At 58.7% G+C, this 56461-nt stretch carries 57 protein-coding genes; 26 read left to right on the forward strand and 31 right to left on the reverse strand.

Annotated elements, in window-relative coordinates:
• Window positions 1–147: 147 nt before the first annotated feature.
• Window positions 148–1113, reverse strand: coding sequence for a thioredoxin-disulfide reductase (gene trxB, locus QMX84_RS10465; RefSeq protein WP_048368315.1), 966 nt, complete (start codon window positions 1111–1113; stop codon window positions 148–150).
• A 311-nt stretch (window positions 1114–1424) separates the two neighbouring features.
• Between trxB and cysZ the strand changes: the two genes are divergently transcribed.
• Together cysZ and QMX84_RS10475 are read left to right on the forward strand one after the other, a co-directional pair.
• Window positions 1425–2180, forward strand: a complete 756-nt coding sequence (gene cysZ, locus QMX84_RS10470) for a sulfate transporter CysZ (RefSeq protein ID WP_282363777.1) — start codon at window positions 1425–1427, stop codon at window positions 2178–2180.
• A gap of 151 nt (window positions 2181–2331) precedes the next feature.
• Window positions 2332–3501: a glycosyltransferase family 1 protein gene (locus QMX84_RS10475; protein WP_262124775.1), complete on the forward strand. Its 1170-nt coding sequence runs from the start codon at window positions 2332–2334 to the stop codon at window positions 3499–3501.
• Window positions 3502–3635: 134 nt separating this feature from the next.
• Here QMX84_RS10475 and QMX84_RS10480 read toward each other — a convergent pair whose 3' ends face one another.
• Window positions 3636–4121: a peptidylprolyl isomerase gene (locus QMX84_RS10480; protein ID WP_048368319.1), complete on the reverse strand. Its 486-nt coding sequence runs from the start codon at window positions 4119–4121 to the stop codon at window positions 3636–3638.
• Between QMX84_RS10480 and QMX84_RS10485 the strand changes: the two genes are divergently transcribed.
• The 3 genes from QMX84_RS10485 to QMX84_RS10495 are packed head-to-tail and all read left to right on the forward strand — an operon-like array spanning window position 4090 to window position 7494.
• The gene (locus tag QMX84_RS10485; protein ID WP_262124774.1) at window positions 4090–4428 is read left to right on the forward strand and encodes a DUF3565 domain-containing protein; all 339 of its coding nucleotides are present in this window, start codon (window positions 4090–4092) and stop codon (window positions 4426–4428) included. The two genes, QMX84_RS10480 and QMX84_RS10485, sit on opposite strands and share 32 nt — an antisense overlap.
• Before the next feature lie 60 nt (window positions 4429–4488).
• Window positions 4489–6588, forward strand: coding sequence for a phosphate acetyltransferase (pta, locus tag QMX84_RS10490; RefSeq protein WP_048368321.1), 2100 nt, complete (start codon window positions 4489–4491; stop codon window positions 6586–6588).
• Window positions 6589–7494, forward strand: a complete 906-nt coding sequence (locus QMX84_RS10495; RefSeq protein WP_282363778.1) for an acyltransferase — start codon at window positions 6589–6591, stop codon at window positions 7492–7494. It begins immediately after the preceding gene.
• Window positions 7495–7814: 320 nt separating this feature from the next.
• Here QMX84_RS10495 and cysN read toward each other — a convergent pair whose 3' ends face one another.
• The 3 genes from cysN to QMX84_RS10510 form a co-directional block, all read right to left on the reverse strand.
• Window positions 7815–9713: a sulfate adenylyltransferase subunit CysN gene (gene cysN / locus QMX84_RS10500; RefSeq protein ID WP_278942231.1), complete on the reverse strand. Its 1899-nt coding sequence runs from the start codon at window positions 9711–9713 to the stop codon at window positions 7815–7817.
• Window positions 9714–9722: 9 nt separating this feature from the next.
• Complete coding sequence (gene cysD / locus QMX84_RS10505) at window positions 9723–10640, reverse strand: sulfate adenylyltransferase subunit CysD (protein WP_048368327.1); 918 nt, start codon at window positions 10638–10640, stop codon at window positions 9723–9725.
• A gap of 264 nt (window positions 10641–10904) precedes the next feature.
• Entirely contained in the window at window positions 10905–11663 is a 759-nt protein-coding gene (locus QMX84_RS10510) for a Nif3-like dinuclear metal center hexameric protein (protein ID WP_262124772.1), read from the reverse strand.
• 102 nt (window positions 11664–11765) lie between these two features.
• Here QMX84_RS10510 and algW point away from each other — a divergent pair, with 102 nt between their 5' ends.
• Window positions 11766–12923: a Do family serine endopeptidase AlgW gene (algW, locus tag QMX84_RS10515; protein ID WP_048368331.1), complete on the forward strand. Its 1158-nt coding sequence runs from the start codon at window positions 11766–11768 to the stop codon at window positions 12921–12923.
• A gap of 84 nt (window positions 12924–13007) precedes the next feature.
• On the opposite strand, the gene hisC is transcribed toward algW, so the two are convergent.
• From hisC to QMX84_RS10565, 10 genes are all read right to left on the reverse strand, one after another.
• Window positions 13008–14060, reverse strand: a complete 1053-nt coding sequence (gene hisC / locus QMX84_RS10520; protein WP_262124770.1) for a histidinol-phosphate transaminase — start codon at window positions 14058–14060, stop codon at window positions 13008–13010.
• 2 nt (window positions 14061–14062) lie between these two features.
• Window positions 14063–15391 carry a histidinol dehydrogenase gene (gene hisD / locus QMX84_RS10525; protein ID WP_123749617.1) on the reverse strand — a complete coding sequence of 443 codons (1329 nt, stop codon included), beginning with the start codon at window positions 15389–15391 and terminating at the stop codon, window positions 14063–14065.
• A gap of 162 nt (window positions 15392–15553) precedes the next feature.
• Window positions 15554–16189 carry an ATP phosphoribosyltransferase gene (gene hisG / locus QMX84_RS10530; protein ID WP_048390272.1) on the reverse strand — a complete coding sequence of 212 codons (636 nt, stop codon included), beginning with the start codon at window positions 16187–16189 and terminating at the stop codon, window positions 15554–15556.
• 179 nt (window positions 16190–16368) lie between these two features.
• Entirely contained in the window at window positions 16369–17634 is a 1266-nt protein-coding gene (gene murA / locus QMX84_RS10535) for a UDP-N-acetylglucosamine 1-carboxyvinyltransferase (protein WP_048368338.1), read from the reverse strand.
• 23 nt (window positions 17635–17657) lie between these two features.
• Window positions 17658–17897, reverse strand: a complete 240-nt coding sequence (locus QMX84_RS10540; protein WP_048368340.1) for a BolA family protein — start codon at window positions 17895–17897, stop codon at window positions 17658–17660.
• A 114-nt stretch (window positions 17898–18011) separates the two neighbouring features.
• On the reverse strand, window positions 18012–18317 hold the full coding sequence (locus QMX84_RS10545; protein ID WP_048390273.1) for an STAS domain-containing protein: 306 nt from the start codon (window positions 18315–18317) through the stop codon (window positions 18012–18014).
• Window positions 18314–18964 carry an ABC transporter substrate-binding protein gene (locus QMX84_RS10550; protein WP_123749615.1) on the reverse strand — a complete coding sequence of 217 codons (651 nt, stop codon included), beginning with the start codon at window positions 18962–18964 and terminating at the stop codon, window positions 18314–18316. The genes QMX84_RS10545 and QMX84_RS10550 overlap by 4 nt, the downstream gene beginning before the upstream one ends.
• Before the next feature lie 11 nt (window positions 18965–18975).
• Window positions 18976–19443, reverse strand: a complete 468-nt coding sequence (gene mlaD, locus QMX84_RS10555; RefSeq protein WP_048368345.1) for an outer membrane lipid asymmetry maintenance protein MlaD — start codon at window positions 19441–19443, stop codon at window positions 18976–18978.
• Window positions 19443–20240 (reverse strand): lipid asymmetry maintenance ABC transporter permease subunit MlaE, encoded by a 798-nt coding sequence (mlaE, locus tag QMX84_RS10560; protein WP_048368347.1) that lies wholly within the window; start codon window positions 20238–20240, stop codon window positions 19443–19445. Before mlaE ends, mlaD begins: the two co-directional genes overlap by 1 nt.
• Window positions 20240–21049 (reverse strand): ATP-binding cassette domain-containing protein, encoded by an 810-nt coding sequence (locus QMX84_RS10565; protein WP_048368349.1) that lies wholly within the window; start codon window positions 21047–21049, stop codon window positions 20240–20242. The genes mlaE and QMX84_RS10565 overlap by 1 nt, the downstream gene beginning before the upstream one ends.
• A gap of 292 nt (window positions 21050–21341) precedes the next feature.
• On the opposite strand from QMX84_RS10565, the gene QMX84_RS10570 reads away from it, so the two are divergent.
• The 10 genes from QMX84_RS10570 to QMX84_RS10615 all read left to right on the forward strand — a co-directional run bounded on the left by QMX84_RS10570 (window position 21342) and on the right by QMX84_RS10615 (window position 28409).
• Window positions 21342–22316 (forward strand): KpsF/GutQ family sugar-phosphate isomerase, encoded by a 975-nt coding sequence (locus QMX84_RS10570; protein WP_153333327.1) that lies wholly within the window; start codon window positions 21342–21344, stop codon window positions 22314–22316.
• Window positions 22316–22840 carry an HAD family hydrolase gene (locus QMX84_RS10575; RefSeq protein WP_048390280.1) on the forward strand — a complete coding sequence of 175 codons (525 nt, stop codon included), beginning with the start codon at window positions 22316–22318 and terminating at the stop codon, window positions 22838–22840. Before QMX84_RS10570 ends, QMX84_RS10575 begins: the two co-directional genes overlap by 1 nt.
• 8 nt (window positions 22841–22848) lie before the next feature.
• Complete coding sequence (gene lptC / locus QMX84_RS10580; RefSeq protein WP_153333329.1) at window positions 22849–23421, forward strand: LPS export ABC transporter periplasmic protein LptC; 573 nt, start codon at window positions 22849–22851, stop codon at window positions 23419–23421.
• Window positions 23408–23953, forward strand: a complete 546-nt coding sequence (gene lptA / locus QMX84_RS10585) for a lipopolysaccharide transport periplasmic protein LptA (RefSeq protein WP_048368358.1) — start codon at window positions 23408–23410, stop codon at window positions 23951–23953. Before lptC ends, lptA begins: the two co-directional genes overlap by 14 nt.
• Complete coding sequence (gene lptB / locus QMX84_RS10590; protein ID WP_048368360.1) at window positions 23953–24678, forward strand: LPS export ABC transporter ATP-binding protein; 726 nt, start codon at window positions 23953–23955, stop codon at window positions 24676–24678. Before lptA ends, lptB begins: the two co-directional genes overlap by 1 nt.
• Before the next feature lie 224 nt (window positions 24679–24902).
• Window positions 24903–26399 carry an RNA polymerase factor sigma-54 gene (locus tag QMX84_RS10595; protein ID WP_048390283.1) on the forward strand — a complete coding sequence of 499 codons (1497 nt, stop codon included), beginning with the start codon at window positions 24903–24905 and terminating at the stop codon, window positions 26397–26399.
• 75 nt (window positions 26400–26474) lie between these two features.
• The gene (gene raiA / locus QMX84_RS10600; RefSeq protein WP_048390286.1) at window positions 26475–26783 is read left to right on the forward strand and encodes a ribosome-associated translation inhibitor RaiA; all 309 of its coding nucleotides are present in this window, start codon (window positions 26475–26477) and stop codon (window positions 26781–26783) included.
• Window positions 26784–26795: 12 nt separating this feature from the next.
• Window positions 26796–27260, forward strand: coding sequence for a PTS IIA-like nitrogen regulatory protein PtsN (ptsN, locus tag QMX84_RS10605; protein WP_048390287.1), 465 nt, complete (start codon window positions 26796–26798; stop codon window positions 27258–27260).
• 2 nt (window positions 27261–27262) lie between these two features.
• Window positions 27263–28120, forward strand: a complete 858-nt coding sequence (gene rapZ / locus QMX84_RS10610) for an RNase adapter RapZ (protein WP_048368367.1) — start codon at window positions 27263–27265, stop codon at window positions 28118–28120.
• Window positions 28121–28136: 16 nt separating this feature from the next.
• A complete protein-coding gene (locus QMX84_RS10615) occupies window positions 28137–28409 on the forward strand; it encodes an HPr family phosphocarrier protein (RefSeq protein ID WP_048368368.1) in 273 nt (90 codons plus the stop codon).
• 108 nt (window positions 28410–28517) lie between these two features.
• Here the strand turns inward: QMX84_RS10615 and QMX84_RS10620 are convergent, their stop codons facing one another.
• The 6 genes from QMX84_RS10620 to pmbA form a co-directional block, all read right to left on the reverse strand.
• The gene (locus tag QMX84_RS10620) at window positions 28518–29411 is read right to left on the reverse strand and encodes a ZIP family metal transporter (RefSeq protein ID WP_282363780.1); all 894 of its coding nucleotides are present in this window, start codon (window positions 29409–29411) and stop codon (window positions 28518–28520) included.
• A 27-nt stretch (window positions 29412–29438) separates the two neighbouring features.
• A complete protein-coding gene (locus QMX84_RS10625) occupies window positions 29439–30050 on the reverse strand; it encodes a superoxide dismutase (RefSeq protein WP_282363781.1) in 612 nt (203 codons plus the stop codon).
• A 1-nt stretch (window position 30051) separates the two neighbouring features.
• Window positions 30052–30501 carry a hypothetical protein gene (locus QMX84_RS10630; RefSeq protein ID WP_048368374.1) on the reverse strand — a complete coding sequence of 150 codons (450 nt, stop codon included), beginning with the start codon at window positions 30499–30501 and terminating at the stop codon, window positions 30052–30054.
• 33 nt (window positions 30502–30534) lie between these two features.
• Complete coding sequence (locus QMX84_RS10635; protein WP_282363782.1) at window positions 30535–31911, reverse strand: class II fumarate hydratase; 1377 nt, start codon at window positions 31909–31911, stop codon at window positions 30535–30537.
• The gene (locus QMX84_RS10640) at window positions 31904–32299 is read right to left on the reverse strand and encodes a FagA protein (protein WP_282363783.1); all 396 of its coding nucleotides are present in this window, start codon (window positions 32297–32299) and stop codon (window positions 31904–31906) included. Before QMX84_RS10640 ends, QMX84_RS10635 begins: the two co-directional genes overlap by 8 nt.
• A gap of 200 nt (window positions 32300–32499) precedes the next feature.
• Entirely contained in the window at window positions 32500–33846 is a 1347-nt protein-coding gene (pmbA, locus tag QMX84_RS10645) for a metalloprotease PmbA (protein WP_048368377.1), read from the reverse strand.
• A gap of 107 nt (window positions 33847–33953) precedes the next feature.
• Here pmbA and yjgA point away from each other — a divergent pair, with 107 nt between their 5' ends.
• Window positions 33954–34475 carry a ribosome biogenesis factor YjgA gene (gene yjgA, locus QMX84_RS10650; RefSeq protein ID WP_048368378.1) on the forward strand — a complete coding sequence of 174 codons (522 nt, stop codon included), beginning with the start codon at window positions 33954–33956 and terminating at the stop codon, window positions 34473–34475.
• 44 nt (window positions 34476–34519) lie between these two features.
• Here yjgA and tldD read toward each other — a convergent pair whose 3' ends face one another.
• From tldD to mreB, 8 genes are all read right to left on the reverse strand, one after another.
• Window positions 34520–35962 (reverse strand): metalloprotease TldD, encoded by a 1443-nt coding sequence (gene tldD, locus QMX84_RS10655; protein ID WP_048368379.1) that lies wholly within the window; start codon window positions 35960–35962, stop codon window positions 34520–34522.
• A 62-nt stretch (window positions 35963–36024) separates the two neighbouring features.
• On the reverse strand, window positions 36025–36873 hold the full coding sequence (locus QMX84_RS10660; RefSeq protein ID WP_153391932.1) for a carbon-nitrogen hydrolase family protein: 849 nt from the start codon (window positions 36871–36873) through the stop codon (window positions 36025–36027).
• 63 nt (window positions 36874–36936) lie between these two features.
• On the reverse strand, window positions 36937–40749 hold the full coding sequence (locus QMX84_RS10665; RefSeq protein WP_282363784.1) for a YhdP family protein: 3813 nt from the start codon (window positions 40747–40749) through the stop codon (window positions 36937–36939).
• 75 nt (window positions 40750–40824) lie between these two features.
• The gene (gene rng, locus QMX84_RS10670; RefSeq protein WP_048368382.1) at window positions 40825–42282 is read right to left on the reverse strand and encodes a ribonuclease G; all 1458 of its coding nucleotides are present in this window, start codon (window positions 42280–42282) and stop codon (window positions 40825–40827) included.
• Window positions 42283–42335: 53 nt separating this feature from the next.
• A complete protein-coding gene (locus tag QMX84_RS10675; protein ID WP_282363785.1) occupies window positions 42336–42944 on the reverse strand; it encodes a Maf family protein in 609 nt (202 codons plus the stop codon).
• Between the two features lie 52 nt (window positions 42945–42996).
• Window positions 42997–43485, reverse strand: coding sequence for a rod shape-determining protein MreD (gene mreD / locus QMX84_RS10680; RefSeq protein ID WP_048368384.1), 489 nt, complete (start codon window positions 43483–43485; stop codon window positions 42997–42999).
• A complete protein-coding gene (gene mreC, locus QMX84_RS10685) occupies window positions 43485–44555 on the reverse strand; it encodes a rod shape-determining protein MreC (protein ID WP_282363788.1) in 1071 nt (356 codons plus the stop codon). The genes mreD and mreC overlap by 1 nt, the downstream gene beginning before the upstream one ends.
• 143 nt (window positions 44556–44698) lie before the next feature.
• Complete coding sequence (mreB, locus tag QMX84_RS10690; RefSeq protein WP_002555108.1) at window positions 44699–45736, reverse strand: rod shape-determining protein MreB; 1038 nt, start codon at window positions 45734–45736, stop codon at window positions 44699–44701.
• Between the two features lie 210 nt (window positions 45737–45946).
• Between mreB and gatC the strand changes: the two genes are divergently transcribed.
• The 7 genes from gatC (at window position 45947) to QMX84_RS10725 (ending at window position 52714) form a co-directional block, all read left to right on the forward strand.
• Window positions 45947–46234: an Asp-tRNA(Asn)/Glu-tRNA(Gln) amidotransferase subunit GatC gene (gene gatC, locus QMX84_RS10695; protein ID WP_048368386.1), complete on the forward strand. Its 288-nt coding sequence runs from the start codon at window positions 45947–45949 to the stop codon at window positions 46232–46234.
• Window positions 46235–46249: 15 nt separating this feature from the next.
• On the forward strand, window positions 46250–47701 hold the full coding sequence (gene gatA / locus QMX84_RS10700) for an Asp-tRNA(Asn)/Glu-tRNA(Gln) amidotransferase subunit GatA (RefSeq protein WP_262124750.1): 1452 nt from the start codon (window positions 46250–46252) through the stop codon (window positions 47699–47701).
• A gap of 10 nt (window positions 47702–47711) precedes the next feature.
• A complete protein-coding gene (gene gatB, locus QMX84_RS10705; protein WP_048368388.1) occupies window positions 47712–49157 on the forward strand; it encodes an Asp-tRNA(Asn)/Glu-tRNA(Gln) amidotransferase subunit GatB in 1446 nt (481 codons plus the stop codon).
• Between the two features lie 111 nt (window positions 49158–49268).
• Entirely contained in the window at window positions 49269–49640 is a 372-nt protein-coding gene (locus tag QMX84_RS10710; RefSeq protein WP_153333349.1) for a septal ring lytic transglycosylase RlpA family protein, read from the forward strand.
• A gap of 51 nt (window positions 49641–49691) precedes the next feature.
• Entirely contained in the window at window positions 49692–50732 is a 1041-nt protein-coding gene (locus QMX84_RS10715) for a calcium/sodium antiporter (protein WP_282363789.1), read from the forward strand.
• A gap of 11 nt (window positions 50733–50743) precedes the next feature.
• Complete coding sequence (locus tag QMX84_RS10720; protein ID WP_282363786.1) at window positions 50744–51124, forward strand: carboxymuconolactone decarboxylase family protein; 381 nt, start codon at window positions 50744–50746, stop codon at window positions 51122–51124.
• Window positions 51125–51229: 105 nt separating this feature from the next.
• Window positions 51230–52714, forward strand: a complete 1485-nt coding sequence (locus QMX84_RS10725) for a PhoPQ-activated protein PqaA family protein (protein ID WP_282363787.1) — start codon at window positions 51230–51232, stop codon at window positions 52712–52714.
• Between the two features lie 2 nt (window positions 52715–52716).
• On the opposite strand, the gene QMX84_RS10730 is transcribed toward QMX84_RS10725, so the two are convergent.
• Together QMX84_RS10730 and QMX84_RS10735 are read right to left on the reverse strand one after the other, a co-directional pair.
• Window positions 52717–53658 (reverse strand): AEC family transporter, encoded by a 942-nt coding sequence (locus QMX84_RS10730; protein WP_048368391.1) that lies wholly within the window; start codon window positions 53656–53658, stop codon window positions 52717–52719.
• Window positions 53659–53749: 91 nt separating this feature from the next.
• The gene (locus tag QMX84_RS10735; RefSeq protein WP_123749601.1) at window positions 53750–54307 is read right to left on the reverse strand and encodes a hypoxanthine-guanine phosphoribosyltransferase; all 558 of its coding nucleotides are present in this window, start codon (window positions 54305–54307) and stop codon (window positions 53750–53752) included.
• A 167-nt stretch (window positions 54308–54474) separates the two neighbouring features.
• On the opposite strand from QMX84_RS10735, the gene upp reads away from it, so the two are divergent.
• Together upp and QMX84_RS10745 are read left to right on the forward strand one after the other, a co-directional pair.
• The gene (gene upp / locus QMX84_RS10740; protein ID WP_048368393.1) at window positions 54475–55110 is read left to right on the forward strand and encodes a uracil phosphoribosyltransferase; all 636 of its coding nucleotides are present in this window, start codon (window positions 54475–54477) and stop codon (window positions 55108–55110) included.
• Between the two features lie 4 nt (window positions 55111–55114).
• The gene (locus QMX84_RS10745) at window positions 55115–56389 is read left to right on the forward strand and encodes a uracil-xanthine permease family protein (RefSeq protein ID WP_153333353.1); all 1275 of its coding nucleotides are present in this window, start codon (window positions 55115–55117) and stop codon (window positions 56387–56389) included.
• Window positions 56390–56461 lie beyond the last annotated feature (72 nt).

Consider the following 56461-nt stretch of genomic DNA (forward strand, 5'->3'; position numbering starts at 1 on the left):
TGACGCGCAAGGCTTAAAAAGCCTTGTAGGAGCGAGCTTGCCTCGCGATCTTTTAAAAAAATCAAAAGATCGCGAGGCAAGCTCGCTCCTACAAGTTCTTTGCCCACAAAAAAACCGGCCGAAGCCGGTTTTTTTAGACGCTACGGATTACTTGAACTCAGCGTTCTGCAGGCCGTCCAGGTAACGCTCGGTATCCAGTGCCGCCATGCAGCCGGCACCGGCCGAGGTGATGGCTTGACGGTAAACGTGGTCAGCCACGTCGCCCGCCGCAAACACGCCTTCGATGCTGGTCGCAGTGGCGTTGCCTTCACGGCCGCCTTTGACCACCATGTAGCCGTCTTTGAGTTCCAGCTGACCTTCGAACAGCGAGGTGTTCGGGGTGTGGCCGATGGCGATGAACACACCGTCTACTTTGATTTCGTCAAAGCTGCCGTCGTTGTTTTTCAGGCGGGCACCGGTCACGCCCATGTTGTCACCCAGCACTTCGTCCAGGGTGGCGTTCAATTTGAACTCGATCTTGCCTTCAGCTACGCGGGCGTTCAGCTTGTCGATCAGAATTTTCTCGGCGCGGAAGGTTTCGCGGCGGTGAACCAGGGTCACTTTGCTCGCAATGTTGGCCAGGTACAGGGCTTCTTCAACCGCTGTGTTACCGCCGCCCACGACTGCCACCGGCTTGTTGCGATAGAAGAAACCGTCGCAGGTTGCACAGGCCGAAACGCCCTTGCCCATAAAGGCTTCTTCAGACGGCAGGCCCAGATAACGGGCGCTGGCGCCGGTAGCGATGATCAGCGCATCGCAGGTGTAAGTGCCGCTGTCGCCGGTCAGGCTGAACGGTTTGTTTTTCAGATCAACGGCGTTGATGTGATCAAACACGATCTCGGTTTCAAAACGCTCGGCGTGTTCACGCATGCGTTCCATCAGGACCGGGCCGGTCAGGCCGTGTACATCGCCAGGCCAGTTGTCGACTTCAGTAGTGGTGGTCAGTTGACCGCCCGCCTGCATGCCCGTGATCAGCAGTGGTTTGAGGTTAGCCCGGGCAGCGTAAACAGCGGCGCTGTAACCGGCAGGGCCAGAACCCAGAATAATCACACGCGAATGACGTACTTCAGACATGACTCACTCCTATGGCCGCCCGTGTAGAAATAAGGGCGGAACGCCGCTTTACCGGCTGGAATAAAAAGAAACCGCTCACCTGCTCAGGCCAGGTCTGTGACCCGCAGGTCCTGAAAAATGTAGGTGCAGCGTATATAGGCCGCTGAGAGTAAGGAAATACGCATTAACAATCCAGCTCATAGCAGGTCTCTATGTGCTCAAATTCAACATTGGACGTCTTTGTTACAGTTATTGTCGAATCCGCCTCCAGGCTTTCGCCCTGCGCGCAAAGCCGTTAAGGTCGGCCGATTTTCCATTGCCCGGAGCCCACTATGCCCGCCCCTGTTCTATCTGGCCCGCAGTACCTGCGTGAAGGCCTGAAGCTGGTCCTGAGCCCAGGCCTGCGTTTATTCGTGCTGTTGCCGCTGCTGATCAACCTGGTGCTGTTTGTCGGGCTGATTTACTTCGCCGGGCATCAGTTCAGCCTGTGGGTCGACACGTTGATGCCGACGCTGCCCAGCTGGCTGAGCTTTCTCAACTACGTGTTATGGCCGCTGTTTGTGGTGTTGCTCATTCTGATGGTGTTTTTCACCTTCACCATGTTCGCCAACATCATCGCCGCGCCTTTTAACGGGTTTCTCTCGGAGAAAGTCGAAGCCGTGGTGCGCGGGGTCGATAACTCGCCGCCGTTCAGTTGGAGCGAACTGATCGCCATGGTGCCCCGCACACTGGCCCGTGAAATGCGCAAGCTGGGCTACTTTCTGCCCCGCGCGATTGCCTTGCTGATTTTGTCGTTTGTGCCCGTGGTCAACCTGGTCGCCGCGCCGTTGTGGCTGATATTCGGCGTCTGGATGATGGCCATCCAATACATCGACTACCCGGCGGACAACCACAAACTGGGCTGGAACGAGATGCTCGCCTGGCTGCGCCAGAAACGCTGGCAGAGCCTGAGCTTTGGCGGGGTGGTGTATCTGGTGCTGCTGGTGCCCGTGGTCAACCTGCTGATGATGCCTGCCGCCGTGGCCGGGGCAACGCTGTTTTGGGTGCGTGAGCGCGGCGAGGAAGCCTTGACCGTGAAAAAGCCATGAAGGGATAAAAATCACGGCTCTCAGCGCTTCATTAAAAACGCTGAGAGCCGTACAGCACCTAAGCTGTCTCCACGCTGTCTACGGTTCAGTCGCCATAAATTCATCATTTGGCTGACACGTAGCCGACACAGATCACGTTGAGACTGGTGCCATGACAACTGCCCTGCATATTTCCCTGATCACCGAAACGTTTCCACCAGAAATAAACGGCGTGGCCAACACCCTTGGGCGTTTGTTTGATGGCTTGCGCGCTCGCGATCACCATGTGGAGCTGGTGCGCCCTCGTCAGATCTGCGATGGCAATCAACGCAGTAACGATGAGGTGATGCTGTGCCGGGGCTGGTCTATCCCCGGTTATCCGGGACTGCAGTGGGGCATGGCCTCCACCCGTCGCTTGATGAAGCGCTGGCAAGTACAGCGCCCGGACGTGGTGTACATCGCCACCGAAGGCCCGCTTGGGTTATGTGCGCTGCGCGTGGCACGCCGACTGGGTATTGCAGTGGTCAGCGGCTTTCATACCAACTTCCAGCACTACTCCAGCATTTACGGCCTGGGGGTATTTACCCGGCTGCTGACCCAGTATTTGCGCTGGTTCCATAACCGCTCGGCGTTGACCCTGGTGCCCAGCGCCAGCCAGCGGTTTGAACTGCAGCGTCGGCATTTTGATCGCCTGGAGTTGCTGGAGCGCGGGGTCGACAGCCGACTGTTCAGCCCGGCGAAACGCCAAAGCGCCTTGCGCCAGAGTTGGGGATTGGGCGAAGACGATATTGCCCTGCTGCATGTCGGTCGCTTGGCACCCGAGAAGAATCTGGGGGCACTCAAGCACTGCCTGGAAGCCTTGCAGGAGCGCTTCCCGCGGCGCCGCTTCAAGCTGATCATCGTCGGTGACGGGCCCAAACGGGCCGCACTGGAAGCCTCGCTGCCGGATGCGTTTTTTTGTGGCGCTCAATCCGGTGAAGACTTGGCTCGCCACTATGCCTGTGGCGACGTGTTTTTGTTCCCGAGCCTGACCGAAACGTTCGGCAATGTGGTGCTAGAAGCCTTGGCTTCGGGGCTGGGCGTTGTGGCTTATGACGCCGCCGCGGCGGGCCAGCATATTCGTCATGGCTACAACGGCGTGCTGGCCATGCCAGGGGATGAATATGCCTGGATCGACGCTGCCGCCTGGCTCCTTGAAGAGCCGGAAACCCTGCGCACCGTGCGTCTCAATGCGCGCCACCATGCCTGTCGCCAGGGCTGGCCGCAAATTATCGAACAGTTCGAAAACCAGTTGCAGCGCGCCTGCCAAAGCCAGACAGGTCCGTTGCCGCTATCTGAATAAACGCGCCCTGACCTGTGCCGCGCGATCGTGAATCAACAATCATGCAGAGCGCTGATGACATAACTTAAGGGCGCAAAAAAGGCGCCAACAGGCGCCTTTCTTTACTCGCTCACAGGTGAGCGTAGCAGCCGGTATCAGTGCTGATGACCGCCTTCACCATGCACGTGGCCGTGAGCAACTTCTTCTTCGCTCGCGTCACGTACAGCAACAACCTTGACCTTGAAGTTCAGGCGCTGACCCGCCAACGGGTGGTTGCCATCAACGGTTACGTCGTCGCCGTCCAGATCACGGATGGTCACGATTTGCATTTGGCCGTCCGGCGCGGAAGCGTGGAACTGCATGCCGACTTCCAGTTGGTCAACGCCTTCGAACATGCTGCTGCTCAGGGTGCTGACCAGTTCAGCGGAGTATTCGCCGTAAGCGTCTTCTGGCTCAACGGAAACGTCCAGCTCATCACCGACGTTTTTGCCTTCAAGGGCTTTTTCCAGACCTGGAATGATGTTGCCCGCGCCTTGCAGGTAAACCAGCGGAGCGCCGCCAGCAGAACTGTCAATGACATCACCAGCGTCGTTGGTCAGGGTATATTCGATGGAGACTGCCTTGTTGGCGGCGATCGTCATGGGGCGAGACCTTTTGCAAAATAATAATGAGTTCGCAAGTTTAACCAAGCATTCGCACGAAAGCGAACACAACCAAGACCAACGGATAACTTTGAAAACCTCAACAATCATTGGCTGGCGCCAAGATGAAGAGCAGCACTGGGTTGTTGTGCTCTCCTGTGGCCACACCCAGCATCAGCGCCATCAACCGCCCTGGCAGTCACGACCCTGGGTGCTGGACCCTGAGCAGCGGGCAAAAAAAATAGGCCAGCCCTTTCGCTGTGGCTGGTGTGCTCAGGAGGCTGATAGCGTTAACCTTGGCAATTGATTCCAGCACATGGCTCGTTTATCGAGTGTTGCTCTTGCACTGCTACGTCAGGAAGCTCGCATGCAAACTTTCTTTATCGCCCCCACTGATTTTGGTGTGGGCCTGACCTCAATCAGCCTCGGCCTGGTTCGCACCCTGGAGCGTGCAGGCTTGAAAGTCGGCTTTTTCAAGCCCATTGCCCAGCCGCACCCAGGCGACACCGGGCCTGAACGTTCGACCGAACTGGTGGCGCGTACCCACGGCCTCAAGCCGCCACAACCCTTGGGCCTGGCCCACGTTGAGCGCATGCTCGGTGACGGCCAGCTCGATGAGCTGCTCGAAGAGATCATCAGCCTTTATCAGCAAGCCGCCGTTGGCAAAGACGTGTTGATCGTTGAAGGGATGGTGCCCACCCGCACCGCCAGTTACGCGGCGCGCGTCAATTTGCACTTGGCCAAGAGCCTGGATGCAGAAGTGATTCTGGTGTCAGCCCCGGAAAACGAAGTGCTGACCGAGCTCTCCGGCCGGGTTGAGCTGCAAGCGCAGTTGTTCGGCGGGCCGAAAGACCCGAAAGTGCTCGGTGTGATCCTTAACAAAGTGAAAACCGACGAAAGCATGGAAGTGTTTTCAGCGCGCCTCAAAGAGCACTCACCGTTACTGCGGACCGGCGACTTCAAGCTATTGGGCTGCATTCCGTACCAGCCCGAACTCAATGCCCCGCGCACCCGTGACGTGGCCGAGCTGCTCGGCGCGCAGGTGCTGAATGCGGGCGATTATGAAACCCGGCGCATGTCCAAGATCATCCTCTGCGCCCGCACCGTGCTGAACACGCTGCAACTGCTCAAACCCGGCGTGTTGGTGGTAACCCCCGGTGACCGCGACGACATCATCCTGGCCGTCAGCCTGGCCGCCATGAACGGCGTACCGCTGGCGGGCCTGCTGTTGACCAGCGACACCAAACCCGACCCGCGCCTGATGGAGCTGTGCCGTGGGGCCTTGCAAGCCGGGCTGCCCGTGCTGTCGGTGAGCACCGGCTCGTACGACACCGCCAACCAGCTCAATCAGCTCAACAAAGAAATCCCGATCGATGACCGCGAACGCGCAGAAATCATCACTGATTTTGTCGCCAGCCACCTCGACGCGCACTGGCTGCACCAGCGTTGCGGCACGCCACGGGAGATGCGCCTCACGCCTGCGGTGTTCCGCTATCAATTGATCCAGCGCGCCCAACACGCCAACAAGCGCATCGTCTTGCCTGAAGGCAGCGAGCCTTTGACCGTGCAGGCCGCCGCCATTTGCCAGGCCCGCGGTATCGCCCGTTGCGTGCTGCTGGCCAAGCCTGAAGAAGTTCACGCCGTGGCCAAGGCCCATGGGTTTGAACTGCCGCCGGGGCTGGAGATTCTCGACCCGGATGTGATTCGTGGCCGTTATGTCGAACCGATGGTGGCCCTGCGCAAAACCAAAAGCATCAATGCGCCGATGGCCGAGCAGCAACTGGAAGACCCGGTGGTGATCGGCACCATGATGCTCGCGCTGGACGAGGTCGACGGGCTGGTTTCCGGTGTCATCCACTCCACTGCCAATACCATCCGCCCTGCCCTGCAACTGATCAAGACGGCGCCGGGCTGCACCCTGGTGTCGTCGGTGTTCTTCATGTTGTTCCCGGAGCAGGTGCTGGTGTACGGCGATTGCGTGATGAACCCGCACCCGTCGGCCACTGAGCTGGCAGAAATAGCCCTGCAAAGTGCTGACTCGGCCGCAGCGTTCGGCATCACCCCGCGCGTGGCCATGATCAGCTACTCCAGCGGCGACTCTGCCAGCGGTGAAGAAGTCGAAAAAGTCCGTGAAGCCACCCTCCTCGCCCATGAAGCCCAGCGCGCACTGCTCATCGACGGCCCGTTGCAGTACGACGCTGCGGCCAACGAAACAGTGGCTCGCCAACTGGCGCCCAACAGCCAGGTGGCCGGCCGCGCGACGGTGTTTGTCTTCCCCGACCTGAACACCGGCAACACCACGCACAAGGCCGTGCAGCGCAGCGCTGATTGCGTGAGTTTGGGCCCGATGCTGCAAGGCCTGCGCAAACCGGTGAACGATCTGCCCCGTGGTGCGCAAGTGGACGACATCGTCTACACCATCGCCCTGACGGCGATTCAAGCCGCCAACCGACCTATGGATGTGTAAATGCTGGATTTTCTGCCTGCGCCGTTACGCGGCGTCATTGCTTCATTGTTATTGGCGATCAACACAATCGTGTGTTGCACGCCGTTGTTTGTGGTTGCGATCTTTAAGCTGTGCCTGCCGTTCAAGCCCGCGCAACGGGTGACCGACGAGCTGATGCGGCACATTCACCAAGCCTGGGTCGGCAACAACAAACGCTGGATGGACCTGCTGGGCAAAACCCGCTGGCACATCAAGGGCCTCGAAGGGCTGGACTATGAGCACTCGTACCTGGTGACCAGCAACCACCAGAGCTGGGTCGACATCATGGTGCTGCAATACGTGCTCAACAAACGTATCCGCCCGCTGAAGTTCTTCCTCAAGCAAGAGCTGATCTGGGTGCCGGTGATCGGCCTGGCGTGGTGGGCGTTGGGTTTCCCGTTCATGAAACGCTACTCCAAGGCGTACTTGGCCAAACACCCGGAAAAGAAAGGCGCCGACCTGGCGACCACACGCAGAACCTGCGCCAAGTTCAAAAACCAGCCGGTGGGCATTTTCAACTTCGTCGAAGGCACACGCTTCACCGAAGCCAAACACGCCGAACAGCAATCGCCGTTCCGCTACCTGCTCAAACCTAAAGCCGGCGGCATTGCCTTTGTGCTGGATGCAATGGGCGAGCAGTTAAAGTCCATCGTTAACGTGACGATTCATTACCCTGGTGGACGCCCGGGGTATTGGGACTTGCTGTGCGGCAACGTGCGGGATGTGGTGGTGGTGTTTGAAGAGCTGGAGATTCCGGCGGAGTTTATCGGCAAAAACTACGACCAGGACCCGGCCTACAAATTGGCGTTCCAGAGCTGGATCAACCAGCTGTGGGAAGACAAGGACCAGTTGTTGGGCGAGTTGCATCGGCAATACCCGGCACAGTGAAGAAGATCAAAAGCCCCTCACCCTAACCCTCTCCCAAAGGGAGAGGGGACTAAAAGCAAAAGCAGGCCTGCGCAACACCACAAATCAGCTCCCTCTCCCAAAGGGAGAGGGGACTAAAAGCAGAAGCAGGCCTGTGCAGCACCACAAATCAGCTCCCTCTCTCTCCCAAAAGGAGAGGGGACTAAAAGCAGAAGCAGGCCTGTGCAGCACCGCAAATCAGCTCCCTCTCCCTCGGGAGAGGGCTGGGGTGAGGGGAAAATACAGCGCCCAACAAAAAGCCCGCCACCGATTGCTCGGTGGCGGGCTTTTTTAATCGCGGCTTAAATCGCGCCGCGTTGACGCAACAGGTCGAGCACCCGCTTGACGCCTTCTTCGACGGTCAGCGCTTGAGTGTCGATCACCAGGTCGGCATTCAAAGGCACGTCGTACGGGAAGGATTCGCCCGGGATGTTGTCGCCACCCGCTGCATACAGGCCCTGCGGGTCACGCTCGGCGCAGACCGCAGGCGATGCCTGTACATACACCGTGATCAAACGATCATCACCGATCAGCGCTTTGGCCTGTTCACGGCCTTCAGCATCCGGCGCGACGAAAGCCGCCAGGGTCAGCAAGCCCGCTTCGTTGAATTGACGCGCCACGTGGGCAGCACGACGCCAGTTCTCGGTACGGCCCGCGCGGTCCTGCGGCAGACCTTTGTTCAGGTCATGACGCAGGTTTTGACCGTCAAGGACGAACACCGCACGGCCCATGTCGAACAACTTGCGTTCAACTGCGTAAGCCAGGGTGCTTTTACCGGCACCCGACAAGCCGCTGAACAACACGGTCGCCGGTTGTTGGCCGAAGCGCTGGGCACGCTCTTGAGTAGTGACGTGTGCAAGCTCACCGTGATGCGTCGCGCTGCCGTGGCTGACCGGCGAAGCGATGATCATGCCTGCGCCAACAGTGCCGTTGGTCAAACGGTCGATGATGATGAACGAACCGGTGGTGCGGTTGCTTTCATAACCGTCCAGGGCAATCGGTGCGTCGAGGCTGATCTTGACCTTGCCGATCTCGTTCAACTGCAACGCGCTGGCCGGGCCTTCTTCGAGGGTGTTCACATCGACTTTGTTGACGATGCTGGCAATCGAACCCGGCACATAGCTGGTCGCACGCTTGATGTCGTACTTCTTGCCCGGCAGCATCGGCTCTTCAGCCATCCACACCAGCATGGCTTCGAAGTTATCGGTCACCTGCGGCACGTTGTCGGCATGCACCAACAAGTCGCCACGGGAGATGTCGATCTCGTCTTCCATGGTCAGCGTGATCGCCTGGCCAGGACCGGCGTGCTCCAGTTCACCTTCAAAGGTGACAATGGATTTCACACGGCTGCTTTTACCCGACGGCAGCACTACGATCTCGTCGCCCTTATGCACGACGCCGCTGGCCAGCGTACCGGCGAAACCCCGGAAGTTCAGGTTTGGACGGTTCACGTATTGCACCGGGAAGCGCAGGTCGGTGAGGTTGCGGTCGGCCGCGATTTCCACGGTTTCGAGGATTTCCATCAGCGACTGGCCGGTGTACCACGGCGAGCGCTCGGACTTGTTCACCACGTTGTCGCCCTTGAGGGCAGACATCGGCACGAAATGCAGGCTCGAAGGCTTCATTTTCAAGCCTTCAGCGAACTTCAGGTAATCGGCCTTGATCGACTCGAACACACCTTCGTCAAAGTTCTTGAGGTCCATCTTGTTGATGGCCACGACGATGTGCTTGATGCCCAGCAACGAGGCGATAAAGCTGTGACGACGGGTTTGGGTCTGCACGCCGTAACGGGCGTCCACCAGAATGATCGCCAGGTCACAGGTGGACGCACCGGTGGCCATGTTGCGGGTGTACTGCTCATGGCCCGGGGTATCGGCAATGATGAACTTGCGCTTGGCCGTGGAGAAGTAGCGGTACGCCACGTCAATGGTGATGCCCTGCTCGCGCTCGGCTTGCAGGCCGTCGACCAGCAGCGCCAGGTCGATGTCGTCGCCGGTGGTGCCGCTTTTTTTCGAATCGCGGGTAATGGCTTCCAGATGGTCTTCATAGATCATCTTGGAGTCGTGCAGCAGGCGCCCGATCAGGGTGCTCTTACCGTCATCGACGTTGCCGCAGGTCAGAAAGCGCAACATCTCTTTGCGCTCGTGCTGGCCCAGGTAGGCGAGGATGTCCTCGCTGATCAAATCAGATACGTGCGACATGACAACCCCTTAGAAATAACCTTGACGTTTTTTATCTTCCATCGAGCCTGCGCCATCGTGATCGATGACTCGGCCCTGGCGCTCGGAAGTACGCGTAAGGAGCATTTCCTGGATGATGTCGGTCAGGGTTTCTGCCTCGGACTCTACCGCGCCAGTCAGCGGGTAGCAGCCCAGAGTACGGAAGCGGACCTTTTTCTTGACGATGCGCGCCTTGTCTTCGTCAGACAGGTGCTCAAGGATGCGATCGTCGTCGATCATGATCAGTGTGCCGTTCTTCTCGATGACTTCACGCTCAGCCGCAAAGTACAGCGGCACGATCGGGATACCTTCAAGGTAGATGTATTGCCAGATGTCGAGTTCGGTCCAGTTGGACAACGGGAACACGCGAATCGACTCGCCCTTGTTGACGTTGCCGTTGTAGACGTTCCACAACTCGGGGCGCTGGTTTTTTGGGTCCCAGCGGTGTTTGCTGTCACGGAACGAGTACACGCGCTCTTTGGCACGGGACTTTTCTTCGTCGCGACGGGCACCACCGAAGGCGGCATCAAAACCGTGCTTGTCGAGCGCCTGTTTCAGGCCCTCGGTTTTCATGATGTCGGTGTGCTTGGCGCTGCCGTGGGTGAAGGGGTTGATCCCTTGCGCCACGCCGTCCGGGTTTACGTGAGTGATGAGGTCCAGGCCCAGCTCGGCAACCATCTTGTCGCGAAAGCTGTACATCTCCTGGAATTTCCACTGGGTATCGACATGCATCACCGGAAACGGCAGCTTGCCAGGGAAAAATGCCTTGCGGGCAAGGTGCAGCATTACGGCGGAATCTTTACCAATGGAGTACAGCATCACCGGGTTATCGAACTCGGCGGCCACCTCGCGAATGATATGGATGCTCTCCGCCTCCAACTGTTTCAGGTGCGTCAGTTTGTCGACCATGGCTACTCACGAAAGCTATCTTATTAACGGCCTGCGGGCCGTGTTCGAGGGTCGAATGCTAGCACAGCGCCTACTTCTATTGAGGGCGCCAAGTAGACCTAAACGATCTAAGAATAGATCGCCAGGTTTGGCCGCCCCGCCCACTGTAGCCGCTGCCGCAGGCTGCGATGGGTTGCGCAGCAGCCCTGCTTTTGGGGTTAAAAGCGAAGGTCCTGCGGCCCTTATCGCAGCCTTCGGCAGCGGCTACAGATGTTTGCCAAAGTTTTAAATCGGGTTGGGGCAGTCGATGAACAGGTGTTCGAGGGCAAAGCGTCGCGCCAGGTAATCGCCCAGCGCCTGTACGCCGTAACGCTCGGTGGCGTGGTGGCCGGCAGCGATGAAGCTGATGTCGTTTTCCCGCGCACTGTGGAAGGTTTGTTCGGACGCTTCGCCGCTCAAGTACAGGTCAACGCCCGCCAGCACTGCCTGGTCGATATAGCCCTGGCCGCCGCCGGTGCACCAGCCCACGCGGCGAATCATGTCGCTGCCTTCTATCAGTAACGGCTCACGCCCCAGCGCTTCCTGGACACGGCGGGCAAAATCGCGGGCAGTCATCGGTTCGGCCAGTGACCCCACCAGGCCCACAACTTTGTTGTTGGACGGGTCCAGCGGGCCCTCAACGGTGATGTCCAGTTGCCGCGCCAATTGCACGTTATTGCCCACCTCAGGGTGCAGATCGAGTGGCAAGTGATAGGCCAGCAAGCTGATGTCATGCTTGAGCAGGGTTTTAAGACGACGCTGCTTCATACCGGTGACGCACGGATCTTCGCCCTTCCAGAAGTAGCCGTGATGCACCAGGATCAGGTCGGCCTCAGCCTCGACCGCAGCATCCAGCAACGCCTGGCTGGCAGTGACCCCGCTCACAATTCGCAATACTTGCGGGCGGCCTTCGACTTGCAGGCCGTTGGGGCAGTAATCGCTGATTGCAGCGCTGTTCAGGTAACGATTTGCTTCTTCTACCAGCGTGCTCAGGGCGACAGCCATAAAAGACTCCTAAATATAGCGTTCAGAGGCGCTCGGGCACTCGTATAATGGCCGCCATTATGGGCCGTCATGGTGGCTCTGCAACCTTCAGGATTAAGTTCAATGTTCAAGGCTTTGCGTTTTTTTGGCTGGCCATTGCTGGCCGGCGTGCTTATCGCTTTGCTGATTATTCAACGCTATCCAGAGTGGGTTGGCCTGCCGACGCTGGACGTTAATCTGCAACAAGCCCCGCGCACCAGTTATGTGCAGCAAGGCCCTGTGACCTATGCCGACGCCGTGACCCGCGCAGCCCCGGCAGTCGCCAACCTGTACACCACCAAAGTAGTAAACAAAAACGCCAGCCCGCTGTTTGAAGATCCGCAGTTCCGACGCTTTTTCGGCAACAACGCGCCCAAACAAAAGCGTATGGAATCGAGCCTCGGTTCGGGCGTGATCATGAGCCCGGAAGGCTATTTGCTGACCAACAACCACGTGGTGGCAGGTGCTGACCAGATTGTCGTGGCGCTCAAGGACGGTCGAGAAACCCTGGCCCGCATGATCGGCAGCGACCCGGAAACAGACCTGGCCGTGCTCAAGATTGATCTGAAAAACCTGCCCTCGATCACCATTGGTCGCTCTGACGCCTTGCGCATCGGTGACATCGCGCTGGCCATTGGCAACCCGTTTGGCGTGGGTCAAACCACCACCATGGGCATCATCAGCGCCACCGGGCGTAACCAGTTGGGCCTGAACAACTACGAAGACTTTATCCAGACCGATGCCGCAATCAACCCTGGCAACTCGGGCGGCGCGCTGGTGGATGCCAACGGCAACCTGACCGGCATCAACACCGCGATCTTCTCCGAGTCGGGTGGCTCGCAAGGTATTGGCTTTGCGATCCCGATCAACCTGGCGATGGAAGTCATGAAGTCGATTATCGAGCACGGCCAGGTGATCCGTGGCTGGCTGGGGATTGAGGTTCAGTCACTGACGCCGGACCTGGCCGAGTCGTTTGGCATGAATGGACGCCCGGGGATTGTCGTCGCGGGGATCTTCCGTGATGGCCCGGCGCAAAAAGCCGGTATGCAACTGGGTGATGTGATCCTGAGCATTGACGGCGAACCGGCCAACGATGGTCGTCGCTCGATGAACCAGGTGGCCCGCATCAAGCCTTCAGACAAGGTGGCGATTCTGGTCTTGCGCAATGGCAAAGAGCTCAAGCTCACCGCCGAAGTGGGCCTGCGGCCACAGCAAGAACAGCCGGCGCATACCGAGAAGTAAACACCCCTCTGTAGGAGCAAGCTTGCCTCGCGATCTTTTGATCTTAAAAGATCGCGAGGCAAGCTCGCTCCTACAGGTCGTTAGTTAAATATCTGACAACCCTTCAATCAGCGCCGCGTTCTGCTCTGGCGTGCCGATGCTGATGCGCAGGAACTGGGCGATGCGCAGTTGCTTGAAGTGGCGCACGATCACGCCCTGTTCACGCAATTTGGCCGCCAGTGCTGCCGCATCGTGTTCCGGGTGGCGGGCAAAAATAAAGTTCGCCGCCGACGGCAACACTTCAAAACCCAACGCTTTCAACTGACCGACCACGTGCTCGCGGCTGTCGATGACCGCCCGACAGGTCTGCGCGAAATAGTCACGGTCGGCAAAAGCCGCAGCCGCGCCGACGATGGCGATGCGGTCCAGCGGGTAGGAGTTGAAGCTGTTTTTAATCCGTTCCAGGGCTTCGATCAGGTCAGGATGGCCCACCGCCAGGCCCACCCGCAAACCGGCCAGCGAGCGCGATTTGGACAGGGTTTGGGTCACCAGCAGGTTCGGATAGCGGTCCACCAGGCTGATGGCGGTTTCACCACCAAAGTCGATGTAGGCTTCGTCCACCACAACCACTGAGTCCGGGCTGGCCTTGAGCATTTGCTCAATGGCGTCCAGCGCCAGCAAGCAGCCCGTCGGCGCGTTAGGGTTCGGGAAGATGATGCCGCCGTTGGGCTTGGCGTAGTCTGCGGGCTGGATCTGGAACTGCTCATCCAGCGGCACCGCGTCGAACTCGATGCCATAGAGGCCGCAGTACACCGGGTAGAAGCTGTAGCTGATGTCCGGGAACAACAGCGGTTTGTCGTGCTGCAACAGGCCATTGAAGATGTGCGCCAGCACTTCGTCAGAACCGTTGCCGAGAAACACCTGGTTGGTCTGTACGCCGTAATACTCGGCCACCGCCTGCTTGAGCAAGTCGCTGTTCGGATCCGGGTACAGACGCAGGTTGTCGTTAACTTCGGCCTGCATCGCAGCCAGCGCTTTGGGCGATGGCCCGTAAGGGTTCTCGTTGGTGTTGAGCTTGACCAGTTTGGTCAGTTTTGGCTGCTCACCCGGCACGTAGGGCACCAGCTCTTTAACGAACGAACTCCAGAATTTGCTCATGCTTATTGCCCCTGTTCGGTGTCGGCGATGATCCGGTATTCAGCACTGCGGGCGTGGCCGGTCAACGACTCGCCACGGGCCAGAATCGAAGCGGTTTTGCCCAGGTCAGAAGCGCCCTGCTCCGAGCAAAAAATGATCGATGAGCGCTTCTGGAAGTCGTACACACCCAGCGGCGACGAGAAACGTGCGGTACCCGACGTCGGCAATACGTGGTTCGGGCCTGCGCAGTAATCGCCCAGAGCTTCGGAGGTGTGACGGCCCATGAAGATGGCCCCGGCGTGACGGATCTGCGGCAACCAGGCTTGCGGGTCTGCCACCGACAGCTCCAGGTGTTCCGGGGCAATGCGGTTGGCAACGTCCATGGCTTGCTGCATGTCATTCACCAGAATCAACGCGCCACGGCCATTGATTGAGGTGTTGATGATGTCGGCACGTTCCATGGTCGGCAGCAGTTTGGCGATGCTGGCGGCCACTTTGTCGAGGAACTCGGCATCCGGGCTGACCAGAATCGCTTGCGCGTCTTCGTCGTGCTCGGCCTGGGAGAACAGGTCCATGGCAATCCAGTCCGGGTCGGTCAGGCCGTCGCAGACCACGAGGATTTCCGAAGGCCCGGCGATCATATCGATACCCACTTGGCCAAACACATGGCGCTTGGCGGTGGCCACGTAGATGTTGCCCGGCCCGACCACCTTGTCGACTTGCGGCACGCTTTCAGTGCCATAGGCCAGCGCTGCAACGGCCTGGGCGCCACCGATGGTGAACACCCGGTCAACCCCGGCAATGCAGGCAGCAGCGAGAACCAGCTCGTTGATTTCACCACGCGGCGTGGGCACGACCATGACCACTTCGCCCACACCTGCCACTTTGGCCGGGATCGCGTTCATCAACACGGAAGATGGATACGACGCTTTGCCGCCCGGCACGTACAGACCGGCGCGGTCCAGTGGCGTGACCTTCTGCCCCAGCACGGTGCCGTCGGCTTCGGTGTAGCTCCAGGAGTCTTGCTTCTGTTTTTCGTGGTAGCTGCGCACACGCTGTGCGGCTTTTTCCAGCGCTTCACGCTGCGCGTCGGTGATGCGGGTCAAGGCCAGTTCCAGGCGCTCACGCGGCAGGATCAAGTCGGCCATGGAGTTAACGCTCAAGCCGTCAAAACGCTGGGTGAACTCTACCAACGCGGCATCGCCACGCTCGCGAACGGCTTTGATGATGTCGAGCACACGCTGGTTGACCGAGTCGTCAGACACACTTTCCCAGCTCAGCAGATGATCCAGATGCTGCGCGAAGTCCGGGTCAGCAGCGTTGAGTCGGCGAATTGCAGTGGGAGCGGTCATAGCGAGGGCCTCGGTAATGGGCGTTTGCTTGGAATTAAGGGATGCAAGTATCAGGCACGGCAAGACTACCAAGCCATCCGCGTGGGTACCTGAAATTTCTGGCTATTACACGGATGGATGGGCGCGACGTAAAGATGCTGGATCCAGGGTCGCGCAGGTGTGTCAGCCGCGGTGTCGAGACTCGACTGCTTTGCGCAGGGTATCGATCAGGGCTTGAATGCGGGCGTGCTGCATTTTCATCGACGCTTTGTTGACCACCAGACGGGAACTGATGGCGGCGATGAAATCTTGTGGCTCAAGGCCGTTGGCACGCAGGGTGTTACCGGTATCGACGACGTCGATGATTTTGTCGGCCAAGCCGATCAGCGGAGCCAGTTCCATCGAGCCGTAGAGCTTGATGATGTCGACCTGACGGCCTTGTTCGGCGTAGTAACGCTTGGCGATATTGACGAACTTGGTGGCAACGCGCAGGCGGCCTTTAGGTTCGGCGGCGCCGACAGCACCGGCTGTCATCAGCTTGCATTGGGCAATCTGAAGGTCCAGCGGCTCGTAAAGACCCTGGCCGCCGTATTCCATCAGCACATCTTTGCCCGCGACACCGAGGTCGGCGGCACCATGCTCGACATACGTTGGTACATCGGTGGCACGGACGATCAGCAGACGGACGTCCGGCTGGGAGGTCGGGATGATCAGCTTGCGGCTTTTGTCCGGATTCTCGGTCGGCACAATGCCTGCTTCAGCCAGAAGCGGCAGGGTGTCGTCAAGGATACGGCCCTTGGACAGTGCAATGGTCAACATGGGAAACGTAAGTCCTTATCAGGGTACTTATGCCCGGCGCAATCGGCGCCGGACATGCATCGAGCCTGATATCAAGCTCGACTTGAACGATTCAAGGCCAGGTAAGGTAACGCGTGGGAGCGCTTACGTCACCTGGCAGCTGGACACGATCCCTGTGCCCATGATGCCAAACCCCAAAACTAGCCCGGAACGCGGCGGATTTTGGCACCCAGCATTTGCAGTTTTTCTTCGATGCACTCGTAGCCACGGTCTATGTGGTAGATGCGGTCGATCAGGGTGTCGCCTTCAGCCACCAGGGCCGAAATAACCAGGCTGGCCGAAGCACGCAGGTCGGTGGCCATGACCGGCGCGCCTTTGAGCGTTTCAGTGCCGGTGACGATGGCCGTGTTGCCTTCAACCTGGATCTTGGCGCCCATGCGGTGCAGTTCGTAAACGTGCATGAAGCGGTTTTCGAAGATGGTCTCGATCACTGCGCCGGTGCCTTCGGCAATGGCGTTGAGCGAAATGAACTGCGCTTGCATGTCCGTCGGGAACGCCGGGTACGGAGCCGTACGCACGTTGACCGCCTTCGGGCGTTTGCCGTGCATGTTCAGCTCGATCCAGTCTTCGCCGGTGGTGATCTCGGCGCCCGCTTCCTTGAGTTTCTCAAGAACGGCTTCGAGGATGGTCGGATCGGTGTCCTTAACCTTCACGCGACCGCCGGTTACAGCGGCAGCCACCAGGTAAGTACCGGTTTCGATACGGTCCGGCATCACGCGGTAAGTTGCCGGGTGCAGCTCTTTAACGCCATCAATGGTGATGGTGTCAGTTCCAGCGCCGCTTACCTTGGCGCCCATGGCGTTCAGGAAGTTGGCCAGGTCAACCACTTCAGGCTCGCGCGCAGAGTTCTGCAATACGCTGCGGCCATTGGCCAGAGCTGCGGCCATCATGATGTTTTCGGTACCGGTTACGCTGACGGTATCAAAGAAGAAGTTGGCACCGCGCAAGCCGCCTTCTGGCGCCTTGGCCTTGATGTAGCCACCTTCGACGTCAATCACTGCGCCCATGGCTTCTAGGCCGCGGATGTGCAGGTCGACTGGACGCGAGCCGATGGCGCAACCGCCAGGCAGGGCAACTTCTGCTTCACCGAAGCGTGCAACCATCGGGCCCAGCACCAGGATCGACGCACGCATGGTTTTCACCAACTCGTACGGTGCAACCAAGGTCTTGATGGTGTTCGGGTTGATTTCGACGCTGAGCTTCTCGTCGATCACCGGCTCAATGCCCATGCGACCGAACAGCTCGATCATGGTGGTGATGTCATGCAAATGCGGCAGGTTGCCAACCGTGACCGGGCCATTGCACAGCAAGGTCGCAGCCAGAATCGGCAAAGCAGAGTTCTTCGCACCGGAAATACGGATTTCGCCATCAAGACGGGCACCGCCGGTAATAATCAATTTATCCATAACAATCTCGACGCCAAGGGGGCTCAGGTGCGCTCGGCCCAGGCCGCGCGGCTGAAGAATTTCATAGTCACCGCATGGATGCTGCCATCAGCGATCCACGGGTTCAAATGGGTATAGATGCTTTGTTGACGTTTGACCGGGCTCAAGGCCGCCAGCTCGTCACTAATCACGTTCAGCTGAAAGTTGCAGCCTTCGCCTTCAACTTCTACCTGGATTTCAGGCAGCTTCTCTTCAAGAAAGCTCTTAACTTCTACGGCCTGCATGCTCAACCTCAATCGGCGCCTAACGCGCGCGGGTCGGCCATCATACAAAAAAGCCCCGCGCCTGCGAACCCCGTATAACAGGACTCTGACGGGGGGCTTTTTTATAAATGGCTATTAATGATGTGCCAGCAACTCGGTCAGACCCGAAACTTTAGCGATTTCACGCATGTCTTCGGGCAAACCGGTAATGCTCATTGGCTTGTTCAGGGCTTGTGCGTCACGGATGTAGCACAGCAGTAGGGACAAGCCCACGCTGCTGGACTTGGTGACCGCCGAGCAATCCACCACCAGGGCTTTGGCCAAGGCCTTTTTGATCAGGGCCTGGCCTTCCTTGCGCAAGCGCGGGCCAGTCTGATAGTCGAGTACGCCACTCAGGCGCAGCTCGCTTTCGCCAGCCAGGGTTATGGCGGCGTCAGTCATTGGCTCAGCTTCTCGTCGGTTTTTTCCTTGGCCTTGGCGACTTCGCCGGCCCAGCCATCAATGGTCTTGTCCAGATCATTGCCGTTGCGCTGCATGGCATCGGCGAACTGATCACGGAACAACTTGCCGATGTTGATACCGTTGATGATGACGTTACGTACTTTCCACTCGCCATCCACTTGGGTCAGCGTGTAGGAAACAGGGTAAACCGCACCATTGGCACCTTTGACCGTCATCGGTACAGAGACATTATCGCCATTGGTCTGTTGCTTGGCGTCACCGACGCTGATGCCCTCGTTCTTGAACTCAAGCAAGGCGTTGCCGTAAAACTGGATCAGGCTGCGCTTGAAGTTGTCCTGAAAGCGCTGCATCTGTGCGGGGGTGGCCCTGCGCGAATACTTGACGGTCATGATGCTTTTGGAAACACCGTCAACGTCCACAACCGGCCCAACGATGTTGTTCAGGGCATCGTAAAACTCGGTCGGGCTTGCTTTGTATTTTTCTTTGTTGGCGGACAGGTCAGCCAGCAGTCGAGTGGTGGTGTCGGTCACGATGTCATGGGGAGACTGACCCGGCGCAGCACTCGCCATCATCGGCAAAGCCGCCGCCAACATTACCAGCAGGCCACGGCGCAAGAGAGAAATCATCTTAAGGCTCCTTATTTGGCTTCTTTGCTAACGGTGTTCATGAGGAACTTGCCGATCAGGTCTTCGAGGACCAGCGACGATTGCGTGTCGTGAATGGTGCCGCCATCCTTGAGCACAACGTCATCCCCGCCCACGCTGATACCGATGTACTTCTCGCCCAACAGCCCGGCTGTGAGGATAGACGCTGTCGAGTCCGTCGGCAGGTTATTCACATCCTTTTCCACTTGCAGGGTGACGCGTGCCGTGAAGTTGTCACGGTCCAGGTCAATTGCCGTGACCTTGCCGATGGTGACGCCTGCCATGGTGACTTTGGCGCGCACCGTCAGACCGGCGATGTTGTCAAAGTAGGCATAGAGTTTGTAGGTGTCCGTGCTGGCAGTCGGCGACAGCCCACTGACTCGCAGGGCAAGTAACAGTAAAGCCAGGATGCCAGCCAGCAGGAACAGGCCGACACCGATTTCCATGGTGCGGTTTTGCATCAGAAATCTCCAAACATCAAGGCAGTCAAAATGAAGTCCAACCCGAGGACTGCCAGAGAGGCATACACCACGGTTTTGGTAGTGGCACGGCTGATCCCCTCTGATGTGGGCTCGCAGTCATAACCTTGAAACACAGCAATCCAGGTCACTACAAAAGCAAACACGATACTTTTGATGATCCCGTTAATCACGTCACCACTGAAGGTCACACTGTTCTGCATGTTGGCCCAGTAGGAACCGTCGTAGACACCCAGCCAGTCGACTGCCACCCACGAACCGCCCCAGATCCCGACCACACTGAAAATCATCGCCAACACCGGCAGGGAAATGAACCCGGCCCACAAACGTGGCGCAATGATGTATTTGAGCGGGTCAACACCGATCATTTCCAGGCTGGACAACTGTTCGGTTGATTTCATGTTGCCGATTTCGGCGGTCAGCGCCGACCCGGCACGCCCGGCGAACAGCAAGGCAGTCACCACCGGCCCCAGCTCACGCAACAGGGTCAAGGCAACCATTTGCCCTACCGCCTGCTCGGAACCGTAGCTGGACAAGATACTGAAGCCCTGCAGCGCCAGCACCATGCCGATAAAAATACCGGACACCACGATGATGACCAGCGACATGACGCCCACAGAGTGCAGTTGTTTGAGCAACAGCCCAAACCCGCCGCCAATGCCGCCACGCCCAAGCAATGCATGGAACAGGAAGATGGTCGAACGGCCCAGTACCGAGACCATGTCGATCCCGGCTCTGCCGAATAACCCGATTCGGTCAATCATTGATTTTTTGGGCATTAACGCTTCCCCAGAAGATCGGTTCGGTAGTCCGACGCCGGAAAATGGAACGGAACCGGGCCGTCCGGATCGCCGTTCATGAATTGACGAATGCGCGGGTTATCCGCATTCATCAGTTCTTCTGGCGTGCCCTGCCCCAGTACCTGGCCATCGCCAACGACATAGAGATAGTCAGAAATACTCGCCGTCTCCGCCAGGTCGTGGGACACCACAATGCTGGTGATGCCCAACGCGTCGTTGAGCAGACGGATCAGCCGCACCAGAACCCCCATGGCAATCGGGTCCTGGCCAACAAAGGGTTCGTCATACATCAGGATTTGCGGATCCATGGCAATCGCCCGCGCCAGGGCTACCCGGCGCTTCATGCCGCCCGACAGCTCATCGGGCATCAGATCGATTGCCCCGCGCAGCCCCACGGCCTGCAATTTAAGCAGCACGATGTCACGGATCATGTCTTCTGGCAGTTGGGTGTGAACCCGCAGCGGGAACGCTACGTTTTCGAACACGTCCAGGTCGGTGAACAACGCGCCACTCTGGAACAACACGCCCATGTGCTTGCGCGCATCGAACAGGTCGCTGCGTGACAGGGTCGGCAGATTCTGGCCATTGACCCACACTTCGCCGCTGCTGGGACGCAGTTGCATGCCCATCAAACGTAACAGGGTAGTCTTGCCGCAGCCGGACGGGCCCATGATTCCCGTGACTTTGCCACGCGGAATTCGAATATCGACATTATTGAAGATGCTGCGCGAACCGCGCTTGAAGGACACTCCCTTCAGCTCGACCGCGTAGGCGTTATCGGCGCTCATCTAAACTCCTTGCGATGCAGCTTCTGCCTCTCACCCGGACACCATGCTTCTTATTAAGAAGCTCGCGCTCCTGAGCGGGCCGAACTGGCGGCGAACTATAGCACTGCTGATACTGACCGCCCAAGACCGAAGGAGTGCCCTCACAGGTTCCAGACAGTTAATAAATGCCAAATTAACCGCAGTCCTGACACTGACTTGTAACCTGGTGCAACAAAGCATCACGATCAAGCGTGAGGGAATTGCGCATAACCGCTATAATCGTCGCCTTTTCTCAGGCTACCCGACTTCAAACATGAGCCAATCCAGCGACCTGATTCAATCTGCCCACCGTACTATCCGTCTTGAACTGGAAGCCGTCGAAGGTTTGCTGGCTCATATCGACGCTGATTTCGTACGCGCTTGCGAGATGATTCTGGCAAGTAAAGGCCGGGTTGTCGTGGTCGGCATGGGCAAATCCGGGCATGTCGGCAATAAAATTGCCGCCACCCTGGCCAGCACCGGCACCACGGCTTTTTTTGTTCATCCCGCAGAAGCCAGCCATGGCGACATGGGCATGATCACCAGCGATGACATCATTCTGGCCTTGTCGAACTCCGGCACCACGGCCGAAATCGTTACCCTGCTGCCACTGATCAAGCGCCTGGGCATCAAGCTGATCAGCGTGACCGGCAACCCGAACTCGACGCTGGCCAAAGCCGCCGAGGTGAACCTCAACGTTCATGTTGCCCACGAAGCCTGCCCACTGAACCTGGCGCCGACTTCCTCGACCACCGCAGCGCTGGTCATGGGCGACGCCCTGGCCGTGGCATTGCTCGAAGCGCGCGGCTTTACCGCCGAAGACTTCGCCTTCTCGCACCCCGGTGGCGCCCTGGGCCGTCGCCTGCTGCTGAAAGTCGACAACGTGATGCACTCTGGCGATGAACTGCCAAACGTGGTCCGCGGCACCTTGCTTAAAGACGCCTTGATGGAAATGACCCGCAAAGGCCTTGGCATGACCGTTGTCGTTGAAGAAGACGGGCGACTGGCCGGGATCTTCACTGACGGCGACTTGCGCCGCACCCTGGACCGCGAAATCGATATTCGCAATGCAACCATCGATTCGGTCATGACGCCGCACGGCAAAACGGCCAAGGCCGACATGCTGGCCGCCGAAGCCCTGAAAATCATGGAAGACCACAAGATCAGCGCGCTGGTCGTGGTCGACAAGGATGATCGCCCGGTGGGCGCCTTGAACATGCACGACTTGTTGCGCGCAGGAGTAATGTAATGACCAGCGATCTGCTTGAGCGTGGCAAACACATCAAACTCGCTGTTTTTGACGTCGACGGTGTACTGACCGACGGTCGCCTGTACTTCCTCGAAGACGGCAGCGAATTCAAGACCTTCAACACTCTGGACGGCCAAGGCATCAAGATGCTGATGGCTGGCGGTGTGCAGACCGCAATCATCAGTGGTCGCAAGACCCCGGTCGTTGAACGGCGCGCACAAAACCTGGGCATCCCGCACCTCTATCAGGGGCGCGAAGATAAATTGGTGGTATTGGACGAGCTTCTCGGCCAACTCGGCCTAAGCTATGAACAGGTTGCCTACTTGGGTGACGACCTGCCCGACCTGCCCGTCATACGCCGGGTCGGCCTGGGCATGGCGGTGGCCAACGCTGCCGGTTTTGTTCGCGAGCACGCCCACGGCACTACCCAGGCACGCGGTGGCGAAGGTGCCGCCCGCGAATTTTGCGAGCTGATCCTGCGCGCTCAAGGGCGCCTTGATGCAGCCCTCGCCGCCTACTTATAGAGCGTTTTATGCTGAGTAAAAAGATTCGCAACATTCTGTTATTCGCAGTCATTGCCGCGCTGTTTGCGGCCGTTGGCTACTGGAATATCAGCCCGGAGCGCTTTCTCGACAAGCCTGTTGCGCCTGTCGATGACACCGCTATCGACTATTACGCAATCAATGCTCACAGCCTGCAGTTCTTGCCCGATGGCAAGCTGCAATATGAGCTGACATCTGACAAGGTCGAACATTTGCAGGCTTCTGAAGTCACATTAATGACCAAGCCAGACATGCAAATTTTCCGCGGCACACCCTTCCCGTGGCACGTTCAGAGCGAGCGCGGCGAAGTTAACCCGGACGGTACTCAGGTCGAACTCATCGATTCTGTGCGCGTTGCACGCACCGACGATAAAAACCGCACTACGATTATTACCACGACCCGCATGACTGTATTCCCGCAGAAGGAATATGCGCAGACCGACCGAGACGTTAGAATCGACGGCGCCGGTGGTGTGACGACTGGTAAGGGAATGAAAGCATATTTGAAAGACGGCAGGATGGACCTGCTGTCCAACGTAAGAGGACAGTATGAGTCTCGTTAAAACCCTCCCTTTATTGCTCAGCCTGAGCGCAGCACTGGGAAGCGCGAGCGCCTGGGCTCTGCCGGATGACAACAAGCAGCCTATCCGTATCCAGGCCGACGAAGCCCAACTGGATGACAAACAAGGCGTTGCGACTTACAAGGGCGATGTGATCATCACCCAAGGGTCCATGAAAATTACCGGTAACACCGTCACCCTTACCCGCACCGCAGCGGGCGATATTGACGTGGTGACCTCGGTCGGCAACCTGGCGTATTTCGAACAACTGCAAAAAGTCGGTGATCCAAAACCGGTTCAGGCGTACGCCGTGACGATTCAATATCACGCGCCGCAAAACCGCATCGTGCTGATCGACAAGGCTAAAGTCATCAACGAAGGCAACACGACCGAAGGCGAGAAGATCGTCTACGACACCGTGAAGCAAGTCGCCAATGCCGGCCGGGCCAATGGCACGAACGTCACTGCGCCTCGTCCACGCATTGACATGGTGATCCAGCCAAAGAGTAAAACCGACCAGCAGAAGGCCCAGTAATGGCAACCCTGAAAGCCCAGCATCTGGCTAAAAGCTACAAGAGTCGCCAAGTGGTACGCGATGTCAGCCTGTCGATCGACAGTGGGCAGATCGTCGGTTTGCTCGGGCCTAACGGCGCGGGTAAAACCACCTGCTTCTACATGATTGTCGGCCTGGTACAAGCGGATCAGGGCCGTGTGCTGATCGACGACCTGGACGTCAGCCACCAGCCCATGCACGGTCGCGCACGCGCCGGCATCGGCTACCTGCCGCAAGAAGCCTCGATCTTCCGCAAGCTGTCGGTCGCCGATAACATCATGGCGATTCTTGAGACACGCAAGGAGCTCGACAAGGCTGGCCGCCGCAAAGAGCTGGAAAGCCTGCTGCAGGAGTTCCATATCAATCACATCCGCGACAACCTCGGCATGAGCCTGTCCGGCGGTGAGCGTCGCCGTGTAGAAATCGCCCGCGCCCTGGCGACCAACCCCAAGTTCATCCTGCTCGATGAACCTTTTGCAGGCGTTGACCCCATCTCGGTGGGCGATATCAAGCAAATCATTCACCACCTCAAGGCCAAAGGCATTGGCGTGCTGATCACTGACCACAACGTCCGTGAGACGCTCGATATTTGCGAAACAGCCTATATCGTCAACGACGGTCAATTGATCGCTGAAGGCGATGCTGAAACGATTCTCGCCAACAAGTTGGTGCGAGAAGTGTATCTGGGCCACGAGTTCCGCCTCTAAAGCTGTACCCTGAGCGCCATTTGAAGCATCAGGCAACCGCCCATGTTGCCGAATCCTTCAAGTGGCGCCCTCCCGCAGATTGCCGCCCTAGCACAAACTTATTAAAAATGCCCCCTAGGCAAACGCCCCGCTTTCAGGCATATAATTTGCTTAAGTTTGGCGCTCACGCGCCCTGTAGTGGATGGCGCCATGCGCGCCGGCGAATAAGGTGTTAAGCCCCTGCCATGAAACCATCGCTAGTCTTGAGAATGGGCCAGCAGCTGACGATGACGCCTCAGCTGCAACAGGCCATCCGTTTGCTCCAACTGTCGACCCTGGACCTGCAACAGGAAATCCAGGAGGCCCTGGAATCCAATCCGATGCTCGAACGCCAGGAAGAAGGCGACGACTTCGACAACTCGGACCCTCTGGCCGACAACATCGAGCAAAAACCCAACAGCGATATTCAGGAGCCTTCCTACCAGCAAGAGTCCGCCCCTACCGTGGACAATCTGGAAGACGGCGACTGGAGCGAGCGTATCCCCAACGAACTGCCGGTCGACACGGCCTGGGAAGACATCTACCAGACCAGCGCCAGCAGCCTGCCCAGCAGCGATGATGACGAGTGGGACTTCACCACCCGCACCTCGGCCGGCGAGAGCCTGCAAAGCCATCTGTTGTGGCAATTGAACCTGGCACCGATGTCGGACACCGATCGCCTGATCGCTGTGACACTCATCGACTGCATCAACAACCAGGGTTACCTCGACGAAACACTCGAAGAAATTCTGGAAGCCTTTGATCCGGAACTCGATATCGAACTCGACGAGATCGAAGCCGTCCTGCACCGCATTCAACAATTTGAGCCAGCCGGCATTGGCGCCCGTAACCTGGGCGAGTGCTTGCTGCTGCAATTGCGCCAGTTGCCCGCCAAGACGCCCTGGATCAACGAAGCCAAGCGTCTGGTCACTGACTACATCGACTTGCTCGGCGCACGTGACTACAGCCAGCTGATGCGGCGCATGAAGCTCAAGGAAGACGAGCTGCGCCAGGTCATTGAACTGGTGCAAAGCCTCAACCCGCGTCCGGGTTCGCAAATCGAGTCCAGCGAAGCGGAATACGTGGTTCCTGACGTCATCGTTCGCAAGGACAACGACCGCTGGCTGGTCGAGCTGAACCAGGAGTCGGTGCCACGCCTGCGGGTCAACCCGCAATACGCAGGCTTCGTGCGCCGTGCCGACACCAGCGCCGACAACACCTTCATGCGCAACCAGTTGCAAGAAGCCCGCTGGTTTATCAAAAGCCTGCAGAGCCGCAATGAAACACTGATGAAAGTAGCGACCCAAATCGTCGAGCATCAGCGTGGCTTTCTGGAATATGGCGATGAGGCCATGAAGCCGCTGGTACTGCATGACATCGCAGAAGCGGTCGGCATGCACGAATCAACGATTTCGCGCGTCACCACACAAAAATTCATGCATACCCCGCGCGGTATTTATGAATTGAAGTACTTTTTTTCCAGCCACGTCAGCACCTCGGAAGGCGGTGAATGCTCGTCCACCGCGATCCGCGCGATCATCAAAAAACTGGTCGCCGCTGAAAATCAGAAAAAGCCGTTGAGTGACAGCAAGATCGCTGGTTTACTGGAGGCACAAGGTATTCAGGTGGCCCGTCGGACCGTCGCCAAGTACCGCGAATCCCTTGGGATTGCGCCTTCGAGCGAACGCAAGCGTTTGATGTAAGTACGGGTCACAGCGTTTCAGTGGCAGGCGCTTCGGCCTGTCACTTTATGCAATGGCAACAGAAGGAGAAACTGTATGCAAGTCAACATCAGTGGACAACATCTGGAAGTCACCCCAGCACTGCGCAAATCGATCGATGACAAACTCAAACGCCTGGAACAGCACTACGACAAAATCACCAACGTGCAGGTGATCCTCTCTGTTGAAAAGCTTCAACAGAAAATCGAAGCCACTCTCAATATTCCCGGTGGAGAAGTTGTCGCCAATGCGGTCAATGAAGACATGTACGCCGCTATCGACAGCCTCTACGAGAAGCTTGATCGCCAACTGATAAAGCATAAGGAAAAGACCCAAAGGCAGCTCCAGGGCGCAACGGGTCGTTAATACTCCATCACCATGATTCGACTTGAAAATATCCTGACCCCCGGCCGTTCCTTGGTGAACGCGCCGGGCGGCAGTAAAAAGCGCGCACTCGAACAAGTTGCCAACCTGATCAGCCGGGAAGTACCTGATCTGGACGCGCAAAAAGTGTTTGAGGCGCTGATCGCCCGTGAAAAACTGGGCTCCACCGGTTTTGGCAACGGCATCGCAATACCTCACTGCCGTCTGGCTGGCTGCGAGTCGCCCATCAGCGCCTTGCTGCACCTGGACGCCCCCATAGATTTCGACGCCATCGATGGCGCACCGGTCGACCTTTTGTTCGTTTTGCTGGTGCCACAAGCGGCTACCGATGCGCACCTGGAACTGCTCCGGCAGATCGCCAGCATGCTCGACCGCAAAGACGTGCGCGAAAGATTGCGCAGCGCACCCAGCAACGAAGCGTTGTATCAGGTTGTTCTGGACGTACAGAACGGTCATTAATCATGCGCTTAGTCATTGTCAGCGGACGCTCCGGCTCCGGAAAAAGTACAGCCCTCGCGGTCCTCGAAGACAACGGTTTTTATTGCATCGACAACCTGCCGGCCGGCTTGCTGCCTGAGCTGGCGGAACGCGCACTGATCCACACAGAATTACCGCAACCGCTGGTCGCCGTCTCCATTGATGCGCGTAACCTGCCGAGCCACCTGTCACGCTTTCCGCAATTGCTTGAAGAGGTGCGCAACCGGCATATCCAGTGCGATGTCCTGTATCTGGATGCCGATGAAGAAACCCTGCTCAAGCGCTTCTCGGAAACTCGTCGCCGGCACCCGCTGAGCAGTGAAAGCCGCTCGCTGGCAGAAGCCATTCGCGATGAAACTCACTTGCTGGGGCCAATTGCCGACCTTGCCGACCTGACCGTCAACACCACCAATCTGAACCTGTATCAGTTGCGCGATACGATCAAGTTGCGCCTGCTGAACAAGCCCGAACCGGGTACTGCGTTCCTGATTGAATCGTTTGGCTTCAAGCGCGGCATGCCGGTAGACGCTGACCTGGTGTTTGACGTGCGCTGCCTGCCCAACCCGTATTGGAAACCGGAACTGCGCGAGCAGTCGGGCCTGGATCAACCCGTGGCGGATTACCTCGCCGCACAGCCGGATGTTGAAGAGATGTTTCAGGACATCTCCAGCTACCTGCTTAAATGGCTACCCCGCTTTGCCGCCAGCAATCGTGCTTATGTGACCATTGCTATCGGCTGCACAGGCGGCCATCACCGCTCGGTGTACCTGACCGAGCGGCTTGGCAAATGCCTGCAAGAAACTCTTAAGAACGTCCAGGTTCGCCACCGCGACCTGACTTGAAAGGACCCACCCCGCGATGCCTGCTCTGGAAATCGAAATCATCAACAAACTGGGCTTGCACGCTCGGGCATCAGCAAAGTTCGTCGGCGTCGCCGGGAAGTTTCCGTGTCAGGTAAGAGCGGGCCGCACTCCTGAATCTATGGTTGACGGCAAGAGCATCATGGCCATGATGATGCTCGCTGCCGGCAAAGGCACCAAGATCCATTTGAAGACTGAAGGCGAGCAGGAACAGGAAGCGCTCGACGCACTGGTCAAACTCATCAACAACTACTTCGATGAGGGTGAGTGAAGAACAGCCCGGCGTACCGTAGGCGCGAGCTTGCCTCGCGATCTTTTAAGATCAAAAGATCGCGAGGCAAGCTCGCTCCTACGGGTTTTTAGGGCATCAATGCGGGCGTTAGCCCAGTGCGGTGTCCATCACCATCATCAGGCAAAAGCCGATGCACAAGCCCAGGCTTGCGAGCTTTTCGTGACCGTTGCGCCGCGATTCGGGGATCACTTCTTGAGTGACCACCAACAACATCGCACCCGCCGCCAACGCCAGTCCAAACGGCAATAACACTTCGGCCAGGTTGACCAGCCAGGCACACAGCAGCGCAAACACCGGCTCTACCAGGCCGGAGGCCGCACCGATCAAGAACGCCTTGACCCGCGACATGCCTGCACCCGCCAGTACCAGCGCAATCACCAGGCCCTCCGGGACGTCCTGCAAGGCAATGCCCATCGCCAGGCTGTCAGCATCTGGCATGCCGCCGCCCGCTGACACCCCGACCGCCATCCCTTCCGGGATGTTGTGCGCAATGATGGCAATCACGAACAGCCAGATGCGCGGCGCAATCACGGGCTCGCCGGGCTTGCTGATGATCATTTCAGGGGCAGCCCCGGAGACCTTGAGGTCGACCAGAAACAGAAAAAATGCCCCCAGCAAAATACCCGCACTGACCAGGCCGCTAGCGCCCCATGACGACAGCCCAAGATTTTGCGCCGCCGCAATGCCCGGCACAATCAATGAGAATGCCGTGGCCGCCAACATGACCCCCGCCCCAAAACCCAGCAAGGTGTCGCTCACCGCAACCGGCATTTTGCGGATAACCAATACCGGCACGGCGCCCAAGGCGGTGCCCAGCGCACACAGCGCACCGCCTTGCAGTGCTCGCAACAACCTGGGCTCAAGATCCAGCCAGACCAACCCCTTGGCCACCAGCAAGGCCGTGCCCGCCAACAGCAAGAGCGTGCCCAGCGCATAGCGGAACATCCGCACGCCACTCACCGCTAATATTTGCGTGCCCATAATCTGCCTGAATCCTTCTGGGTCGGCTTAGGCAATCGCAGCTGCATAGCGCCGCTCGACTTCGGGCCAATTAATCACGTTGTAAAACGCATTAATGTATTCCGGGCGGCGGTTCTGATAACGCAGGTAGTAAGCGTGTTCCCAAACGTCCAGCCCCAGAATCGGGGTGTTGCCGTTCATCAGCGGGCTGTCCTGGTTACCGCTGCTTTCGATGACCAGTTTTTTCTCCGGGGTCACGCTGAGCCAGGCCCAGCCACTGCCGAAACGGGTCAGGGCCGCTTTGGTGAAGTTTTCCTTGAACGTCTCCAGCCCACCCAACTGTTCATCAATAGCCTTGGCCAATGCGTCCTTTGGGGTGCCGCCGCCGGTTGGGCTCATGACTTCCCAGAACAGTGAGTGGTTAGCATGCCCGCCGCCCTGATTGATCACCGCTGCACGCAGGTTTTCAGGCAGCTCCTGGACGCTGGCGACCAGTTTTTCAACTGGCCATTTTGCCCACTCCGTGCCGTCAACCGCGGCATTGAGGTTGTTGATGTAAGTCTGGTGGTGCTTGGTGTAGTGAATTTCCATGGTTTGCGCATCGATATGCGGCTCAAGCGCGTCGTAGGCGTAAGGCAAGGCAGGCAAGGTGTAAGTCATATCAATGTGCTCCTGAGTGATGGCCGCTGACGGTTGAGAATTCGTGACTTGACTGAGCCACAGGGCTTTTGAGCAACAGTTCAGAACGCGGGTATTCGCCGTGATCGCTGATAAAGTTCAAAAGCTCAACGTAAGTTTTGCTGCTCTGACGCAGCGCGGCTTCACGCAGCGCAGGCGCCAGGCGGGGGTTCTGCATGGTTTGCAGTAACCGCTGGTGAATCGCGCACAGGTACTCAACACTCTCCTCCGGCTGGTTAAGGCGCAAATGCAGATCCGCCAGGTTGTGGTGGGAAATGACACAGGCCGCCACTGCTTCGTCGGCATCACTCCAGCGCTCAAACAGCACTTGTGCCAGTGCCAGCGCCTGCAAGTAATGTTCTCGGGCATCGACCAGCTCGCCCTCAGCGAAACAGCGGTTGGCTCTTTCGATCGTGCGTTTCCAGTGCTCCATGTGAACCTCCAAAGCAGTGTGTGGGGCGTGGGGTTAAACGCCGCCGGCGGTCAATTTCTCGGGGTTGAGCAAGACTTCAAGCTGGCTGCGCGGCAGATCGGTGTACTCAAGGGCCACATCAATCACCGGGCGCCCCTGCTGGTAGGCGGCCTTGGCAATTTCGGCCGCCTTTTGATAGCCGATGATCGGGTTCAGCGCCGTGACCAGAATCGGGTTGCGCGACAGCGCTTCCTTGAGCTTGGCTTCGTTGACCTTGAAGGTGGCAATGGCTTTGTCGGCCAGCAAGCGGCTGGAGTTGGCCAACAGCTCGATGCTGCTCAACAGGTTGTGTGCAATCACCGGCAGCATCACGTTGAGCTCAAAGTTGCCTGACTGCCCGGCGATGGTGATCACCGTGTCATTGCCGATCACCTGGGCAGCGACCATGGCGGTGGCTTCCGGGATCACCGGGTTGACCTTGCCCGGCATGATTGACGAGCCCGGCTGCAAGCCTTGCAGTTCAATTTCGCCCAAGCCTGCCAGCGGGCCAGAGTTCATCCAGCGCAGGTCGTTGGCGATTTTCATCAGCGATACAGCGGTCGCTTTAAGCTGGCCCGAAACAGATACGGCGGTGTCCTGCGAGCCAATCAAGGCAAACAGGTCTTTACCCGGCGTGAATTGCACGTGGGTCAGCGCACTGAGTTGCTGGCTGAACAGCGCGGCGAATTGCGGGTGCGCGTTGATCCCCGTGCCCACCGCCGTGCCGCCCTGGGCCAGCGACTGCAGGGCCGGTTGCAGGTTGTGCAGGTGCTCGATATTGGCCTTGAGCTGTTGCGCCCAACCATTGAGCACCTGGCTCATGCGCACCGGCATGGCGTCCATCAGGTGTGTACGCCCGGTTTTAACGTAGACGTGAACCTGCTCGGCCTTGTGCTCAATCACCTCGACCAGATGCTTGAGGGCCGGCAGCAGTTCTTCGTGCAAGCCCAGTGCAGCGCTGACGTGAATGGTGGTCGGGATGATGTCGTTGCTGCTTTGCCCGCAGTTGACGTGATCGTTGGGGTTGACCACTTCGCCCAGCACGCGGGTTGCCAGTGTGGCGATGACTTCGTTGGCGTTCATGTTGGAACTGGTGCCCGAACCGGTCTGGAAAATATCCACCGGGAAGTGCTCCATGAAATCGCCGGACAGCAGGATCTGCGTGGCTTCGACAATGGCATTGCCCTGCGCTTCGCTGATTTGCTTGAGTTCAACGTTGGCCTTGGCGGCAGCGGCCTTGGCCAGAATCAGTGCGCGAATGAATTGCGCGGGCATGCGTTGATGGCTGATCGGGAAGTTGTCAACCGCACGCTGTGTTTGCGCGCCATACAGCGCGGCCTCAGGCACGTGCAATTCACCCATGCTGTCCCGTTCGATACGCGTATTACTCATCAGGAAATCCTTGCAGCAGTTCTGTTAAAGAAATTGAAGGTTCGAGTTCGCAGGTCGCCAATTGCCAGGCAAAGCTTTGCCAGCGCTTGAGGCGGCAGTTACACAGGGCTTGAGTTTCCATATCGCGCAGCGGGCGCCATGCATGGTCCAGGCACAGGTTGCGCCAGTGCCACGGCAGGGCCGTATCAGCGGCGGTGTCCAGCAAGAGCCGGAACTCGGTAGCAGAAATCATCCAGGGAGAAGTCGTCGTGCAACCGGCCAGGTATCGGCCTTCGGCCAGATAGTGCTCAATCAGGCGCGGCTCGTCGGGCGCCAGGCCGCAACGGATCTGGCGGCTCATCCAGCGCCAGCTTTCCAGATAAGGGCCTTCATGCAAGGCTGAACTCATGACCTAGGCTCGCTCGATAATGAGATTCATTATTAAGCGATATTGATTATCAAAACAAGCCTGCCTTGGACAGACCTTTGTCTCGCGATCTCTTAATCCTGTAAAAGATCGCGAGGCAAGCTCGCTCCTACAGAGGTTGGGTTTAAAAAAAAGGCGTATCACCCGCGAAGGTGATACGCCTTGATTACAACCGGGAAGGTTTAGCTGCCCGCGACGGTCATGCGCTCGATCAGCACCGAGCCGGTGCGGATGTTGCTGCGCAGTTCCAGGTCGTTACCCACGGCAACGATCTGTTTGAACATGTCACGCATGTTGCCCGCGATGGTCACTTCTTGAACCGGGAACTGGATTTCACCGTTCTCAACCCAGAAACCCGCCGCGCCACGGGAGTAGTCGCCCGTGACCATGTTGAGGCCGCTGCCCATCAGTTCAGTCACCAGCAAACCTCGGCCCATGCGGCGGATCAGGGCTGCCTGGTCTTCGTCACCGTGGGTCACAAACAGGTTGTGCACGCCGCCTGCGTTGGCGGTGCTCGGTAGACCCAGTTTTCGGCCCGAGTATGTGCTGAGGATGTAGGACACCAGCTCGCCGTCTTTGATGAACGGTTTGGCGTAAGTGGCCAGGCCATCGTTATCGAAGGAGGAACTGCCCATGGCACGGACCAGATGCGGACGCTCGTCCAGGGTCAGCCACTCAGGGAAAATCTGCTGCCCCAACGCGTCCAGCAAGAACGACGATTTACGGTACAGGTTGCCCCCCGAAATCGCGCCCAAAAAGCTGCCGAACAAGCCACCGGCCAGTTCGGCCGAAAACAATACCGGGACTTCGCAGGTCGGCACCGGGCGCGAACCGAGGCGGCGGGCGGCGCGCTCTGCAGCGCGCTGGCCGATGCTGACGGCGTCCATCAGCAACTCGCCCTGGCAGTTCACGTCATACCAGTAGTCACGCTGCATTTGCCCGTCGCCTTCGGCGATCATCACGCAGCTCAAGCTGTGGCGGGTAGACGCCGAACCACCGATAAAGCCATTGCTGTTGCCGTACACACGGCAGCCCTGGTGGGTGCTGAGGGTGGTGCCGTCGGCGTTTTTGATGCGGCTGTCTGCGTCAAAAGCCGCAGCTTCGCAAGCCAAAGCCTTTTCGATGGCTTGCTCTGGCGTGATATCCCACGTGTGGAACACATCAAAATCTTTCAGGTCGCGGGCCATCAGGCTGGCGTCGGCCAGGCCCGAGCTTTCGTCTTCGGAGGTGTGCTTGGCAATCGCCAAGGCCGCCGCGACGGTTTCGCGGATGGCATCCGGGCCGCTGGCCGAGGTGCTGGCCGAGCCTTTGCGCTGTCCTACATAGAGCGTGATGCCAAAACCCTGGTCGCGATTGAACTCAACGGTTTCGACTTCGCGCTGGCGTACAGAGGTCGACAGGCCCTGCTCCAGCGACACCGCGACTTCGCAGGCGCTGGCGCCCTGGCGCTTGGCTTCGGCGATGATTTGCTCGACCTGCTGTTGCAGTGCCGGCAAGGCCTGCGGGCCGACGCTTTGTACTGCACTCATGGTTTTCTCCACTCAAATTCTGTTTTCGGTAGGGCCGCCGAGCGACCAGGCCGGACAAGCGGCCTCCGACTGGTTATCATGGCGGCGTTTCTTTGCGGACTGCCACCATGGTTGATTCTTACGACGACGCCTTCGACGGCGAAAAAAGCAAAACACAGGTCAAGAAAGAGCTGCATGCTCTGGTTGATCTGGGCGAGCGCCTTACAACGCTCAAGCCTGATTTGCTGAACAAAATGCCTTTGACTGACGCTATGCGTAAGGCTCTGGCAGATGCTCCAAAACACACGGCTCATATTGCGCGCAAGCGCCATCTGATGTTCATCGGCAAACTGATGCGCGATCAACCGATCGACGAAATTCTTGCTTTGATCGATCAAGTCGATGCCTCTTCTCGCCAATACAACGAGCGTTTCCACAACCTCGAGCGCTGGCGTGATCGCCTGCTCGAAGGCGACGACGCTGTACTGGAAAAATTTGTTGTCGAGTTCCCTGAGGCTGACCGCCAGCAAATGCGCTCGGTCATCCGTCAGGCCAAACACGAACTGGCTCATAACAAGGCACCGGCCTCAAGCCGCAAATTGTTCAAGTACATTCGTGGGTTGGACGAGACGCAACGCGGTCTGCGTTAAATCTCGTACGTGGGTGGGTTGCCCTGCAACCCACCCGCTCCCCATCAACCGCCCGTACCGCCTACGGTAATCGCATCAATTTTCAGGGTTGGCTGCCCGACACCGACCGGTACCGACTGCCCATCCTTGCCACAGGTTCCGACGCCGCTGTCCAGCGACAGGTCGTTACCGACCATCGACACTTTGCTCATCGCTTCCGGCCCGTTGCCAATCAGGGTCGCGCCTTTGACTGGGCGAGTGATTTTGCCGTCTTCGATCAAGTAAGCCTCGCTGGTGGAAAACACAAACTTGCCACTGGTGATGTCGACCTGACCACCGCCCAGATTGGCGCAGTAAATGCCCTTTTTAACCGAGGCGATGATTTCTGCCGGATCACTTTCACCACCCAACATGTAGGTGTTAGTCATGCGCGGCATGGGCAAGTGCGCATAAGATTCGCGACGGCCGTTACCAGTACGTGCGACGCCCATCAGGCGCGCATTGAGCTTGTCTTGCATGTAGCCCTTGAGCACGCCGTTTTCAATCAGCGTTGTGCACTCGGTCGGAGTGCCTTCGTCATCGACGCTCAACGAACCACGACGACCGGCCAGGGTGCCGTCATCGACGATGGTGCACAGTTTGGAAGCAACCATTTCGCCCATGCGACCGCTGTAGGCCGAGCTGCCTTTGCGGTTGAAGTCACCTTCAAGGCCGTGCCCTACCGCTTCGTGCAGCAGTACGCCCGACCAGCCGGAGCCCAGGACCACCGGCATGGTGCCCGCAGGGGCCGGCACGGCTTCGAGGTTGACCAGCGCCTGGCGCAACGCCTCACGGGCGTAGCCCATGGCGCGGTCGTCGGTCAGGAAGTAGCGGTAGTCGGTACGGCCACCGCCACCATGGCCACCGCGCTCGCGACGGCCATTTTGTTCGACGATCACACTGACATTGAAACGCACCAGCGGGCGCACATCGGCTGCCAGCCCGCCGTCGGTGGAGGCCACCAGAATGCGCTCCCACACCCCGGCCATGCTCACGGTCACTTGCTGGATGCGTGGGTCCAGAGCACGGGTGGCCGCATCGACGCGCTTGAGCAACTCAACTTTTTCGGCGCGGGTGATGACTTCCAGGGGGTTATCCGGGGCGTACAGTTGCGCCACGTCTTGGGTTGTAAAGGCTTGCACCGTGCCGTTTTGCCCGGCACGGGAGATGGAACGCGCAGCCCGCGCCGCCAGCCCCAAAGCTTCCAGGGTGATGGCATTGCTGTAAGCAAAACCGGTTTTTTCACCGGACTGGGCACGCACACCAACACCCTGATCGAGGTTGAAGCTGCCTTCTTTGACGATGCCGTCTTCCAGTGCCCAGGATTCGGAAATCTGCCCCTGAAAATACAAATCTGCCGCATCAATGCCCGGCCCGGCCAAGTCACCCAATACGCCTTGCAGGCTGTCGAGGGTGACACCGCCCGGTGCCAACAGGTGTTCGCTGACTGAGGTCAACAACTCGCTCATATTCACTCCGTCTTGGCCCCTGCTTCAGCATCATGGATGCACTGAACCCACGGGCCTGAAAATTAGTCCTGCTGTGCAGGTCGCTGTGCGCCCTGCGAAAAAAACCGCCGATGGTTCACCACCGGCATGCGCGCCCTGATGGCGGCTTGTTCGTCAGCATCGCGCGCGGCCAGCAATACGCCCTCGCCTTGCGCCTGTTCTGCCAACACCCGGCCCCACGGGTCGATGATTGCCGCATGCCCGTAGGTTTCACGCGGGCCGGGGTGAACACCACCTTGAGCGGCGGCCAGTACATAACATTGAGTTTCGATGGCCCGTGCCCGAATCAGAATGTCCCAATGTGCAGCACCGGTCACGGCGGTAAAAGCCGAAGGCGCGGTGATCAGCTCAGCCCCGGCAGCGCGCAATTCGCTGTACAACTCCGGAAAACGCAGGTCGTAGCACACGGTCAGGCCCAATTTGCCCACCGGCGTATCGGCCACCACCACACGCTCACCGGGCGCGTAGTCATCCGACTCGCGGTAACGACCCCGGCTGTCAGACACATCCACATCAAACAAATGCAGCTTGTCGTACCGCGCCGCTTGCTCGCCGTCGGCATTGATCAACAATGAACAGGCATTGACCTTGGCGTCTGGCTGACCCGCTGGTGGCAGCGGCAAAGTGCCCGCCACTATCCATAACTTGAGGTCGCGCGCGGTCTGTTTCAACCATGGCAGGATCGGACCTTCGCCCAATGCCTCGGCGCGCCCCACATCTGCGATATCGCGACGGCCCATGGCAGCGAAGTTTTCCGGCAGTACCGCGAGCTGTGCACCGCGTTGCGCCGCGTCTTCAAGCAAGCGCCGGGCCTGAGCCAGGTTGGCCAGCACATCGCTCTGGCTAACCATTTGAATCACTGCAAACGACATCACGCCCCCTTGATGGACAGTGTAGACAGAGCCCCCACCGGCACTGCCGTTGTCATGCTACTCCTAGTTTTTCTCAAATGGCTTGTCGAAGGTGATTTTCGGGTCGTTCCATGGGCCTTGAATGCTGTATTGCACGCTGGCGAAACGTGACACCTGATCACCAATCAGCTTATTGAGCAGAAACATCGCGCCACCCGCTGCCGGGCCCCCGACCAACAAGGCCGCCAGCGGCAGGTTGTTGGTCACGGGCAGGGTCACGAGCAGTTTCGCGTTCACTTGATCAGAGACCATGTTCAAAGTGCCACTGAGTTCAAGGTTAGTCGACGGGCCGGTCATGAGGATCGGCGAGGTGGTGCGGTATACGCCGTTGTTGGCGGTCAGGAAGCCTTTGACCCGGTCGTAGCTCAGCCCTTTGCTGAACAGGTCCGAGAAGTCCAGGCGCAGACGCCGGCCAATGGCGTTGAAATTCAGCAGGCCAAAAATACGCACCACTTGCGTGCTGCCGTCGACCTCAACAAAGCGGCCTTTATTCAACGTGGCATCGAGAGTGCCAGAGAACCGGTTCAGGCCAATCCAGGCCGGCGAGCCCGGCCAGCGGCCATCGATATCGACTTTGAAATCCTCACTGGTCACGCTCGGGGCAAAACCCCAGCCCTGCAGCACGTTAGCCAGGTTGCCACCGCCAATCCGGCCCCGGTACCAACTGTTGCTGGCCCCGGCGACGCCGTCCCAGCCGCCCGAGCCTTCGAGCAGCAAGCCCTTGAGGCCCAGGCTCAGGTTATTGAGGTTGACCCCGCGTGGGGTCGGCCGGATGTTGAGCGACCAGGCACCGAGCAAATCAGCGCCCTGATAGAGCTGGCGAATGATGATGTCGAGTGCCGGGATCTTGCGCGGGTCAACCGACGCCAGCGGGTCCGGCGCATTGGGGTCGCTGACCGCTTTAGGGTCTGGGGCCGGGAGGCGGATGGTTTGCATCGTCACTTTGATCGGCGCGTTCTTCGCGTCCGGCAGCGTAACAGCGCCCGTCGCCTGCTTGCTGTTGATGTTCAGGTCCCAGGCAGGCCCGCTGCGCTTCATTTGCAGCCGCACCTGATCAAGCTGGGTGCCGAAGGCGATGAGTTTGTTCACTTTGAAGTCGGCACTGCTGAGCAGTTGTTTGGCGCTGCCACCCGGGTCTTTGCCCGCATAGCGCTCGGCCAGCGTCTGCCACGGGGCAATGTCGAGTTCTGACAACACACCGCGAATGCGCAAGCCCTTGGTCACCGGCAACACAGGGTCGCCATACCCCAGGAACAACTCACCCCGGCCGTCTTCGAACTTGCCATTGGGGGCGGCAAAGGTCAGGTTCGCCAAGTCACCGTAGTCAAACCAGTAACGGCGCTCGGCCCCTTGCAGGGTCATGCGAAACACCGCGTCGCGGCTTTCATTGGCGGCCAGGCCAAACGGTGCTGGCAAATCGATAGTCGCCCCTTTGAGTGACGAACTGACCCGCAACTGGCTGTCGGCATCGTCCAGGGTCAATTGCAACTGATAAGGCAGCATCCCGGACACCGGGATCGGCTGATTGAACTTGAGCCAGTCGGTCAGTTTTTTAACCCCTACCTGACCGCTTGCCACCACGCGGGTACTCAGCTTGCCCGACTTGCCCTCGGCAAAGATTTGCGCCTTGATCGGCTGGTCGAATGCGCGGCCGCTGATGGCTTTGCCGCTCAGGCCCTTGGCGCTGTCGAAGCGGAAGTCGCCTTTGAGTTGGGTCAGTTCAAGTTCTGGATCACTGATTTTCAGGCGGGCCTTGTCGGTGTTGAAATCCACCACGACTTTCGGCTCTTCGCCATGCTCCAGCGGGATGTCGAGATCAACGCGGCCCTTGAGCGAGCCCTCGCCTTGCCAGCCGGCAAAGGTCGACTCAGTGCCAATTGGCGCTTCTTGCAAGATTTTCAGGCCATCGCCCAAACCGCCGTCGAAGTCACCGTCCAAAAACAAGTGAGAGACTTTGCCAGCGTGGACGTGAGGGATATTGACCGCAACGTTGCGCACTTTGGTGTCGAGCAACAGGCCTTTGCTGGCCATGATCCGCACACCGCTGTCTTCGATAAACACGTCACCGGAGACATCGCGCACATGTGGCCAGCCGGGCTGGAACGCCAGCTCAGCGCCATGGACCTTGAAAAACAGGCTGATGTTACGCGCCGCGTCCACGGCATCGTGGTCCAGTGAGCCTTGGTACTGGAAAAAGCCCTCTTCCACCGAGCCTTTTAGAATCGCCGTGCTCAACCACTCGGACAGCGACGGGCTCAAGACGGCCGGCAGGTATTTGGGGGTGAATCGACCATCGCCATCGGTCAGACCGACGCGCAGGTCCATGTAGTCTTCCTGAGAGTGATCCATGTGGATGCGGATCAAGAAGTCAGCGGCAATCTTGCCCTCTTCGCCCAGCACCTTGATGTAGGGCGCGATCAAAGTGAAGCTGTTTTTATCCAGCGTCCACTTGAGCAACGCATTGGCTTGCAGGTACTGCCAGGGCTTGTCGAAAATCGGGTCCAGGTGCAGGACAAAATCTTTGCTGTCGAGGCGCAATTCGCCCTTGCCCAGGTCACCACTGATCAGCCCGCTGACGTTACGCGCCGCCGGTGCACCGTGGGTGGCATTGAAGCCCACTTGCTGCAAGTTGGCGGCGAAGCTGATTTTTTGATCGTCGGTCGCATTTGGCCGGTAGTCGGCCAGGACGTTGCGCAAGGTGCCGGTGACGCTCAGTTGGTCAATCACCTTGGCGACGGCTTCTGGCACCGGCGCCAGCGAATCCATTAACGGGGTGATCGGCGTCAGGTCCAGATGATCGGCCTGTAAATGCCAACGTTCCTGCTCGCCTTGGGTGGCGGCGAACTGTTGCAACTGCAGGCGGGTTTCCCAGCGCTTGTCAGCGATGTTCATTGCCAGTGAATCGAGGGTAACCGTGAACCCCTGTTTGCCACGCTCGACCCAGGCATGCAGCGCCAGGTTGTCGAGGGTTTCGGCTTTGCGATCGGCATAGGCACCACTCAGCTTGGGCGCATTGAGGCGCGCCACCGCGCTTTGCACGGTGCCATGGCCCCAGTTGAGCCAGAACTCGCCACCGGCTTTTAACTCAGAGACTTTCCACGGCTGGATCAAGTTGGCCGGCAGCCATTTGGCCCAGTCACTCTGCGGCAAGCTCAGATAGGCCTGTGCGGCACCGTCGCGCCAGCGGCTGGCCTGGATCTGGGTCTTGAGGCTCAGCGCCAGCGGCTGACCGTCAGGCAGGGTCAACCGCGCATCCAGACGCTGGTCAGAAGCCCCCACGTCCAGTGTCAGACCGACATAGGTCAGGGTCATCGGCGCATGATTGAAGGGTTCGAGGGTCACCTGGCTGTCGAGCACCGATACCCGCGCCACCCGCTGCAATTGATTCAGCAGTTGCTCGGGGTCCAGCGGCTGATCGTCCTGCACGGGCAGCCCTTCCAGCGCCCAATGGCCATCTTTGTCCTGACGGGCGCTCAGTTGCAGGCCGCCCAGTTGCACGCTGGCAAGCCGCACATCGCGATTGAGCAGGCTGGCCCAGACATCGGGCACCACCTTCACGTTGTCCAAGCGCAAGGCATTGCTGCCCTCGCCGACCATTACGTCGTGCGCCAGCAGCACCGGCGCCATGCCCTTCCAACTGCCTTCAAGGCTGCCAATGGTCAACGGCATGCCCAAAGCATCACGTGCCTTGGTCTGGATTTCTGCGCGGTATTCGGCAATCAGTGGCGTCAGCTCACGACCCAAGCTGACGTAGAGCGCCGTAAGTACCAGAACCAGCGCACATAGACCTAATCCCCAGCGGGTCAGCGCGGCAAAAAAGCGTGTCAGACGCTCCATGTCAGGTGGCCCCTTCAGTGATGGTCGAGGGGGCTGCGCCCAGCCCCCTGTCATGCGAATACGCGTTCAGATACTTCAGAGCAGTACCACGTCGTATTGTTCCTGGGAGTACTGAGTTTCTACTTGAAAACGGATGGTACGCCCGATAAATCCTTCCAGCTCGGCGACGTTGCCCGACTCTTCGTCCAGTAAACGGTCAACAACACGCTGGTTGGCTAATACACGATAGCCAACGGCTTGGTACGCGCGGGCCTCACGGAGAATTTCGCGGAAGATTTCGTAGCAAATGGTTTCAGGGGTTTTCAGCTTGCCGCGCCCCTGGCAGCACACACAGGGTTCGCAGAGCACTTGCTCAAGGCTTTCGCGGGTGCGTTTGCGGGTCATCTGTACCAGCCCCAACTCGGTGATACCGATGATGTTGGTTTTGGCGTGATCACGTTCCAGCTGCTTTTCGAGGGTACGCAGCACCTGGCGCTGGTGCTCTTCATCTTCCATGTCGATGAAGTCAATGATGATGATGCCGCCCAAGTTACGCAGGCGCAGTTGCCGGGCGATGGCCGTTGCCGCTTCGAGGTTGGTCTTGAAGATGGTTTCTTCAAGGTTGCGATGGCCCACGAACGCGCCGGTGTTGACGTCGATGGTGGTCATGGCTTCAGCCGGGTCGACCACCAGGTAACCGCCCGACTTGAGCGGCACCTTGCGGTCCAGCGCCTTCTGGATTTCGTCTTCAACACCATACAGATCAAAAATCGGCCGCTCGCCGGGATAGTGCTCTAGGCGGTCGGCGATTTCCGGCATCAGTTCGGCCACAAACTGGGTGGTCTTCTGGAAGGTTTCTCGCGAATCGATACGAATTTTTTCGATCTTGGGGCTGACCAGGTCACGCAAGGTACGCAACGCCAGGCCCAAGTCTTCATAGATAACGCTCGGTGCGCCCGCCGTTTTTATCTGCAGACCGATCTGGTCCCACAGACGGCGCAAGTAGCGAATGTCCATCAGGATCTCATCCGCCCCGGCGCCTTCAGCGGCCGTGCGCAGAATAAAGCCGCCCGCTTCCTTGATGCCTTCTTGCGCCACGCAATCGCTGACCACTTGCTTGAGGCGCTCGCGTTCGGCTTCGTCTTCGATCTTCAGCGAAATACCGACATGGGCCGTGCGCGGCATGTACACCAGGTAGCGCGAAGGAATCGACAGCTGCGTGGTCAGGCGTGCGCCTTTTGATGCAATCGGATCTTTGGTGACCTGCACCACCAAGCTTTGACCTTCGTGCACCAGCGCGCTGATGCTCTCGACGGCCTGGCCTTCACGCAGGGAAATTTCAGACGCGTGAATAAAGGCGGCACGGTCCAGACCGATATCGACAAAGGCGGCCTGCATGCCGGGCAACACACGCACCACCTTGCCCTTGTAAATGTTGCCAACAATGCCACGGCGCTGGGTACGCTCGACATGCACCTCTTGCAGAACACCGTTCTCTACCACGGCCACGCGCGATTCCATCGGCGTGATGTTGATCAGGATCTCTTCACTCATGGCTGGGTCTCGTTCAGGCGTCATAGCATTAGTGCCAAGTCATGTAAGGCGCGTTATTCAGCGCTCGATAAGGTTTGCCAACAGGGTATGCCGAATTGCCCAAGCAGTTCTGCGGTTTCGCACACGGGCAAACCCACAACCCCGGAATAACTGCCATTAAGGCCCGCCACAAAGACCGCGGCCAACCCTTGAATGGCGTAGCCACCGGCTTTGTCCTGAGGCTCTCCGCTGGCCCAATATTGGGCGGCTTCTTGCTGGCTGATGGTTCTGAAACTGACCCGGCTGCGCACCACACGAGTTTCGCAACGCTCGGCCGCCAGAATGGCAATGGCCGTCAAGACTTCATGCTCCCGGCCAGACAACGCCATGAGCATAGACAAGGCATCGGCCTCGTCGACCGGTTTGCCGAGAATCTGATCATCCAGTACGACAGCGGTGTCGGCGCCCAATACACAGAATGGCGCGCTTACCGAGGCCCCGAGCAGGTGCTCGTGCCCGGCACGGGCCTTTGCTCGCGCCAGGCGCTCAACATAAGCCGCAGGGCATTCGTCAGGGAGGGGAGTTTCGTCTATGGAGGCGCTGACCACCTGGAACGGCACGCCGATTTGAGTCAGTAACTCGCGGCGGCGCGGTGAGCCAGAGGCCAGAAAAAGCGGAGTCATCAAGACATCTCCCTGTCTACGTGCACAAACCAGGAAATGGCTCGCGATCCAGTCAATTGATTTTGAAACGTCGGCGCAAACCGCGCAGCCCGTAGCTCACCCATGGCCACAACAGCGCACTGACCAGCGCTGGCAATACCAACGCCAGCGTGGGCTGGCGATTGCCGGTCAAGGCACTCAGCCATAGCTGAGCCAGTTGAGCCAGGCCAAATATGACCAGGATCACCAAGCTTTGCTGCCACATCGGGAACGTACGCAACCGTTGCGCCAGCGACAATACCAAAAAGGTGATGAGGGTCAGAATCAATGCATTCTGGCCCAGCAAGGTGCCGTACAGCACGTCTTCCATCAAGCCCAAGCACCACGCGGTGACCATGCCCACCTTGTGCGGCAAGGCCAGGGCCCAGAATGCCAGCAACAGGGCCAGCCACAACGGGCGCAGGATTTCCATGAACTGCGGCAACGGCGAAACGCTGAGCAACAGGCCGATGGCAAACGTCAGCCAGACAATCCAGCCGTTTCGCGAATGAGTGCCCGCCATTATTCCCTCTCCCGAGTTGTGGCCGGCGCAGCGGCTGGCGGCTTGGCTGCGGCGGGTACAGGTTTTTTCACGGTCTTGGGATCAGTCGCAGCCGGGGCTGGCGTCACCGCTGGCGCGGCGGCAGGTGCAGCAGGTGCGGCGGCCGTTGGCGCAGGTTTGGGCACAGTGGCCGGCACGATCGGCGGTGCTTCACCCCGCTGCTCGGCCTCTTGGGCTTGAGCCGCGTCATTGGCGCGTTCTTCAGGGGTGCGGCTGTCGCTGAACACCAGCAACAAATAGCGGCTGCGGTTCAAAGCGGCGGTCGGCACAGCCCGCACAATGGCAAATGGCTGGCCGGAGTCATGAATGACCTCTTTGACCGTGGCCACCGGGTAACCGGCCGGGAAGCGTTGCCCCAGGCCCGAGCTGACCAGCAGGTCGCCCACTTTGATATCCGCCGTGTCGGCCACGTGACGCAGTTCAAGCCGCTCGGGGTTGCCCGTGCCGCTGGCAATGGCGCGCAGACCGTTGCGATTCACCTGTACCGGAATGCTGTGGGTGGTGTCGGTGAGCAACAGGACGCGCGAGGTGTTCGGCATCAATTCGACCACCTGTCCCATCAACCCGCGTGCATCGAGCACCGGTTGCCCCAACACCACGCCATCGCGCTCACCCTTGTTGATGATGATGCGATGGGTGAACGGGTTCGGGTCCATGCCGATCAACTCGGCCACTTCAACCTTTTCATTCACCAGCGCCGAGGAGTTCAACAACTCGCGCAGGCGAACGTTCTGCTCGGTCAAGGCCGCCAGCTTTTGCATGCGACCTTGCAACAGAAGGTTTTCAGTTTTGAGCTTCTCGTTTTCAGCCACCAGTTCGGTGCGACTGCCAAATTGGCTGGCAACCCCCTGAACCAGGCGTTGCGGCAAATCGGTCACCCAGTAGGTTTGCATCAGCACCAGCGACATCTGGCTGCGCACCGGCTTGAGCAACGTGAAACGGGCATCTACCACCATCAGCGCGACCGATAGCACGACCAGCACCAATAAGCGCACGCCCAATGAGGGGCCTTTAGAAAAGAGCGGTTTAATAAGCCGCCCCTCCCGGGCAAGTGTTCAATGTATTCATACGGCGTTAAAGCGGCCTGGATGAAGATTGGCAAAAGATAAACGCCAAAAGGCAGCACTGCAAAGTGCTACCTTTTGGTGATAACCATTGGCCTGCACCGGCGATCTTATTCGCTGGAGAGCAGGTCCATTGTGTGTTTATCCATCATTTCCAGCGCACGGCCACCACCACGGGCAACACAGGTCAGCGGGTCTTCGGCAACGATCACCGGCAGACCTGTTTCCTGGGCCAGCAGCTTGTCGAGGTCACGCAGCAAGGCGCCACCACCGGTCAGTACCAGGCCACGCTCGGCGATGTCCGAAGCCAGCTCTGGCGGAGACTGCTCCAGTGCGCTTTTCACGGCCTGAACGATAGTTGCCAGCGACTCTTGCAGAGCCTCGAGCACTTCGTTGGAGTTCAGGGTGAATGCACGTGGAACGCCTTCTGCCAGGTTACGGCCGCGTACGTCGACTTCACGCACTTCACCGCCCGGGTAGGCTGTGCCGATTTCCTGCTTGATGCGCTCAGCCGTCGACTCGCCGATCAGGCTGCCGTAGTTACGACGCACATAAGTGATGATCGCTTCGTCGAAGCGGTCGCCGCCAACCCGTACGGATTCAGCGTAAACCACACCGTTCAGGGAGATCAGCGCGATTTCAGTGGTACCACCACCGATATCGACGACCATCGAACCGCGTGCTTCCTCAACCGGCAAGCCAGCACCGATGGCCGCGGCCATCGGTTCTTCGATCAGGAATACTTCACGGGCACCGGCACCGAGTGCCGACTCACGAATGGCGCGACGCTCTACCTGAGTCGATTTGCACGGTACGCAAATCAAAACCCGAGGGCTTGGCTGCAAAAAGCTGTTTTCATGCACTTTGTTGATGAAGTACTGCAGCATCTTCTCGCAGACGCTGAAGTCGGCAATCACGCCATCCTTCATCGGACGAATGGCAGCAATGTTGCCAGGTGTACGGCCGAGCATGCGCTTGGCCTCGGTGCCGACGGCAACGACACTTTTCTGGTTACCGTGTGTCCGAATAGCCACAACCGATGGCTCATTCAGGACAATACCGCGCTCACGCACGTAAATAAGGGTGTTGGCAGTGCCCAGGTCGATGGAAAGATCGCTGGAAAACATGCCACGCAGTTTCTTGAACATGGGAAAGGGACCCTAGGCAACGCGTGGGTAAAAAAGTGCGGCAAACTCTAACAACGACAGGGATTTTGGGCAAGGCGCCAATATGTTAAATTGACCGCTTTTCCGTGCACCAACCCCCACAATCGCGGCCATATGACCGTAGAAATGCGGTAGTGTTCCGACAATCTAACACACGGACACCATCCGTCCTGTTTTCCACTGGAGAATCCCATGGCGCTAGAACGCTCCGACGTGGAAAAAATCGCACATTTGGCCCGTCTGGGTCTCAATGATGCCGATCTCCCACGCACCACCGAAGCCCTTAATAGCATTCTGGGGCTGATTGATCAGATGCAGGCTGTCGACACCACCGGTATCGAGCCGCTGGCCCACCCACTGGAAGCCAGCCAGCGCCTGCGCGCTGACGTCGTGACTGAAAGCAATCATCGCGAGGCTTACCAGTCCATCGCACCAGCGGTCGAAAACGGCCTCTATCTGGTTCCGAAAGTCATCGAGTAAAGGGAAAGAGCCTGCATGCATCAATTGACTCTGGCCGAGATCGCCCGCGGACTCGCCGATAAAAAGTTTTCTTCTGAAGAGCTGACCAAGACCTTGCTGGCACGTATCGCCCAGCTCGATCCGCAGCTCAACAGCTTCATCACCCTCACCGAAGACCTCGCCATCGAGCAAGCCAAGGCTGCTGACGCACGTCGCGCCAACGGTGAAAGCGGTGCCCTGCTGGGCGCGCCCATCGCGCACAAAGACCTGTTCTGCACCTTGGGCGTACGCACCAGCTGTGCCTCGAAGATGCTCGACAACTTCAAGGCACCGTACGACGCCACCGTGGTTGCCAAGCTCGCCGAAGCTGGCGCGGTCAGCCTGGGCAAGACCAACATGGACGAGTTCGCGATGGGCTCGGCCAACGAATCGAGCTACTACGGCGCGGTCAAAAACCCGTGGAACCTTGAGCACGTACCTGGCGGTTCATCGGGTGGCTCGGCAGCCGCCGTTGCCGCTCGTCTGTTACCGGCAGCCACCGGCACCGACACCGGCGGTTCAATCCGCCAGCCCGCTGCGCTGACCAACCTTACCGGCCTCAAGCCGACGTACGGTCGTGTATCGCGCTGGGGCATGATCGCTTACGCCTCCAGCCTTGATCAGGGCGGCCCCTTGGCACGCACCGCTGAAGACTGCGCGATTTTGTTACAAGGCATGGCTGGCTTCGACTCTAAAGACTCCACCAGCATCGACGAACCAGTGCCGGACTTCAGCGCCGACCTCAATACCTCGCTCAAAGGCCTGCGTATTGGTGTGCCTGCCGAGTTCTTCAGCGAAGGCCTCGACCCGCGCATTGCCGAACTGGTGCACAACAGCATCAAAGAGCTCGAAAAGCTCGGCGCGGTGATCAAGACCATCAGCCTGCCCAACATGCAGCACGCGATCCCTGCGTACTACGTGATCGCGCCCGCTGAAGCGTCTTCCAACCTGTCGCGTTTTGACGGCGTGCGCTTCGGCCACCGCTGTGAAGACCCGAAAGACCTGACCGACCTGTACAAGCGCTCGCGCGCCGAAGGCTTTGGCCCGGAAGTCCAGCGCCGGATTCTGGTCGGTGCCTACGCCCTGTCGGCCGGTTACTACGACGCTTACTACTTGCAAGCGCAAAAAATCCGTCGCCTGATCAAAAACGACTTTGTCGCAGCCTTCAACGAAGTCGACGTCATCCTCGGCCCAACCACGCCTAACCCGGCCTGGAAAATCGGCGCTAAAAACAGCGACCCGGTGTCTGCCTATCTGGAAGACGTGTACACCATTACCGCCAACCTCGCGGGCCTGCCGGGCCTGTCGATGCCAGCCGGTTTTGTCGATGGCTTGCCCGTCGGCGTGCAGTTGCTTGCGCCGTACTTCCAGGAAGGCCGCTTGCTCAATGTCGCTCACCAGTATCAGTTGAACACTGACTGGCACACGCGCTCACCTGCCGGCTTCTGAGGAGAAACATATGCAATGGGAAGTTGTGATCGGGCTGGAAATTCACTCCCAGCTCGCCACCCAATCGAAGATTTTCTCCGGCAGCGCCACCACGTTCGGCGCTGAGCCAAACACCCAGGCCAGCCTGGTTGATCTGGGCATGCCGGGCGTTTTGCCAGTGCTGAACCAGGAAGCCGTGCGCATGGCCGTCATGTTCGGCATCGCGGTTGACGCCGAAATCGGCCAGCACAACGTGTTCGCTCGCAAAAACTACTTCTACCCGGACCTGCCGAAGGGTTACCAGATCAGCCAGATGGAACTGCCAATTGTCGGCAAAGGCCATTTGGACATCACCCTGGAAGACGGCACCGTCAAGCGCGTCGGCATTACCCGTGCGCACCTGGAAGAAGATGCGGGCAAAAGCCTGCACGAAGACTTCAGCGGCTCGACCGGCATCGACCTCAACCGTGCAGGCACCCCGCTGCTGGAAATCGTTTCCGAGCCGGACATGCGCAGCGCCAAAGAAGCGGTTGCCTACGTCAAGGCCATGCACGCACTGGTGCGCTACCTGGGCATCTGCGACGGCAACATGGCTGAAGGCTCGCTGCGTTGCGACTGCAACGTGTCGGTACGCCCGGTCGGCCAAGCCGAGTTCGGCACCCGCTGCGAGATCAAGAACGTCAACTCGTTCCGTTTCATCGAGAAGGCGATCAACAGCGAAGTGCAGCGCCAGATCGAACTGATCGAAGACGGCGGCAAAGTCATCCAGCAAACGCGCCTGTATGACCCGAACAAAGACGAAACCCGCGCCATGCGCAGCAAAGAGGAAGCCAACGACTACCGTTACTTCCCCGACCCGGACCTGCTGCCGGTAGTGATCGAAGACTCGTTCATCGAAGACGTGCGCGCTACCCTGCCGGAACTGCCACCGCAAAAACGCGAGCGCTTCCAGTCGCAGTTCGGCCTGTCGGCCTACGATGCCAGCGTTCTGGCCTCAAGCCGCGAACAGGCAGACTACTTCGAAAAAGTCGTGAGCATCAGCGGCGACGCCAAACTGGCGGCCAACTGGGTGATGGTTGAATTGGGCAGCCTGCTCAACAAGCAAGGCCTGGACATCGACCAGTCGCCGGTCAGCGCCGAGTTGCTGGGCGGCATGCTGCTGCGCATCAAGGACAACACCATCTCCGGCAAAATCGCCAAAGTGGTGTTTGAAGCGATGGCCAACGGCGAAGGCACTGCTGACGAAGTCATCGACAAGCAAGGCCTCAAGCAAGTCACCGACAGCGGCGCCATTGAAAAGGTGCTGGATGAAGTGTTGGCGGCCAACGCCGAGCAAGTTGAACAGTACCGCGCGGCTGACGAAGCCAAACGCGGCAAAATGTTTGGCTTCTTCGTCGGGCAGGCCATGAAAGCCTCCAAAGGCAAAGCCAACCCGCAACAAGTCAACGAACTGCTCAAGAGCAAGCTCGAAGGCTAAATCGCACACTCACTGTAGGAGCGAGCTAGTCTCGCGATCTTTTAAAGATCAAAAGATCGCGAGACTAGCTCGCTCCTACAGGTATGAGTGGGCTCATACAGGATTCCCCCCATGAAGCGGCTACTCGGCGCCTGCGCCCTGCTCGGCTTGCTCACCGGCTGCGCCAGCCACGACATAGACCCGAGCGGCTATGACGAAACCGGCGTTGCCTCTTATTACGGCGCTCGGCACCACGGTAAACGGACTGCCAGCGGCGAACCCTTCGACCAAAACGCCCTCACCGCCGCCCATCGCAGCCTGGCCTTCGGCTCACGGGTCGTGGTCACCAACCTCAGCAACAACAAATCGGTGGTGGTGCGCATCAATGACCGTGGCCCGCATACCCGCGGCCGCCTGATTGATCTTTCGCGCCAGGCCGCCCAACAGTTGGGTATGCTCAGCAGCGGCACGGCCAAGGTCCGGGTTCAGGGTTTAAGTGACTAAGCAATGGAGTGAATCACCATTTTGGGGTTAAGCGCGTTATCACCGTGGAACCTGCTGCAACTGCTCTGCGGTCTCGCCATGCTGATTGCTGGCGCCGAACTGCTGGTGCACTGCGCGGTGCGCATGGCCGCCAACCTGAAGGTTCGCCCCCTGCTGATCGGCTTGACCGTGGTTGCCTTCGGCAGCAGCGCCCCGCAAATGACCGTCAGCCTGCAAGCTGCGTTTAACGACACACCGGACATTGCCGTCGGCAGCGTCATTGGCAGCAACATTTTCAACGTCCTCGTCACCCTCGGCCTGTCGGCACTGATTATTCCCCTGCGCGTGTCACGCCAACTGGTGCGGCTCGATATCCCCTTGATGATCATCGCCAGCGCGCTGGTATTCGGCTTGGCCCTGAGCAAACAACTGGATCGCCTCGATGGCGCCATTCTGCTGATTGGCCTGGTGATTTACCTCGGCTTGCTGCTTCGCCAGTCACGCCACAGCGGGCACCATCACGTCAGCCACGACCGACCGCCCACGTCGTGGCCGATCAACGTTCTGATGATGCTCATGGCCTTGGTCTTGCTGGGAGCAGCCGGGCATCTGTTGCTGGACGCCGCCGTCGGCGTGGCCACCGAACTGGGACTGTCCGAGCGCATCATCGGCCTGACCATCATTGCCGTCAGCACTTCACTGCCGGAACTCGCCACCTCACTGATTGCAGCCTTTCGCGGCCAACGCGAAATTGCCGTCGGCAATGTGATTGGCAGCAACGTCCTCAACTTGCTTGGCGTGCTCGGCCTCACCGCGCTGATCAGCCCCGAACCGCTGTCGGTATCACCCAACGCCCTGGCTTTTGACCTGCCGGTGATGCTCGGCGTCGCCGTGTTGTGCCTGCCGGTGTTCTATACCGGCTACCGCGTCACCCGCGCCGAAGGCTTGCTCTTTTTGGGGCTGTACCTGGCGTATGCACTGCACGTGGTGTCGTTCACCACCGGCATGCCGCTGGCGGGCAGGCTCGAACACCTGATGCTGTTTTACATCTTGCCGGCGCTGCTGGTGTTTCTGCTGTTCAGTACCCTGCGCGCCTGGCGACGACAACACTGAGGAGTTTTGCGATGGACAACAAAAAAACCGGACTTGAAATGCGCCGCCAGGTAATGGGCGATGAGTTTGTCGACCGTACACTGGGCAATGCCACCGACTTCACCCAACCACTGCAAGACTTCGTCAACGAACACGCCTGGGGCGGCGTGTGGAATCGCGAGGGTCTGTCGCTAAAAACCCGCAGCCTGATCACCCTCGCCACCCTCACCGCGCTCAAGTGCCCGCAAGAACTCAAAGGCCACGTACGCGGCGCGCTGAATAACGGCTGCACCGTCGACGAGATCCGCGAAGCGCTGCTGCACTGCGCGGTGTACGCCGGCGTACCGGCGGCCATTGATGCGTTTAGGGCAGCTCAGGAAGTGATCGACGCTTACACCCCGGCACCGAAGTAAGACCTACAAAAAACGCAGATACACCTGACAGAACGCATCGGTTTAATCACGTAAAAAGGTTCGCAGTGAGCGCGATCAGCACTCGAACCTTTTAACGAGATAACGATGACTTCATTCAAACACCTCGCCTTGCTGCTGCTCCCAGCGCTGCTGGTCAGCGGTTGCACACACGCCTCCCCCGCCGACAACGCCATGGCCTGTTTTAAAAACAGCGGGCAGGACTTCAGTAAAGTCCTGAGCTGTTACAAACAGGCCACCGCGCCCCAGCCTCTGGATTACACGCCGACAGGGTCGACGGCCTTTCCCGGCGTTGAGAAACGCAGCTTCCAACTAAAATCACAAACGTGGACCGGGCACGGCTATGCCAGCCCTGCCGAATGGGAGCATACGGTCGACATTTACATCCCCGAGGCCGCCCTGCACGGCAAGGCGTTGCTGATCGCCAATAACGGCACCAACGTCCCGACCGCAGACAAACCGATATCAGCCCCCACCGACTTCACCCAGGCAATGGCGCTGGCCGTGGCGGAGCAAACAAAGACCATCGTTATTTCGGTCAGTAACCTCCCTAACCAATACCTGACCTACAGCGACGACGGTGTGCCGCGCCGCGAAGACGACAGCGTGGCCCATAGCTGGGCGCTGTTTTTGCAACATCCCGAGAACCGACCGTTTCTCTCGCTGCATGTGCCCATGATGCAATCGCTGGTTAAAGCGATGGACCTGGCACAAGCGGAGCTAAAACCCTGGCAGATCGAATCATTTATTGCCGCGGGGGCGTCCAAACGCGGCTGGGCTGTCTGGCTGGCAGCACTGGCAGACACACGGGTCAGCGCCATTGCTCCGTTCGTGATCGATATCCTCAATACCCATGCCGCTCTGGAACACACCTACAACGCTTATGGCAAAAGCTGGCCGCTGGCGTTCAAGGCTTACCATCACGAAGGGATCACCCAGCAGTTGGGCACAGCCCAATTCGCACAGTTGATGCAGATAGAAGACCCGATGCTCTACGCGAAGACTGAGGCAGGCGAGCGGCTGAGCATCCCGAAGTACATCGTGAATGCCAGCAGCGATGACTTTTTCTTACCCGACAATGCGCGCCTGTACTTCGATGAATTGCCCGGCGAAAAAATGCTCCGTGTAGCGCCTAACGCCAGCCATTACGGGATCACGGCGTTTGTTGAACATTCACTGATCGCCTTCACCAACCGCCTGCAGCAACAGCGTTCGCTGCCCAGCCTGAAAAGCGTGGTTCAACCTGAAGCCGGGGGCGCACGTCTGGCGATGAACTTCTCCGAACCGCCCACCAAACTGGTGCAGTGGCGGGCGCATAACCCCACCGATCGTGACTTCCGCCAGCCGTGCGGCATTCACTATGAGGCCACCGATATCAGCCTGCCCGAGGGGCAAGCCCTCAACGTTGCGCTCAAGACACCCGAGCAAGGCTGGAGCGCCACGTACGTTGAGGCGACGATGGCAGATGGCCTGGTGATCAGCACGCCGGTGCAGGTGCTACCGCAGACCTACCCCACCTGGACACCCAAGCAAATCGAGCCGGCGTGCAAGAACCTGCTGGATGGCGCCTGAGGCTAAATCCAGCCGCCCCATTGCAATACAAAGATCCCGATATTGGTCGTGATGGCCGCCATCAAGGTGGTGATCACGATAATCGAGGCGGCGAGTTCGTGGTTGCCGTTGGCCGCGCGCGCCATGACGTAGCTGGCGGCGGCTGTCGGGCTGGCGAAGTACAGGAACAACGTCCCCAGTTCCGGCCCGCGAAAGCCCAGGAGCCACGCCCCCAGTGTGGCCACCAGCGGCAGGCTGATCATTTTGACCAGGCTGGCACTCAACGCCAGGTTGCCGCTTTTGCGCAGGGACGCCAGAGACAAGGTGCCGCCGATACAAATCAGCGCCAGCGGCAAGGTCATGGACGCCAGGTATTCACCCGAGGCCTGCAACCAGCCCGGCAGAGTGATCTTGAACACCGCAAACGGGATCGCCGCCAGCACGCTGATAATCAGCGGGTTTTTCACCACGCTTTTGCAGACGCTCCACGGGTCGGACTTGATCACCGGGCTGTACACCGCCAGCACAATCGTCGACAGGGTGTTGTACAACAGGATCACCAACCCCGCGAGCACCGCCCCCAGCGAGATGCCGTAGTCGCCATACATGCTGGCCGCCAGGGCCAGGCCGATCACCGCGTTGTTGCCGCGAAAGGCGCCTTGGGTATAGATGCCGCGATCTTCACGCGGGCAACGCCAGATCGCCCAGCCCCAGGCCAGGCCAAAACACACCAGTGTCGCCAGGGTGAAATAGCCCAGCACCTTGGGCTGCATGGCGGTTCTGAGGTCGGCGTGGACAATCCCCAGAAACAACAACGCCGGCATGGTGACGTTAAACACCAGTGCCGACGCCGTGTGGATAAAGTTGTCGTTAATCCAGCCCACCCGCTTGAGCACAATGCCCATAAAAAGCATGGCAAACACCGGGGCGGTGATCGAGAGGGTCAGAAAAAAGATAGCCAGCATGCAAACACGCTCGTGTGAGGTCGTTAAGTAGCTAATGCATGTGCCAGAAACTGGCTGAAGCCTCCCATAAAGGAGGCCTCATAATTCAGGTTTACAGACCTTTAACGGCGTAAATCCCGGCAGCGTTGCGCCAGTAACCTTTGTAATCCATGCCGTAACCGAAAATATAACGGTCAATGCACGGCAGGCCGGCATAGTCGGCTTTCAGGTCCGGGCTGGCCTTGCGGTCGTGGTCTTTGTCGATCAGCACCGCCGTGTGCACCTGACGGGCGCCCGCGTGTTTGCAGAAATCAACGATTGCGCTCAGGGTGTGGCCCTCATCGAGGATGTCATCGATGATCAGCACGTGACGGTCCATAAAGGACACTTCTGGCTTGGCTTTCCAGAAGAGGTCGCCGCCGCTGGTTTGGTTGCGGTAGCGGGTCGCGTGCAGGTAAGACGACTCAAGCGGGAATTTGAGGTGGGTGAGCAGCTTGCCGGCGAAAATCAGGCCGCCGTTCATCACACAAAAAACCACTGGATTGAATTCAGCCATTTCAGCTGTGATCTGCGCGCCAACGCGGGCAATCGCTGCCTCAACCTCGGCTTCGGTGTACAGGCAGTCAGCCTCTCGCATGACTTGACGGATATGCTCGAGATCAGCAGACATGACGCTCTCCAGGGGGGTGGTTTGCCAGAAAAGCGGGCAAAGGTACGCACACGCATGGCTCAGATCAAGCATTTATGGACTAACGTGCATTAATGTTTGTAGGACATCACCCCGGATTAGATTAATCTAGGCCGCTTTTTTTGCCTGCCCAACCGGAGCCTTTACTTATGCCCATCCGTGAGATCCGCCATCCGCTGATCCGTCACAAGCTCGGCCTGATGCGCCGTGCAGACATTAGCACGAAGAACTTCCGTGAGCTCGCCCAAGAAGTCGGCGCCTTGCTGACGTACGAAGCCACCAGTGACCTGACCCTCGAAACCTACGAGATTGAAGGCTGGAGCGGCCCTGTCCAAGTTGAAAAAATTGCCGGTAAGAAAATTACCGTCGTGCCTATCTTGCGCGCCGGCATCGGCATGCTAGAAGGCGTACTGACCCTGATTCCGGGTGCCAAAGTCAGCGCTGTCGGCGTTGCCCGTAACGAAGAAACCCTGCAGGCTCACACCTATCTGGAGAAACTGGTTCCAGAAATCGACGAGCGTCTGGCGATGATCATTGACCCGATGCTGGCCACGGGTTCGTCCATGGTTGCCACCATCGACCTGCTGAAAAAAGCCGGCTGCAAAGAGATCCGCGCCATGGTGCTGGTCGCTGCCCCAGAAGGGATTGCCGCCGTTGAAAAGGCTCACCCGGACGTGACCATCTACACCGCGTCCATCGATCACCGTCTGGACGAACACGGCTACATCATTCCGGGCTTGGGCGATGCTGGCGACAAGATCTTCGGCACCAAGCAAAAGGATTAATCACATGCAGGACGAGTTCAACGACCCACTCTGGCGCCAGATCATCTCTGGCGCGCAGATGTTGTTCGTGGCTTTCGGCGCCTTGGTATTGATGCCATTGATTACTGGCCTCGACCCTAACGTAGCGCTGTTCACGGCGGGTCTCGGAACTCTGCTGTTCCAGATAGTGACCCGCCGTCAGGTTCCGGTCTTTCTGGCTTCGAGTTTCGCTTTCATTACTCCGATCATTCTCGCCAAGGGCCAATTCGGTCTGGCCGCGACCATGGGCGGCGTGATGGCAGCCGGTTTCGTGTACACCTTTCTCGGTTTCGCGGTAAAGCTTAAAGGCACCGGTTTTATTGATCGCCTGCTGCCACCTGTGGTGATCGGCCCGGTGATTATTTCGATCGGTCTGGCGATGGCGCCCATTGCTGCACACATGGCCATGGGCCGTGCTGAAGACGGCACTGAGCTGATCCATTACCAAACAGCCATGATGATCTCGATGCCAGCGCTGCTGACCACCTTGATCGTGGCCGTGTTCGGCAAAGGCATCTTCCGCCTGGTGCCGATCATTGCCGGTGTGCTGGTGGGTTTTGCGATGGCGTTTTACTTTGGCGTGGTCGACACGGCCAAAATCGCCGCCGCGCCATGGTTTGCCCTCCCGCACTTCACGGCCCCCGAGTTCAACTGGCAGGCGATTCTGTTTATCGTCCCCGTGGCCCTGGCCCCGGCCATTGAACACATCGGCGGCGTGATTGCCGTGGGCAGCGTAACCGGTCGCGACTACCTGAAAAAGCCGGGCTTGCACCGCACCCTGTTCGGTGACGGTCTGGCGACCACCGCCGCAGGCTTGCTGGGTGGCCCACCCAACACCACCTACGCCGAAGTGACGGGCGCGGTGATGCTGACCAAGAACTACAACCCGAAAATCATGACCTGGGCGGCGATCTTCGCCATCAGCCTGGCCTTTATCGGCAAGTTCGGCGCATTGCTGCAAAGCATTCCGATACCGGTGATGGGCGGGATTTTGTGCCTGCTGTTCGGTTCGATTGCTGCGGTCGGGATGAACACCCTGATTCGCCATCAGGTCGACCTGAGCGAAGCGCGCAACCTGGTGATTGTGTCGGTAACCCTGGTCTTCGGGATTGGCGGCGTGCTGATCGGCACAGGGATGGGCCCTGAAGACTTCGGCCTTAAAGGCATCGCGTTGTGCGCCATCGTAGCGATTGCACTCAACCTGCTTTTGCCGGGCAATGACAGTTGGAAAAACAAGAAAGGTGATGAGCCGATTCTATAAATCGGCCTGATCTCTGTAGGAGCGAGCTTGCCTCGCGATCTTTTGATCGTTTAAGAGATCGCGAGGCAAGCT

The organism is Pseudomonas sp. PS01297 (assembly GCF_029959305.1).
Taxonomy (GTDB): domain Bacteria; phylum Pseudomonadota; class Gammaproteobacteria; order Pseudomonadales; family Pseudomonadaceae; genus Aquipseudomonas; species Aquipseudomonas helleri.

Bases quoted from the DNA above. Each gene is read 5' to 3' on its own strand.
- trxB (WP_048368315.1), bottom strand. From the start codon at position 1,113: ATGTCTGAAGTACGTCATTCGCGTGTGATTATTCTGGGTTCTGGCCCT.
- cysZ (WP_282363777.1), top strand. From the start codon at position 1,425: ATGCCCGCCCCTGTTCTATCTGGCCCGCAGTACCTGCGTGAAGGCCTG.
- QMX84_RS10475 (WP_262124775.1), top strand. From the start codon at position 2,332: ATGACAACTGCCCTGCATATTTCCCTGATCACCGAAACGTTTCCACCA.
- QMX84_RS10485 (WP_262124774.1), top strand. From the start codon at position 4,090: ATGGAGACTGCCTTGTTGGCGGCGATCGTCATGGGGCGAGACCTTTTG.
- QMX84_RS10480 (WP_048368319.1), bottom strand. From the start codon at position 4,121: ATGACGATCGCCGCCAACAAGGCAGTCTCCATCGAATATACCCTGACC.
- pta (WP_048368321.1), top strand. From the start codon at position 4,489: ATGCAAACTTTCTTTATCGCCCCCACTGATTTTGGTGTGGGCCTGACC.
- QMX84_RS10495 (WP_282363778.1), top strand. From the start codon at position 6,589: ATGCTGGATTTTCTGCCTGCGCCGTTACGCGGCGTCATTGCTTCATTG.
- cysN (WP_278942231.1), bottom strand. From the start codon at position 9,713: ATGTCGCACGTATCTGATTTGATCAGCGAGGACATCCTCGCCTACCTG.
- cysD (WP_048368327.1), bottom strand. From the start codon at position 10,640: ATGGTCGACAAACTGACGCACCTGAAACAGTTGGAGGCGGAGAGCATC.
- QMX84_RS10510 (WP_262124772.1), bottom strand. From the start codon at position 11,663: ATGGCTGTCGCCCTGAGCACGCTGGTAGAAGAAGCAAATCGTTACCTG.
- algW (WP_048368331.1), top strand. From the start codon at position 11,766: ATGTTCAAGGCTTTGCGTTTTTTTGGCTGGCCATTGCTGGCCGGCGTG.
- hisC (WP_262124770.1), bottom strand. From the start codon at position 14,060: ATGAGCAAATTCTGGAGTTCGTTCGTTAAAGAGCTGGTGCCCTACGTG.
- hisD (WP_123749617.1), bottom strand. From the start codon at position 15,391: ATGACCGCTCCCACTGCAATTCGCCGACTCAACGCTGCTGACCCGGAC.
- hisG (WP_048390272.1), bottom strand. From the start codon at position 16,189: ATGTTGACCATTGCACTGTCCAAGGGCCGTATCCTTGACGACACCCTG.
- murA (WP_048368338.1), bottom strand. From the start codon at position 17,634: ATGGATAAATTGATTATTACCGGCGGTGCCCGTCTTGATGGCGAAATC.
- QMX84_RS10540 (WP_048368340.1), bottom strand. From the start codon at position 17,897: ATGCAGGCCGTAGAAGTTAAGAGCTTTCTTGAAGAGAAGCTGCCTGAA.
- QMX84_RS10545 (WP_048390273.1), bottom strand. From the start codon at position 18,317: ATGACTGACGCCGCCATAACCCTGGCTGGCGAAAGCGAGCTGCGCCTG.
- QMX84_RS10550 (WP_123749615.1), bottom strand. From the start codon at position 18,964: ATGATTTCTCTCTTGCGCCGTGGCCTGCTGGTAATGTTGGCGGCGGCT.
- mlaD (WP_048368345.1), bottom strand. From the start codon at position 19,443: ATGCAAAACCGCACCATGGAAATCGGTGTCGGCCTGTTCCTGCTGGCT.
- mlaE (WP_048368347.1), bottom strand. From the start codon at position 20,240: ATGCCCAAAAAATCAATGATTGACCGAATCGGGTTATTCGGCAGAGCC.
- QMX84_RS10565 (WP_048368349.1), bottom strand. From the start codon at position 21,049: ATGAGCGCCGATAACGCCTACGCGGTCGAGCTGAAGGGAGTGTCCTTC.
- QMX84_RS10570 (WP_153333327.1), top strand. From the start codon at position 21,342: ATGAGCCAATCCAGCGACCTGATTCAATCTGCCCACCGTACTATCCGT.
- QMX84_RS10575 (WP_048390280.1), top strand. From the start codon at position 22,316: ATGACCAGCGATCTGCTTGAGCGTGGCAAACACATCAAACTCGCTGTT.
- lptC (WP_153333329.1), top strand. From the start codon at position 22,849: ATGCTGAGTAAAAAGATTCGCAACATTCTGTTATTCGCAGTCATTGCC.
- lptA (WP_048368358.1), top strand. From the start codon at position 23,408: ATGAGTCTCGTTAAAACCCTCCCTTTATTGCTCAGCCTGAGCGCAGCA.
- lptB (WP_048368360.1), top strand. From the start codon at position 23,953: ATGGCAACCCTGAAAGCCCAGCATCTGGCTAAAAGCTACAAGAGTCGC.
- QMX84_RS10595 (WP_048390283.1), top strand. From the start codon at position 24,903: ATGAAACCATCGCTAGTCTTGAGAATGGGCCAGCAGCTGACGATGACG.
- raiA (WP_048390286.1), top strand. From the start codon at position 26,475: ATGCAAGTCAACATCAGTGGACAACATCTGGAAGTCACCCCAGCACTG.
- ptsN (WP_048390287.1), top strand. From the start codon at position 26,796: ATGATTCGACTTGAAAATATCCTGACCCCCGGCCGTTCCTTGGTGAAC.
- rapZ (WP_048368367.1), top strand. From the start codon at position 27,263: ATGCGCTTAGTCATTGTCAGCGGACGCTCCGGCTCCGGAAAAAGTACA.
- QMX84_RS10615 (WP_048368368.1), top strand. From the start codon at position 28,137: ATGCCTGCTCTGGAAATCGAAATCATCAACAAACTGGGCTTGCACGCT.
- QMX84_RS10620 (WP_282363780.1), bottom strand. From the start codon at position 29,411: ATGGGCACGCAAATATTAGCGGTGAGTGGCGTGCGGATGTTCCGCTAT.
- QMX84_RS10625 (WP_282363781.1), bottom strand. From the start codon at position 30,050: ATGACTTACACCTTGCCTGCCTTGCCTTACGCCTACGACGCGCTTGAG.
- QMX84_RS10630 (WP_048368374.1), bottom strand. From the start codon at position 30,501: ATGGAGCACTGGAAACGCACGATCGAAAGAGCCAACCGCTGTTTCGCT.
- QMX84_RS10635 (WP_282363782.1), bottom strand. From the start codon at position 31,911: ATGAGTAATACGCGTATCGAACGGGACAGCATGGGTGAATTGCACGTG.
- QMX84_RS10640 (WP_282363783.1), bottom strand. From the start codon at position 32,299: ATGAGTTCAGCCTTGCATGAAGGCCCTTATCTGGAAAGCTGGCGCTGG.
- pmbA (WP_048368377.1), bottom strand. From the start codon at position 33,846: ATGAGTGCAGTACAAAGCGTCGGCCCGCAGGCCTTGCCGGCACTGCAA.
- yjgA (WP_048368378.1), top strand. From the start codon at position 33,954: ATGGTTGATTCTTACGACGACGCCTTCGACGGCGAAAAAAGCAAAACA.
- tldD (WP_048368379.1), bottom strand. From the start codon at position 35,962: ATGAGCGAGTTGTTGACCTCAGTCAGCGAACACCTGTTGGCACCGGGC.
- QMX84_RS10660 (WP_153391932.1), bottom strand. From the start codon at position 36,873: ATGTCGTTTGCAGTGATTCAAATGGTTAGCCAGAGCGATGTGCTGGCC.
- QMX84_RS10665 (WP_282363784.1), bottom strand. From the start codon at position 40,749: ATGGAGCGTCTGACACGCTTTTTTGCCGCGCTGACCCGCTGGGGATTA.
- rng (WP_048368382.1), bottom strand. From the start codon at position 42,282: ATGAGTGAAGAGATCCTGATCAACATCACGCCGATGGAATCGCGCGTG.
- QMX84_RS10675 (WP_282363785.1), bottom strand. From the start codon at position 42,944: ATGACTCCGCTTTTTCTGGCCTCTGGCTCACCGCGCCGCCGCGAGTTA.
- mreD (WP_048368384.1), bottom strand. From the start codon at position 43,485: ATGGCGGGCACTCATTCGCGAAACGGCTGGATTGTCTGGCTGACGTTT.
- mreB (WP_002555108.1), bottom strand. From the start codon at position 45,736: ATGTTCAAGAAACTGCGTGGCATGTTTTCCAGCGATCTTTCCATCGAC.
- gatC (WP_048368386.1), top strand. From the start codon at position 45,947: ATGGCGCTAGAACGCTCCGACGTGGAAAAAATCGCACATTTGGCCCGT.
- gatA (WP_262124750.1), top strand. From the start codon at position 46,250: ATGCATCAATTGACTCTGGCCGAGATCGCCCGCGGACTCGCCGATAAA.
- gatB (WP_048368388.1), top strand. From the start codon at position 47,712: ATGCAATGGGAAGTTGTGATCGGGCTGGAAATTCACTCCCAGCTCGCC.
- QMX84_RS10710 (WP_153333349.1), top strand. From the start codon at position 49,269: ATGAAGCGGCTACTCGGCGCCTGCGCCCTGCTCGGCTTGCTCACCGGC.
- QMX84_RS10720 (WP_282363786.1), top strand. From the start codon at position 50,744: ATGGACAACAAAAAAACCGGACTTGAAATGCGCCGCCAGGTAATGGGC.
- QMX84_RS10725 (WP_282363787.1), top strand. From the start codon at position 51,230: ATGACTTCATTCAAACACCTCGCCTTGCTGCTGCTCCCAGCGCTGCTG.
- QMX84_RS10730 (WP_048368391.1), bottom strand. From the start codon at position 53,658: ATGCTGGCTATCTTTTTTCTGACCCTCTCGATCACCGCCCCGGTGTTT.
- QMX84_RS10735 (WP_123749601.1), bottom strand. From the start codon at position 54,307: ATGTCTGCTGATCTCGAGCATATCCGTCAAGTCATGCGAGAGGCTGAC.
- upp (WP_048368393.1), top strand. From the start codon at position 54,475: ATGCCCATCCGTGAGATCCGCCATCCGCTGATCCGTCACAAGCTCGGC.
- QMX84_RS10745 (WP_153333353.1), top strand. From the start codon at position 55,115: ATGCAGGACGAGTTCAACGACCCACTCTGGCGCCAGATCATCTCTGGC.